General features: G+C 39.2%; 61 protein-coding genes, 3 tRNA genes and 1 pseudogene. 60 read left to right on the top strand and 5 right to left on the bottom strand.

Going from position 1 to position 54,346, the window contains the following annotated elements:
- Positions 1-60 precede the first annotated feature (60 nt).
- Complete coding sequence (locus tag B2008_RS04935) at positions 61-879, bottom strand: Cof-type HAD-IIB family hydrolase (RefSeq protein WP_281828224.1); 819 nt, start codon at positions 877-879, stop codon at positions 61-63.
- A gap of 187 nt (positions 880-1,066) precedes the next feature.
- On the opposite strand from B2008_RS04935, the gene B2008_RS04930 reads away from it, so the two are divergent.
- The 5 genes from B2008_RS04930 to alr all read left to right on the top strand — a co-directional run bounded on the left by B2008_RS04930 (position 1,067) and on the right by alr (position 5,883).
- Positions 1,067-1,312, top strand: a complete 246-nt coding sequence (locus B2008_RS04930; protein WP_281828225.1) for a type B 50S ribosomal protein L31 — start codon at positions 1,067-1,069, stop codon at positions 1,310-1,312.
- A 142-nt stretch (positions 1,313-1,454) separates the two neighbouring features.
- Positions 1,455-2,822: a UDP-N-acetylmuramoyl-tripeptide--D-alanyl-D-alanine ligase gene (locus B2008_RS04925; RefSeq protein WP_281828226.1), complete on the top strand. Its 1,368-nt coding sequence runs from the start codon at positions 1,455-1,457 to the stop codon at positions 2,820-2,822.
- Positions 2,823-2,835: 13 nt separating this feature from the next.
- Entirely contained in the window at positions 2,836-4,317 is a 1,482-nt protein-coding gene (locus B2008_RS04920) for a DEAD/DEAH box helicase (protein WP_281828228.1), read from the top strand.
- Positions 4,318-4,396: 79 nt separating this feature from the next.
- Positions 4,397-4,756, top strand: a complete 360-nt coding sequence (gene acpS, locus B2008_RS04915; protein WP_281828229.1) for a holo-ACP synthase — start codon at positions 4,397-4,399, stop codon at positions 4,754-4,756.
- The gene (gene alr / locus B2008_RS04910; RefSeq protein WP_281828230.1) at positions 4,753-5,883 is read left to right on the top strand and encodes an alanine racemase; all 1,131 of its coding nucleotides are present in this window, start codon (positions 4,753-4,755) and stop codon (positions 5,881-5,883) included. The genes acpS and alr overlap by 4 nt, the downstream gene beginning before the upstream one ends.
- Positions 5,884-5,950: 67 nt before the next feature.
- Here alr and cbpA read toward each other — a convergent pair whose 3' ends face one another.
- Both cbpA and B2008_RS04900 read right to left on the bottom strand, forming a co-directional pair.
- Complete coding sequence (gene cbpA / locus B2008_RS04905; protein ID WP_040457165.1) at positions 5,951-6,655, bottom strand: cyclic di-AMP binding protein CbpA; 705 nt, start codon at positions 6,653-6,655, stop codon at positions 5,951-5,953.
- Positions 6,656-6,826: 171 nt separating this feature from the next.
- Positions 6,827-7,798, bottom strand: a complete 972-nt coding sequence (locus B2008_RS04900; protein WP_281828234.1) for an L-lactate dehydrogenase — start codon at positions 7,796-7,798, stop codon at positions 6,827-6,829.
- Positions 7,799-7,976: 178 nt separating this feature from the next.
- On the opposite strand from B2008_RS04900, the gene pth reads away from it, so the two are divergent.
- From pth to lysS, 10 genes and pseudogenes are all read left to right on the top strand, one after another.
- Positions 7,977-8,534: an aminoacyl-tRNA hydrolase gene (gene pth / locus B2008_RS04895; RefSeq protein WP_281828235.1), complete on the top strand. Its 558-nt coding sequence runs from the start codon at positions 7,977-7,979 to the stop codon at positions 8,532-8,534.
- Positions 8,535-8,536: 2 nt separating this feature from the next.
- Positions 8,537-12,034, top strand: a complete 3,498-nt coding sequence (gene mfd / locus B2008_RS04890) for a transcription-repair coupling factor (protein WP_281828237.1) — start codon at positions 8,537-8,539, stop codon at positions 12,032-12,034.
- A gap of 11 nt (positions 12,035-12,045) precedes the next feature.
- Positions 12,046-12,288 carry an RNA-binding S4 domain-containing protein gene (locus tag B2008_RS04885; RefSeq protein ID WP_080881125.1) on the top strand — a complete coding sequence of 81 codons (243 nt, stop codon included), beginning with the start codon at positions 12,046-12,048 and terminating at the stop codon, positions 12,286-12,288.
- A 60-nt stretch (positions 12,289-12,348) separates the two neighbouring features.
- Positions 12,349-12,720, top strand: coding sequence for an FtsB family cell division protein (locus tag B2008_RS04880; RefSeq protein WP_281828240.1), 372 nt, complete (start codon positions 12,349-12,351; stop codon positions 12,718-12,720).
- On the top strand, positions 12,720-13,079 hold the full coding sequence (locus tag B2008_RS04875) for a S1 RNA-binding domain-containing protein (RefSeq protein WP_281828241.1): 360 nt from the start codon (positions 12,720-12,722) through the stop codon (positions 13,077-13,079). The genes B2008_RS04880 and B2008_RS04875 overlap by 1 nt, the downstream gene beginning before the upstream one ends.
- A 36-nt stretch (positions 13,080-13,115) precedes the next feature.
- Positions 13,116-14,378: a tRNA lysidine(34) synthetase TilS gene (gene tilS / locus B2008_RS04870; protein ID WP_281828242.1), complete on the top strand. Its 1,263-nt coding sequence runs from the start codon at positions 13,116-13,118 to the stop codon at positions 14,376-14,378.
- A gap of 84 nt (positions 14,379-14,462) precedes the next feature.
- On the top strand, positions 14,463-16,601 hold the full coding sequence (gene ftsH / locus B2008_RS04865; RefSeq protein ID WP_281828243.1) for an ATP-dependent zinc metalloprotease FtsH: 2,139 nt from the start codon (positions 14,463-14,465) through the stop codon (positions 16,599-16,601).
- A 50-nt stretch (positions 16,602-16,651) separates the two neighbouring features.
- Positions 16,652-17,543 (top strand): annotated as a pseudogene (gene hslO / locus B2008_RS04860) (Hsp33 family molecular chaperone HslO).
- Positions 17,544-17,628: 85 nt separating this feature from the next.
- A complete protein-coding gene (dusB, locus tag B2008_RS04855) occupies positions 17,629-18,654 on the top strand; it encodes a tRNA dihydrouridine synthase DusB (protein WP_080881130.1) in 1,026 nt (341 codons plus the stop codon).
- A gap of 16 nt (positions 18,655-18,670) precedes the next feature.
- Positions 18,671-20,221: a lysine--tRNA ligase gene (gene lysS / locus B2008_RS04850; RefSeq protein ID WP_281828248.1), complete on the top strand. Its 1,551-nt coding sequence runs from the start codon at positions 18,671-18,673 to the stop codon at positions 20,219-20,221.
- Positions 20,222-20,287: 66 nt separating this feature from the next.
- Here the strand turns inward: lysS and B2008_RS04845 are convergent, their stop codons facing one another.
- Positions 20,288-20,743, bottom strand: a complete 456-nt coding sequence (locus B2008_RS04845; protein WP_006351942.1) for a GNAT family N-acetyltransferase — start codon at positions 20,741-20,743, stop codon at positions 20,288-20,290.
- 212 nt (positions 20,744-20,955) lie between these two features.
- On the opposite strand from B2008_RS04845, the gene B2008_RS04840 reads away from it, so the two are divergent.
- From B2008_RS04840 to rpoC, 7 genes are all read left to right on the top strand, one after another.
- A tRNA-Gly gene (locus tag B2008_RS04840) sits at positions 20,956-21,027 on the top strand.
- A gap of 114 nt (positions 21,028-21,141) precedes the next feature.
- Positions 21,142-21,216, top strand: a tRNA-Gly gene (locus B2008_RS04835).
- 40 nt (positions 21,217-21,256) lie between these two features.
- A tRNA-Pro gene (locus B2008_RS04830) sits at positions 21,257-21,330 on the top strand.
- 129 nt (positions 21,331-21,459) lie between these two features.
- The gene (locus B2008_RS04825; protein WP_392391077.1) at positions 21,460-21,927 is read left to right on the top strand and encodes a GAF domain-containing protein; all 468 of its coding nucleotides are present in this window, start codon (positions 21,460-21,462) and stop codon (positions 21,925-21,927) included.
- 69 nt (positions 21,928-21,996) lie between these two features.
- Positions 21,997-24,471, top strand: a complete 2,475-nt coding sequence (locus B2008_RS04820; RefSeq protein WP_281829285.1) for an ATP-dependent Clp protease ATP-binding subunit — start codon at positions 21,997-21,999, stop codon at positions 24,469-24,471.
- Positions 24,472-24,697: 226 nt separating this feature from the next.
- Positions 24,698-28,333: a DNA-directed RNA polymerase subunit beta gene (locus B2008_RS04815; RefSeq protein WP_281829283.1), complete on the top strand. Its 3,636-nt coding sequence runs from the start codon at positions 24,698-24,700 to the stop codon at positions 28,331-28,333.
- A 12-nt stretch (positions 28,334-28,345) separates the two neighbouring features.
- Positions 28,346-32,017, top strand: coding sequence for a DNA-directed RNA polymerase subunit beta' (gene rpoC / locus B2008_RS04810; RefSeq protein ID WP_281829281.1), 3,672 nt, complete (start codon positions 28,346-28,348; stop codon positions 32,015-32,017).
- 64 nt (positions 32,018-32,081) lie between these two features.
- Here rpoC and B2008_RS04805 read toward each other — a convergent pair whose 3' ends face one another.
- Positions 32,082-32,753 carry a prepilin peptidase gene (locus B2008_RS04805; protein WP_281829280.1) on the bottom strand — a complete coding sequence of 224 codons (672 nt, stop codon included), beginning with the start codon at positions 32,751-32,753 and terminating at the stop codon, positions 32,082-32,084.
- 173 nt (positions 32,754-32,926) lie between these two features.
- Here B2008_RS04805 and rpsL point away from each other — a divergent pair, with 173 nt between their 5' ends.
- The 38 genes from rpsL (at position 32,927) to rpsI (ending at position 54,177) form a co-directional block, all read left to right on the top strand.
- Positions 32,927-33,334 carry a 30S ribosomal protein S12 gene (gene rpsL, locus B2008_RS04800; RefSeq protein ID WP_281829279.1) on the top strand — a complete coding sequence of 136 codons (408 nt, stop codon included), beginning with the start codon at positions 32,927-32,929 and terminating at the stop codon, positions 33,332-33,334.
- A gap of 15 nt (positions 33,335-33,349) precedes the next feature.
- The gene (rpsG, locus tag B2008_RS04795; RefSeq protein ID WP_281829278.1) at positions 33,350-33,820 is read left to right on the top strand and encodes a 30S ribosomal protein S7; all 471 of its coding nucleotides are present in this window, start codon (positions 33,350-33,352) and stop codon (positions 33,818-33,820) included.
- Between the two features lie 38 nt (positions 33,821-33,858).
- Positions 33,859-35,952, top strand: a complete 2,094-nt coding sequence (fusA, locus tag B2008_RS04790) for an elongation factor G (RefSeq protein WP_281829277.1) — start codon at positions 33,859-33,861, stop codon at positions 35,950-35,952.
- Positions 35,953-36,229: 277 nt separating this feature from the next.
- Positions 36,230-36,538, top strand: a complete 309-nt coding sequence (gene rpsJ / locus B2008_RS04785; protein WP_281829276.1) for a 30S ribosomal protein S10 — start codon at positions 36,230-36,232, stop codon at positions 36,536-36,538.
- Between the two features lie 23 nt (positions 36,539-36,561).
- Positions 36,562-37,200: a 50S ribosomal protein L3 gene (rplC, locus tag B2008_RS04780; protein WP_006351932.1), complete on the top strand. Its 639-nt coding sequence runs from the start codon at positions 36,562-36,564 to the stop codon at positions 37,198-37,200.
- Positions 37,201-37,214: 14 nt separating this feature from the next.
- On the top strand, positions 37,215-37,832 hold the full coding sequence (gene rplD / locus B2008_RS04775) for a 50S ribosomal protein L4 (protein ID WP_281829272.1): 618 nt from the start codon (positions 37,215-37,217) through the stop codon (positions 37,830-37,832).
- Positions 37,832-38,134 (top strand): 50S ribosomal protein L23, encoded by a 303-nt coding sequence (gene rplW / locus B2008_RS04770; RefSeq protein WP_281829270.1) that lies wholly within the window; start codon positions 37,832-37,834, stop codon positions 38,132-38,134. The genes rplD and rplW overlap by 1 nt, the downstream gene beginning before the upstream one ends.
- Before the next feature lie 15 nt (positions 38,135-38,149).
- Positions 38,150-38,986: a 50S ribosomal protein L2 gene (rplB, locus tag B2008_RS04765; RefSeq protein ID WP_281829268.1), complete on the top strand. Its 837-nt coding sequence runs from the start codon at positions 38,150-38,152 to the stop codon at positions 38,984-38,986.
- Positions 38,987-39,004: 18 nt separating this feature from the next.
- The gene (gene rpsS, locus B2008_RS04760) at positions 39,005-39,289 is read left to right on the top strand and encodes a 30S ribosomal protein S19 (protein ID WP_006351928.1); all 285 of its coding nucleotides are present in this window, start codon (positions 39,005-39,007) and stop codon (positions 39,287-39,289) included.
- Positions 39,290-39,308: 19 nt separating this feature from the next.
- Positions 39,309-39,662 (top strand): 50S ribosomal protein L22, encoded by a 354-nt coding sequence (gene rplV, locus B2008_RS04755; RefSeq protein WP_281829266.1) that lies wholly within the window; start codon positions 39,309-39,311, stop codon positions 39,660-39,662.
- Between the two features lie 13 nt (positions 39,663-39,675).
- Positions 39,676-40,347, top strand: a complete 672-nt coding sequence (rpsC, locus tag B2008_RS04750; RefSeq protein ID WP_281829265.1) for a 30S ribosomal protein S3 — start codon at positions 39,676-39,678, stop codon at positions 40,345-40,347.
- Positions 40,347-40,787, top strand: coding sequence for a 50S ribosomal protein L16 (rplP, locus tag B2008_RS04745; protein WP_281829263.1), 441 nt, complete (start codon positions 40,347-40,349; stop codon positions 40,785-40,787). The genes rpsC and rplP overlap by 1 nt, the downstream gene beginning before the upstream one ends.
- On the top strand, positions 40,777-40,974 hold the full coding sequence (gene rpmC, locus B2008_RS04740) for a 50S ribosomal protein L29 (protein WP_025080093.1): 198 nt from the start codon (positions 40,777-40,779) through the stop codon (positions 40,972-40,974). Before rplP ends, rpmC begins: the two co-directional genes overlap by 11 nt.
- 18 nt (positions 40,975-40,992) lie before the next feature.
- Positions 40,993-41,259 (top strand): 30S ribosomal protein S17, encoded by a 267-nt coding sequence (gene rpsQ, locus B2008_RS04735; protein WP_006351924.1) that lies wholly within the window; start codon positions 40,993-40,995, stop codon positions 41,257-41,259.
- A gap of 33 nt (positions 41,260-41,292) precedes the next feature.
- Complete coding sequence (gene rplN, locus B2008_RS04730; protein WP_281829261.1) at positions 41,293-41,661, top strand: 50S ribosomal protein L14; 369 nt, start codon at positions 41,293-41,295, stop codon at positions 41,659-41,661.
- Between the two features lie 19 nt (positions 41,662-41,680).
- Positions 41,681-41,914 (top strand): 50S ribosomal protein L24, encoded by a 234-nt coding sequence (gene rplX / locus B2008_RS04725; RefSeq protein ID WP_281829259.1) that lies wholly within the window; start codon positions 41,681-41,683, stop codon positions 41,912-41,914.
- A gap of 14 nt (positions 41,915-41,928) precedes the next feature.
- A complete protein-coding gene (rplE, locus tag B2008_RS04720; protein WP_006351921.1) occupies positions 41,929-42,471 on the top strand; it encodes a 50S ribosomal protein L5 in 543 nt (180 codons plus the stop codon).
- A gap of 12 nt (positions 42,472-42,483) precedes the next feature.
- A complete protein-coding gene (locus B2008_RS04715) occupies positions 42,484-42,669 on the top strand; it encodes a type Z 30S ribosomal protein S14 (protein ID WP_006351920.1) in 186 nt (61 codons plus the stop codon).
- A gap of 24 nt (positions 42,670-42,693) precedes the next feature.
- Complete coding sequence (gene rpsH, locus B2008_RS04710; protein ID WP_080881142.1) at positions 42,694-43,092, top strand: 30S ribosomal protein S8; 399 nt, start codon at positions 42,694-42,696, stop codon at positions 43,090-43,092.
- Positions 43,093-43,116: 24 nt separating this feature from the next.
- A complete protein-coding gene (gene rplF / locus B2008_RS04705; protein ID WP_281829255.1) occupies positions 43,117-43,647 on the top strand; it encodes a 50S ribosomal protein L6 in 531 nt (176 codons plus the stop codon).
- A 25-nt stretch (positions 43,648-43,672) separates the two neighbouring features.
- Entirely contained in the window at positions 43,673-44,032 is a 360-nt protein-coding gene (gene rplR, locus B2008_RS04700) for a 50S ribosomal protein L18 (RefSeq protein ID WP_281829253.1), read from the top strand.
- A gap of 16 nt (positions 44,033-44,048) precedes the next feature.
- A complete protein-coding gene (rpsE, locus tag B2008_RS04695) occupies positions 44,049-44,558 on the top strand; it encodes a 30S ribosomal protein S5 (protein WP_281829252.1) in 510 nt (169 codons plus the stop codon).
- Positions 44,559-44,572: 14 nt separating this feature from the next.
- Positions 44,573-44,758: a 50S ribosomal protein L30 gene (gene rpmD / locus B2008_RS04690; protein WP_281829250.1), complete on the top strand. Its 186-nt coding sequence runs from the start codon at positions 44,573-44,575 to the stop codon at positions 44,756-44,758.
- 23 nt (positions 44,759-44,781) lie between these two features.
- Positions 44,782-45,222, top strand: coding sequence for a 50S ribosomal protein L15 (rplO, locus tag B2008_RS04685; RefSeq protein ID WP_281829249.1), 441 nt, complete (start codon positions 44,782-44,784; stop codon positions 45,220-45,222).
- The gene (secY, locus tag B2008_RS04680) at positions 45,222-46,517 is read left to right on the top strand and encodes a preprotein translocase subunit SecY (RefSeq protein ID WP_281829248.1); all 1,296 of its coding nucleotides are present in this window, start codon (positions 45,222-45,224) and stop codon (positions 46,515-46,517) included. Before rplO ends, secY begins: the two co-directional genes overlap by 1 nt.
- Before the next feature lie 9 nt (positions 46,518-46,526).
- Positions 46,527-47,183, top strand: a complete 657-nt coding sequence (locus B2008_RS04675; RefSeq protein WP_281829247.1) for an adenylate kinase — start codon at positions 46,527-46,529, stop codon at positions 47,181-47,183.
- Positions 47,184-47,255: 72 nt separating this feature from the next.
- Complete coding sequence (gene infA / locus B2008_RS04670; RefSeq protein ID WP_002878178.1) at positions 47,256-47,477, top strand: translation initiation factor IF-1; 222 nt, start codon at positions 47,256-47,258, stop codon at positions 47,475-47,477.
- 14 nt (positions 47,478-47,491) lie between these two features.
- A complete protein-coding gene (gene rpmJ / locus B2008_RS04665; protein ID WP_281829241.1) occupies positions 47,492-47,608 on the top strand; it encodes a 50S ribosomal protein L36 in 117 nt (38 codons plus the stop codon).
- A 19-nt stretch (positions 47,609-47,627) separates the two neighbouring features.
- A complete protein-coding gene (rpsM, locus tag B2008_RS04660; protein WP_281829239.1) occupies positions 47,628-47,978 on the top strand; it encodes a 30S ribosomal protein S13 in 351 nt (116 codons plus the stop codon).
- A gap of 23 nt (positions 47,979-48,001) precedes the next feature.
- Positions 48,002-48,385, top strand: coding sequence for a 30S ribosomal protein S11 (gene rpsK / locus B2008_RS04655; RefSeq protein WP_281829237.1), 384 nt, complete (start codon positions 48,002-48,004; stop codon positions 48,383-48,385).
- Between the two features lie 48 nt (positions 48,386-48,433).
- Positions 48,434-49,372: a DNA-directed RNA polymerase subunit alpha gene (locus B2008_RS04650; protein ID WP_281829235.1), complete on the top strand. Its 939-nt coding sequence runs from the start codon at positions 48,434-48,436 to the stop codon at positions 49,370-49,372.
- A gap of 30 nt (positions 49,373-49,402) precedes the next feature.
- Positions 49,403-49,786 carry a 50S ribosomal protein L17 gene (rplQ, locus tag B2008_RS04645; RefSeq protein ID WP_281829233.1) on the top strand — a complete coding sequence of 128 codons (384 nt, stop codon included), beginning with the start codon at positions 49,403-49,405 and terminating at the stop codon, positions 49,784-49,786.
- Positions 49,787-49,962: 176 nt separating this feature from the next.
- On the top strand, positions 49,963-50,811 hold the full coding sequence (locus tag B2008_RS04640) for an energy-coupling factor transporter ATPase (protein WP_281829231.1): 849 nt from the start codon (positions 49,963-49,965) through the stop codon (positions 50,809-50,811).
- Complete coding sequence (locus B2008_RS04635) at positions 50,787-51,632, top strand: energy-coupling factor transporter ATPase (protein WP_281829229.1); 846 nt, start codon at positions 50,787-50,789, stop codon at positions 51,630-51,632. Before B2008_RS04640 ends, B2008_RS04635 begins: the two co-directional genes overlap by 25 nt.
- Before the next feature lie 4 nt (positions 51,633-51,636).
- Positions 51,637-52,434 (top strand): energy-coupling factor transporter transmembrane component T family protein, encoded by a 798-nt coding sequence (locus tag B2008_RS04630; protein ID WP_281829228.1) that lies wholly within the window; start codon positions 51,637-51,639, stop codon positions 52,432-52,434.
- Positions 52,434-53,222, top strand: coding sequence for a tRNA pseudouridine(38-40) synthase TruA (gene truA / locus B2008_RS04625; RefSeq protein ID WP_281829227.1), 789 nt, complete (start codon positions 52,434-52,436; stop codon positions 53,220-53,222). Before B2008_RS04630 ends, truA begins: the two co-directional genes overlap by 1 nt.
- A 104-nt stretch (positions 53,223-53,326) precedes the next feature.
- Positions 53,327-53,770: a 50S ribosomal protein L13 gene (rplM, locus tag B2008_RS04620; RefSeq protein WP_080881151.1), complete on the top strand. Its 444-nt coding sequence runs from the start codon at positions 53,327-53,329 to the stop codon at positions 53,768-53,770.
- Between the two features lie 11 nt (positions 53,771-53,781).
- A complete protein-coding gene (gene rpsI, locus B2008_RS04615; RefSeq protein WP_006351901.1) occupies positions 53,782-54,177 on the top strand; it encodes a 30S ribosomal protein S9 in 396 nt (131 codons plus the stop codon).
- Positions 54,178-54,346 lie beyond the last annotated feature (169 nt).

Raw genomic sequence — 54,346 nt, 5'->3', positions numbered from 1 at the left:
ACAGGAAAAATTATAGAGCCATAAAAAGGCGCCCTTGATGGGCGTTTTTTTTGTCGAGTTTTATTCTTGCAAATACTTTTTGAGAACCTTGAAGACACCGTAATCAGTATTGCTAGGTGCCTCGAATTTGGCTGCTTTTTTTGCCTCGTCGGTTCCGTTGGCCATGCAGTAGCTCATATCAGTCATTTCAAGCATTTCAATATCATTGCCACTGTCGCCAAAAACGATAATTTCATTTGGCTTTACTTGCAAGTATTTAAGCATTTCTTTTAGGCCAATGCCTTTATTGACGCCAGCAGGAACCAGGTCAATATTTTCAAAACCGCTAGTCTTAAACTCAGTTTTTTCATCGCAAATCTGATTGTATTCGCGTGCAATATCTTTGCCAATGTAATAAGGATATGAAATAGTTACTTTTGTGTAGGTATCATCAGGCAAATTAGCAAAATCGTCAATTTCAACGGTATTTGGGTAGAAGAAGAACATCATCTTTTTCTTATCTTCAGGGATGCTCTTCAAGCAATAAGTGTGCTTGACGCCGCTGATCAAGGTTACTGGCAAAGCTTTAGGAAAATCGTCTTGAATGATCTTGGTCATTTTTAAGACAGCTTCTTTTGAATAAGCAGTAGCTTGAATTACTTTTTGATCTCTAACAAGAACAGCTCCGTTATCGGCAACGAAGTCTACATGATCATTAAATCCTTTAAAATCATCGGCTAATCTGGCAGCGGGGCGACCACTTGCGGCAATGAAGTGAATGCCATTAGCCTGCAATTGCGCTAAGATTTCTTTAAATTCTGTCCGATTAAATTGATTGTTTTTATCAACAAATGTACCGTCCATATCAACAACGACGGCCTTAAATGGTATTTTGGTCATAATAATCTCTTTCTAAGAATAAATCTAGCTACTATTTTAAAGCTCTTTCATAATTTAATGAAACTATTATCCAAAATTTTTAACAGAAATTTATTCTTGAAAATAGAGTTTGAATATGGTATCCTTAAAAATGTTAATCGATTAATCTATGATCTGAGATATGATCATGGCAAAAGGAGTAATAATTATGAAACAAGGTATTCATCCAGATTATCAACAAGTTGTCTTCATGGACTCAGCAACTGGTGCTAAGTTCTTGGCAGGTTCAACTTTGACATCAAAGGAAACTGTAGATTACGAAGGTAACACTTACCCATTAATTCGTGTTGAAGTTTCTTCAGATTCTCACCCATTCTACACTGGCAAGCAAAAGTTTGCTCAAGCAGATGGTCGAATCGAAAAGTTCAACAAGAAGTATGGTTTGAAGAAGTAAAACCGATGAATCTGGTGGAAGCAGTCCCATTAGGGGCTGCTTCTTTTATTATTATGATCTGGAAGTTCAATTTGGCAGATGGGCCGAAAAAACGTATAATTATTGCTGTATAAATTTTATATTTTTATGGGAGTAAAGATCGATGAAGATGCAACTGGCTGAAATTGCCAAAGCTTTGAATACAACATGTGAAAGCGACGAGAAAACTATTATTACTTCAGTCGCCTTTGACTCCAGAAAAATCACAGATGGTGGTTTGTTCGTTCCACTTGAAGGCGAACGCGACGGCCATGATTTTGTTGCAGGTGCAATTAACAATGGTGCTTCTGCTACTTTATGGAAGAAAGGTCATCCTAACAAGCCAGATGATATTGCTGTTCTTGAAGTAGATGATCCTTTAGAAGCAATGCAGGATTTAGCACGCTATTATTTGCGCAAGGTTAATCCAACGGTTGTTGGCATTACTGGTTCAAATGGTAAGACTACTACCAAGGATATGGTAGCTGCCGTTTTATCCAAGAGATTCAATGTTCATAAGACCCAAGAAAACTTCAATAACGGTATTGGCGTACCAATGACTATTTTGGAAATGAAGCCAAATACTGAAATTTTAGTTTTGGAAATGGGGATGGACCGTCCTGGACAACTGCATCATTTGAGTGAGTTAACTCATCCGGATGTCTGTGTCATTACTATGATTGGTGAAGCTCACATTGAATTTTTCGGCACGCGTGACAAGATTGCTGATGCCAAAATGGAAATCACCGACTTTTTGCGTGAAGACGGCGAATTTATTTACAATGGCGATGAACCATTATTAGCCGAACGTGCTAAAAAGGTTAATCAAGCAAAGGCTACTTTTGGCTTTGAAGACAACGATACTGTATATGCTACTAGCTTTAGAAGCTACAAGCACCATGCTACTTTTACCATTAATGATTCAGAACAAAAATTCTCAATTCCAATGATTGGTAAGCATAATGTTTCTAATGCAATGGCAGCAATTAGCGTTGGTCATCACTTTGGTGAAAGCGACGAAGAAATTGCGGCTTCACTTGCTAACTTTACTCCAACTGCCAACCGGATGGAATGGGAAAAAGGCGATGTCGGTGAAGACATCATGAGTGATGTTTATAACTCTAATCCAACCGCTGTTCGTGCAGTTTTGACTAGTTTTGGCCAAATCGAAATGCCAAATGGTGGTCGCAGAATCGCTGTTTTAGGAGACATGCTTGAACTTGGCAAGAAATCTCCGGAATTGCATGCTGGTTTAGCCAATAGTCTTGATCCGCAAGTAATTAACGAAGTTTACTTGATCGGGGATGAAATGAAGCATCTATATGAAGCTTTGCAAACTAAATATAGCGAAGAAAGCTTGCATTACTACCAAGCTGATCATATGGATCATATGATTGATGATTTGAAGAATGATATTAAGCCGAATGATATCGTAGTCTTAAAAGGCTCACATGGAATGCACCTTGAAAAGGTTGTCGCTCGGCTTAGATAGGAGAAATTAATTAGTGAAATTTTTGGAATTAGGCTTAAATGAGGCTTTGCTCAAAGCAATTAAAAGATCAGGTTTTGAAGAAGCAACGCCGATTCAAGCAGAAACTATTCCTCTTGCTTTAGCAGGCAAGGATGTTATTGGACAGGCTCAAACAGGTACAGGTAAGACAGCTGCTTTTGGCTTACCAATTTTGCAAAATTTGGATAAGAATGAAAAAACTATCCAGGCTGTGATTATTGAGCCAACGCGTGAATTAGCCATCCAAACTCAAGAAGAATTATTCCGTCTTGGTCGTGATGAACATGCACGCGTTCAAGTAGTTTATGGTGGGGCTGATATTGGTCGCCAAATTAGATCATTAAAGCATCATGTGCCAGCTATTTTGGTTGGGACACCTGGTCGACTTCTTGACCACTTAAAACGCGGGACGATTGATTTAAGCAAGACCAAGACCATCGTTTTGGATGAAGCCGATGAAATGCTTGATATGGGTTTCATTCAAGATATTGAAAGTATTTTGAAATATGCAGGCGAGCGTAAGCAGACATTATTGTTCAGTGCCACAATGCCAAAGCCAATTTTGCAAATTGGCGAAAAGTTTATGCATGATCCTGAGGTCGTTAAGATCAAAGCCAAAGAATTGACTGCTGATTTAATCGATCAATACTTTGTTCGGGCAAAAGAATCAGAAAAATTCGACATTATGTGTCGTTTAATTGATGTTCAAGGTCCAGATCTCGCTTTGATCTTTGGTCGAACTAAACGCCGTGTTGATGAATTAACCCGTGGTTTGCAAGCTCGTGGCTATAATGCTGCAGGAATTCATGGCGATTTGTCACAAGCACGGAGAATGAGTGTTTTGAAACGGTTCCGTGCCGGCAAATTGGACATTTTGGTAGCAACCGATGTAGCTGCTCGTGGACTTGATATTTCAGGAGTTACGCACGTTTATAACTATGATATTCCTCAAGATCCAGACTCCTATGTTCACCGGATTGGACGTACTGGTCGTGCTGGTCAGAATGGAATTTCTGTTACTTTTGTCACTCCGAATGAAATTGGCTACATGCGGACCATTGAGCAATTAACTAAAAAGAAAATATCACCACTTCGTCCGCCAACAGATGATCAGGCTTTGCATGGTCAATTAAAGCAGGCTAAGTCTGAAATTGAAGACTTGATGAATGGTGACTTGAGCAAGTACGAAAATGATGCGAACGAATTGCTTGAAAATTATTCCGCATTAGACTTGGTTGCTGCCTTTTTGAAGAATCTTTCTAAGGACTCAACTGATGTTAAAGTTAAGATCACGTCTGAAAAGCCTTTGCCATATAAAGGTGATGGTCGCCACCGTAGCGGTCACCATGACCGTCGTAGCAATTATGGTCACCGGCGCAATAACAACAACTATCGTGGCCGTCGTCATACTGATGGTGATCACCGTAATCGCAGAAATTATGGACATGATTTTGTCATTAAGAATAAGAAAGATTAAGATTTAATACTAATTAATGGGTTGTGTCGTGCAGCCCATTTTTTTGTATTATAATATTTTCTTGTGTGAGGTGGAAAAGATGATTAAAGGTGTGGGTATTGACTCAGTTGAGGTGGAACGAGTTAAAAAAATAGTTGAACGCGGGGATAGTTTTGCAAAAAAAGTTTTAACCCCAAATGAGTTTGCTCAATATCAAAAAATGAAAGGCAAGCGTAAAGTCGAATACTTAGGCGGGCGCTTTTCATTGAAAGAATCTTTTTCAAAAGCAATGGGAACGGGCTTAGGCAAATACGTAGGTTTTCAGGATGTGGAAACGCTATGGGACGAATTGGGGCATCCAGTGATGACCTCAACTAAATATGCTGGCCGTATTTTTCCTAGCATCACGCATGATAATCATGAAATTCTTACTTTTGTAGTTTTGGAGGATCCGGAATGATAGCAGGTATCCATCGCCCAGCTGTAGTTCGTGTGAACTTGGGCGCAATAAAACAAAATATCGACAACGAAATGAAGCATTTGAGGCCTGGTCAAAAGTTGTTTGCCGTGGTAAAGGCTAATGGCTATGGTCATGGCGCCGTTCCAGTAGCAAAAGTAGCAGAAAAGGCTGGAGCAAGTGGCTTTTGCGTAGCGATTTTGGATGAAGGATTGGAATTGAGAAAGGCTGACATTGTCAAGCCAATCTTGGTTTTGGGGGTAGTTTCACCTGAGTATGCGCCAATTGCTGCAGTTAATGATATTTCTTTAACTGTTCCTAATTTGGAATGGCTTAAGCAAGCAGAGAAGTATTTGAAAAAGGAAAACTTGCAACTAAAAATCCATTTAGGTATAGATTCAGGAATGGGTCGGATTGGCTTTAGTGAAGATGATGAATTTATTGCCGCAAACAAATTCCTTGAAAAAAATGATTCTTTCTTTGTAGAAGGGATGTTTGCCCACTTTGCTTCCGCCGATAGCAGTGATGACAGCTACTTTAAGAAGCAAGTAGCCAAGTTTAAACATATGCAAGACCTTTTAACGGTTCATCCGAAATGGATCCATGTTGCAAACACTGCTGCAAGTATTTTTGACAAAGATATCCACAGTGATCTGGTTCGCTTTGGGATTGGCATTTACGGCTTAAATCCTTCATCTAATCCAGATAGCCCAGATTTGAAGGCAGATATTGCATTAAAGCCTGCCTTGTCATTTGTCAGTGAATTAACTCATGTTAAGACGATTCACAAAGGTGATGGTGTTGGCTACGGCTCAACTTTTGTGGCTGATCATGACACGATTATCGGAACAGTGCCAGTTGGCTATGCTGATGGCTGGATTCGAAAGTTTCAAGGCTTTAAGGTAAAAGTTGGTGATCAGTATTGTCCAATCGTTGGCCGGGTCTGCATGGATCAATTTATGGTTGAAATGCCAGAAAAAATGCCGGTTGGCACTAAAGTGGTTTTGATTTCTGATAATCCAAATGATCCTAATAATATTAAAGCTGCTGCCGATTATGTTGATACGATTCACTATGAGGTTGCTTGTTTGTTAAGCGATCGGTTGCCACGCGAATATTATGAAAAATAAAATTCAATAAATTACGCAAGAATAAAAAGGAGTTCAACTGAACTCCTTTTTATTTATGTCTTGTTAATTATTCATGTGGATTATCAATCCAAACGCCAGGGTTTTCATCACTCATGATGTTTATCCCTGCTTGCAAGTCTTCAATTTCGGAAACAACGAAGCCTTTCTTTTGCAGTTTTTCAACCACTGTCTTCATCGTTGTTTCAGAAACGCCAGCGGGCAAAGTGAACAAAGTACGACGAACAAAGTCCCCACCAAGTTCACCGGCAGCAGCATCCAAGGTCATAACGCTGGCCATGTTGCTGTATTTAGAAATGATCTTTGCCATTTTAACCAAGTTGCCGCGAGCGTTGTCAGACAAAACTGTCAAAACGTAAGAACCATGCTTAACGTTCCAAGCATCAGACAACATTCTAAGTAAACTTGAGTGAGTTAAAATGCCGTAAAACTTGTTGTCTTCATCGAGTACAGAAATGTAAGGCAAGTCTTTCAAATTGAAGAATACCTTGAAGAATGGTGAATTAACCTTGATTGTCTTAGTTGCGTTTTTAAGCAAGTAGGTAACAGGCAAATTCATATCTCCGCCTTGTGACTTGTGACGGTAAATGTGCATTTTATAAATATTACCGCGGAAAATTGTACCTGTTTCGTCTAAGATCGGTACACATCTGAAACCTGAGTCTTCGAGAGTTTTTAAAGCTTCTGAAAGAGTAGCTTTCTCACTGACTGTTGTCAGGTAATCTTTTTTAAGAACTAAAGATTTGATGAGCATAAGATTGCCTCCATACATGAAAATATTGTAGTCATTATAGCATAGATAGCGTTTAAATTAAAGATAAATTAAAGATACCTAAATGCTTTTCAAACTCTATTTTAGCAATATTTTGACAAAGAAAGGTATCTTCGTTTGAAGATACTTTTAATTTAGTATTAGGCTTGTTAATTATTGACGAACTTTAACGCCAGTTTCTTTGAAGGCTTTTTCCATAACCTTCTTCAATTGATCAGCAGATGCAGTCATCAATTCTTGTTCGTGATTGCTAAGTGGCATTTCAATAATTTGTTCAAGACCCTTGCGGCCGATAACAGCTGGAGTACCGATGTGAATGTCGTGTAAACCATATTGACCATCCATTGGCACTGAAAGTGGAAGAACTCTGTGTTCGTTGTTAAGAATAGCCTTAACGATGAATGCTGAAGCAGTACCAATACCGTAAAAGGTTGCACCCTTCTTGTTGATGATATCGTAAGCCATGTTCTTAACTTCTTGGTGAATGTCTTCAAGCTTGCTTTCGTCCATACCGTGAGCCTTTACCCAGTCAACAACCTTTACGCCACCAACATTGTTGTAGCTCCATGCAGGAAATTCTGTATCACCGTGTTCACCAAGCATGTATGCATTAACTGAACGTGGGTCAACTTTTTCCATTTCACCGATAACTTTTTGAAGACGACCAGTATCAAGTGAAGTACCTGAACCGATAACTCTATCCTTAGGGAAGCCTGACATCTTCCAAGTTGCGTGAGTTAAGATATCAACAGGGTTGGCAACAACTACGAAGATACCGTTAAAGCCTGATTCAACGACTGGTTCAACAACTGATGACAAAATCTTGAGGTTCTTGTTAACAAGGTCAAGACGGCTTTCACCTGGCTTTTGTGCAGCACCGGCGGTGATAACTACAATGTCTGCGTCCTTGCAGTCTGCGTAATCTGCTGAGTAAACGTGCTTTGGAGCAGTCCAAGGAGTAGCATCAGCTAAGTCAATTGCGTCACCTTCAGTGTGATCCTTAAGAATATCGATAATTCCAAGATCTTGAGCAATACCTTGTTGAACCATTGAAAATGCAAAGGTAGAACCAACGGCACCGTCGCCGACTAAAATAACTTTATGAAGTCTTTCGTCTCTTACCATAAATCTAAAACTTCCTTTCAAGACATTAGTAACTTATTAAACAAGCTTATTATAGCAAGAAATGTAGGAGCTTTCTACAGTCTTAGTGAAATTTTTAACAATTGCATATGCTAACGGCTGTTAGAAGTGCTGTGCTATAATTGTTAACCGAATTATTGTCAATTCGAGGAGTGTAGAAATGAAATTAATCGCAGGCTTGGGCAATCCCGGTAAAAAATATGATCGGACAAAGCATAATACAGGTTTTATGGCCTTGGATCATTATTTAGAGAAAAACAATTTTAGTCTTGATAAGGATAAGTTCGAAGGCTTATGGACAAAACAAAAGATAAATGGCGAAGATGTGATTTTGCTTGAACCACAAACTTACATGAATGATTCAGGGCGCTCAATTGCACAAGTGGCCAACTTTTTTAAGATCGATCCTGCAGATGTTCTGGTTATCCAAGACGATATGGATATGCCAATTGGCAAGATCAGAATTAGAACTAATGGTAAATCTGGCGGTCATAATGGAATTAAAAGCATTATCCGCGATTTAGGAACTGAAAAGTTTAATCGTTTGAAGATTGGCATTAGTCATCCACAAAAGATGACCGTTGTTTCTTGGGTGTTAACCCCGTTTAATGAAGAACAGCAAAAATTGATGGATGACGCTTTTGGAACAGGTACTGAAATTATCGATGACTTCATTAATGGTCACGATAGTCAATATTTGATGAATAAGTATAATTAAAAATGCGTTTAACAGATTTTGTCAAAAAAGATCAGAATTTAACCAATTTTATTGCAAAAACATCACAAGTAAAAAACTCACTAATCACTGGCGCTAATGCCGGTGCTTTTAGTCTACTCTTAAAACAGATTGTCACTGAAAAAAAGGTGTCATTGCTGGTAATTGAAGAAAATGAAAACAAGGCACAAAATATCTTCAATGAGCTCAGCGGCATTATGGATGATGGACAAGTACAGTATTTCCCAGTTGATAGCACTTTAGCCACCCAAACGGCTTTAGCCTCACCAGATGAACTTAGTAGCCGAATTCAGACGCTTAATTTTTTGTTGGGGCAGAAGTCCGGAGTTGTCATTACGACACCTCAAGGATTGCAGTACAAGTTGTCCGCAGTGAAGGACTTTGCCGCTTTTAAACGGGAATTCGTGCAAGATAAAGAATATGATTTAGGCGAAATGAACAAATGGCTGCTTGCTGCTGGCTATCATCGTGAAGCTTTAGTAGCACGGCCAGGTGAGTTTGCCATCCGTGGCGATATCTTGGATATTTATCCTTTAGACCAAGAAAATCCCGTTAGAATTGAATTCTTTGGCGATGAAGTTGATACGATTAAAGAATTTGATTTATCGACGCAGCGCAGTCAGCGAGAGATAAAGCGACTAGTTGTAGGACCAGCACAAGATCGCGTCTTTTCTGCAGATGCAATAAGTCAAGCGGCTGCAGAAATTAAGACGGCGATGTCTGAGTCAAAAGCGGATCAAAAGGCGGTAAAGGATCATTTCACTCAAGTATTGGATGAGCTGAATGATGGTGGCCTGCCTAGCAACTATGCCTTCCTGATTGATTTTTTGATAAAAAAGCCTAGCAGCCTTGTTGATTATTTAGCAAAAGACGGCTTGCTGTTTTTGGACGATTTACCTCTTATAAAACAAGCTGTTGAAACTGTTGATCAGCAAAATCAGGGCTTTATTGATGATGAATTAAAGATTGGTGCTCTTCTTCCTGGCCAAAAATTGCGGTCAGATTACACCAAAGTTATGACTCGCGACCGGCACCATCGAATTTACTTTTCACTTTTTCAAAGAAGCATGGGCAGGATTCGCTTTGGACAGATGCTGGACTGGACCACGCGTGAGCCAGAACAATTCTTTAGTCAAATGCCTCTCATTCGTACAGAATTGGAAAGCTACTACAAATCAGGACAGACTGTAGTTTTGCAAGCTGATAATGATAAGCGCGCAAAGCAAATGGCCCAAACAATGCTTGATTTTGATCTCGATATTCCGGTAGTTCATGAAGATGAGCTTAGTGAAAAAAAAGCGCAGATTATTGTTGATGGTTTTGCCAGCGGTTTTACTTTGCCAAGCGTCAACCTTGTTTATTTAACTGAGCGCGAATTATTTAACAAACGTCCGCAGCATAAACGCCGAATTAAAACATTAGAAAATGCTCAACGTCTGCGAAATTATACGGAATTAAAACCTGGCGACTATGTTGTTCACGTCAACCACGGGATCGGGCGTTTTGAGGGAATCAAGACGCTGGAGAATAATGGCGTAAAACGTGATTACATCACAATTACTTATCAGCACGGCGATCAATTATTTGTTCCAGCTGATCAGTTGCGTCTAGTACAAAAATATGTCGCTTCAGAAGGCAAAACTCCGCATATCAATAAATTAGGCGGCAGCGAATGGGCTAAGACCAAACGGAAGGTACAATCCAAAGTTGAAGATATTGCTGACGATTTGATCAACCTTTATGCTGCACGTGAATCTGAAAAAGGTTTTGCTTTTTCACCGGATGATGAGCTGCAGCGGAAGTTTGACGATGCCTTTCCGTATGTTGAAACACCAGACCAGTTGCGTTCGATTAAAGAAATAAAAGCAGATATGGAAAAGCCCAAGCCAATGGATCGCCTGCTAGTAGGAGATGTTGGTTTTGGTAAAACCGAAGTTGCACTTAGGGCAGCTTTTAAAGCAATTCAAGACAACAAGCAAGTGGCCTTTTTAGTGCCAACGACAATTTTGGCGCAGCAGCATTACGAAACAATTCAGGATCGATTTAAAGATTTTCCGGTTAATACTGCCATGCTCTCACGTTTTCAAACACCAGCAGAATCCAAGAAAATTATTGCCGGCTTAAAATATGGAAAGATTGATCTAGTTGTCGGTACTCACCGGATTTTGTCAAAAGACGTTCATTTTAAGGATCTTGGCCTATTAATTATCGATGAGGAGCAACGCTTTGGAGTTAAGCACAAAGAAAAACTAAAGCAGATGAAGGCTAACATTGATGTTTTGACTTTAACTGCTACGCCAATTCCACGTACTCTTCATATGTCAATGGTAGGCGTGCGAGATCTGTCAGTAATGGAAACGCCGCCGCAGAACCGGTATCCAATTCAGACCTATGTTATGGAACAGACGCCAAGCGTTATTAGGGATGCTTGTTTAAGAGAAATGCAGCGTGGTGGCCAGGTATTTTACCTGCACAACCGGATTGGCGATATTGATGAAGTAGTCGCTCGTCTTGAAAAATTGCTGCCAAACGCTAGAATTGCCAGTGCTCATGGGCGTATGAGTCAAAATCAACTGGAGGATATTCTCTACCGCTTTTTAAACCGTGAATTTGATGTTTTGGTTACAACGACAATTATCGAAACTGGGATTGATATGCCAAATGTCAATACAATGATTATTGAAGATGCAGACCATTACGGCTTAAGTCAGCTTTATCAATTGCGTGGTCGGATTGGACGCAGTGCACGTTTAGCTTATGCATACTTTTTATACAAGCAAAATAAGGTGCTAACCGAAGTAGGAGAAAAGCGGCTGGACGCAATTCGTGATTTTACTGAATTAGGCTCGGGTTTCAAAATTGCGATGCGCGACTTGTCGATTCGTGGTGCCGGAAACATGCTGGGGTCACAGCAGCACGGCTTTATTGACAGCGTCGGTTACGATCTTTATTCACAAATGCTTAGCGATGCGATTAAAGAACGCAAAGGCAAGAAGAAAGATAAAAAGTCTAATGCTGAAATTGACTTGGGCTTTGAAGCTTATATTCCGGCATCCTATATTGCTGATCAAGAAGAAAAAATTGAATTTTACAAGAAGATTAAATCTGTCAATAGTCAAGATGAACTTGATAAAATTGAAGATGAATTGATTGATCGTTTCGGCGATTATCCTGCTGCAGTTGAAAATTTGCTGGCAATTGCTGGATTAAAGATCGATGCAGATCTTGCACAAGTCTTGAGCGTTATCAAAAATAAAAAAGACAAGATTAGAGTTGAATTTGATCTAGCAGCTTCACGTGAATTAGAAGGGCCAAATATTTTTAGAGCACTTGAGCACGTCAGCTTAAAGGCAAGAATTAATTTGACGCCAGAGAAGAAGCTGGTGGTTTTATTAGAATTGCCAGATAAAATGAACAATCGTCAGCTGTTTAATGAATTGACCACTTTTTTACAAGCAGCAAGCGATATTATTCAGAGATAATGAGGTAGAAAATGAGAATCGATAAATTTTTAAAAGTTTCACGCTTGGTAAAAAGAAGAACCGTTGCTAAAGAATTGGCAGATCAAGGCAGAATTAAGGTCAACGGTCGTGTCGTTAAATCAAGCTATGATGTCAAAGTTGGCGACATTATTGAAGTAGGCTACGGTACCCGCCAAGTAAAGGCTAAGGTGCTTGATATCAGAGAAACTACCAAGAAGGCAGAAGCCAGCGAATTATATGAGATCGTTGATTAAAGCGTGAAACACTGTTATGATACAAGTAGTATTTTTTATTTTGGTAGTAGGGGATCAAAAATGAACAGACCACGAATTTATAACTCAGAAAGCCCACAAGAACGAGAAGCAAGACTGAGAAAGAAACAAGCTAACAGAGAAAAAGAAATTCATCGCGTTCGTCGCAATCGGATTATTGCTGTCTTTGCAATTATCTTTGTGGCCTTAGGCATTCAAATCGGCATCAAAGTGTCGCAAACCGCAAGAATTAATCAGCAAGTTGAAGTCGCAAAGAAGAATTTGAATACGGTAAAGACAAAAGACGAAAAGTTGACGCAAGAACGCAATAATTTGAAAGATACCGACTACGTAGCTAAATTTATCCGGAATAAGTTTTTGTATAGTAAGACTAACGAAAAAGTTTATTCTATTCCTAATGGAGACAACAATTAATGAAATATGAAGTTGGTCAACGTGTAACAGGCGTCATCAACAACATCACTGATTTGGGTATCTTTTTAACTTTGCCGGGACATAAATCTGGATTAATCCATCATAAAGATTTTGATGGCAATTGGCTTAGAGAAAGAAATCAGCATCGTGTTGGTGATGAATTGCGCGTCGTGGTCGTTCATAATTATAAAGGACGGTTAGGTTTATCTCTAGCCCGCGTTAATGATCCTGATTTAATTGATCATCATAATCGATTTTCTAAGGTCAAGGAACAGGATTTTAGTAAAATATTGAATCAAACAGCAGCAGATGCCAAAGCTGAAATTAAGCAGCTAAAGCAGGTATTAGCCGAGGATTAATTGATGACCCGGAAGGGTCATTTTTTCTAGGTAAAAATGAAGATTGAACTTTTTTTCAAACAGCATCAAATTAAGCTAAATAATAAAAAATTGGTAATTGCGGCCAGTGGCGGTCCGGATTCGATGGCCTTGCTCGATATGCTGAATGAACTGCGTAAAAGTCAGAATTTTTCGCTAATTGTGGCGCATTTTGATCATCAACTGCGTGTTGCCAGTCAGAAGGAGACCGAGCTTTTAACGGAATATTGCCATTCGCATAATTTGCCGTTGGCAAAGGGGGTTTGGCTTGAAAAAGAGCAGCCGCGAACTGGCATTGAAGCAGCCGCACGGCATTTTCGCTACGCTTTTTTAAGCCAGGTGGTTGCCCAATATCAAGCAGATTATTTATTAACGGCTCATCACGGGGATGATTTGCTGGAAAATATTCTATTAAAATTTATTCGTTCTGGAAATCCGCAAGAAATGAATAGCCTGCAAGCTGTTGGAAAAATGCATGGCACAGCGCTGCTGCGTCCACTTTTATCAACTTCTAAGGCGGAACTGCTTGAATATGATCAGCAGCATCATATCGCTTTTATTGAAGATGAAACCAATGCCGAAGACGATACAATGCGCAATCGCTTGCGGCACCATGTGGTCCCACTGCTAAAAAAGGAAAATTCCCATTTGCTGGAAAATGCCTTGCGTTATAGTGATGATGAAAAAGTACTGACGGCTTTAGCTGATGAAAAAGTGGCAGAGATTGGAAGACCAAAACGATTTTTGGATCAGGCTTATCGCATTAAAGGAGAAGCCTTACTCCAACTTGATCAAAGGCAGCGGGCTTATTTCTGGCAAAACTTTATTTGGCAGACTTGGCATAAACGCTGCAGCCACTATCTCACAGGTTATAATTTGCGTCTTTATCAAAAATATTATTATTTATGGCCGCAAAAGCTGCTTCTTAGGCAGGAGCCAAAAGTTGTTCGCGCCGAAGAGGAGTTTACATTTCGTGATCATGAATTTATTCTTAGTGTAGTTGAGCAGCCTTTGCCTTTAATTGGTGATTTTTGGTCAGATGAGCATGAATTTAAAATTGCTTCTTTGCCTGCAGGCAGCAAATTGCAATTGCAAAATGGGCAACATGCCAAGGCAAAGAAAATGTTTGCTCAAGCAGCGATTCCAAACGAACTGCGATCACTGTGTCTAGCTGTTTTTAATCAGAAAAACCAGGCAATTTTTGTAGAAAAATGCTATCGCGATCAAAGGTGGATTGAAAACGCTCAACATTATTATTTATATCGTTTAAAAAAAGAATAAGAACTTGTAAAAAATTAGTGCTATACGTAGATTTGTGTTAAACTTTTATTCGTATAACTTTTAGAAACTTTGCGGAGGTTTTTTATGAAGAATAACCGGAATCGGCTGTTGTCAAATGGCCTTTTCTATATAGTTGTGTTCCTTCTGCTCCTATGGGGAATCAACTGGGCACTCGGCGGTTCTAGCAGTTCTGGAAGCACTGAAAATATCAGTTATTCAGAATTCGTTAAGGATTTACGTCAAGGCAAAGTTAAAAACTTTAGCGTTCAGCCTGCTAATGGTGTCTATACTGTTTCAGGTACTTACAAGAAAGCGCAAAAATCAACAAGTCAATCAAGCAATAGCCTAGATTTCTTCAATAGCAAATCTGGCCAAAGCGTAACTCGCTTTTCAACCACAATGTTGCAAAATGATTCTAGCGTTTCCACTGTGCAGAGCTTGGCACAAAAGAATAATGCTCGGATGACGACACAAGGAGAATCACAAACTGGCAATTGGATTTCAACGATTGTCATGCTTGTGCCAACCATTTTGTTCATTGTTATGCTTTGGACGATGATGAATCAAGGTGGTGCTGGACGTGGCCAAGGCGGAATTATGAACTTCGGTCGTTCCCACGTTAAGCCAGAAGATCCGTCTAAGAACAAGGTACGTTTCTCTGACGTAGCCGGTGAAGAAGAAGAAAAACAAGAATTAGTTGAAGTTGTCGAATTTTTGAAGAATCCAGCAAAATACACTAAGTTAGGTGCCAAAATTCCATCTGGTGTTTTGCTTGAGGGTCCTCCTGGTACTGGTAAGACTTTACTTGCTCGTGCTGTAGCTGGTGAAGCTAACGTTCCATTCTATTCAATGTCAGGTTCAGACTTCGTTGAAATGTTTGTTGGTGTTGGTGCGAGTCGTGTACGTGATTTGTTTAACAATGCCAAGAAGAATGCACCAAGTATCATCTTCATTGATGAAATTGATGCGATTGGTCGTCGTCGTGGCAATGGCATGGGTGGCGGCAATGATGAACGTGAACAAACATTAAACCAATTATTGGTTGAAATGGATGGTTTTGAAGGCGATGAAGGTGTTATCGTTATCGCTGCTACTAACCGTTCAGATGTTTTGGACCCAGCTTTGCTTCGTTCAGGTCGTTTTGACCGTAAAGTTTTAGTTGGTCTTCCTGATGTTCGCGGACGTGAAGCTATTTTGAAAGTTCATGCCAAGAATAAGCCACTTGCTCCTGACGTTGACTTAAAAGAAGTTGCTCGTCAAACTCCAGGCTTTGTTGGTGCTGATTTAGCTAACGTCTTGAACGAAGCTGCCCTTGTTGCTGCACGTCGCAATGGGACTGAAATTACCGCTTCAGATATTGATGAAGCTGAAGACCGTGTCATTGCAGGTCCAGCCAAGAAGGGTCGCTTAATTTCTGAACAAGAAAGAAAACGAGTCGCTTACCACGAAGCTGGTCACTCAATCTGTGGTTTGGTCTTGAGCGATTCTCGTACTGTTCGTAAAGTTACGATCGTTCCTCGTGGCAGTGCCGGCGGTTACAACATCATGCTTCCAAAAGACGATCAATTTATTTTTACCAAGAAGCAATTATTTGAACAAATTGTTGGTTTGATGGGTGGTCGTGCAGGAGAAGAAGCTACGATTGGTGATAAATCAACTGGTGCTTCCAACGACTTCGAACAAGCTACCCAAATTGCTCATAGCATGGTTGTAAATTACGGTATGACTGATGAGTTAGGAATGGTTGAACTTGAAAAAGAAGGCGAAGCCAATCCTTACGGCATGAGGCCATATAGTGAAGCAACTTCTGCTAAGATTGATGAAGCAGTTAAGAAGATCTTAGATAAGGCTCATGCCAAGGCTCTTGAAATTGTTAAGGATAATCGTGAAAAGCATAAGTTAATTGCTGATGCATTGCTGAAGTACGAGACCTTGAACGAAAAGCAAATCATGTCTTTATACAAGACTGGCAAGATGCCTGAAAAGGATGAAGAAGAATATCCTAGTGAAACTTATGAAGAAGCAAAGGCTGCTGCAGAGAAGAAGGAAGTTTTAAAGGCTGAAAAGAAGGATCAAGATGAAGTTGAAGCTAAACAGGCTGCAAATGAATTAGATACCCCTTCAGAAAATGAACCGGAAAAACCAAAAGATGATCAAGTTCAACCAACTCAAACTACTGAGTCAACTGAATCTGATCAACCTTCTGATGATAAGGATGAATAATTGAATAAAAATAGGGCCTGTAACGGGCTCTATTTTTTTAGGAGAAAGCAATGAACGATTATTTAGTAAAATCAATTGATAAAACCAAAAATCTTCGCTTATTGACGATTACAGCCAAAGGCGTGGTAGGTGAAGCACAACAGCGTCATGATACCTGGTCTGCTTCTTCAGCCGTTTTGGGCAGAACCATCGTCGGCAATCTGCTTTTAGCAGGAGCTGAATTAACGGATAAAGAAGAATTAACAGTGCGTTTATTAGGAAATGGACCAGTGGGACCAACCATTGTAACTGCCAAATCTGACTTAACTGTTAAAGGCTATGTAAAGAATCCGCATATTGCTTTGCCGCCTAAGAAAGACGGACATATTGATGTTAAAAAGGCTGTCGGACAAGGTTGGCTGGAAGTAACTAAAGATCTTGGACTTAAAGAACCATACACTGGTCAAGTACCAATTGTTTCTGGTGAAATTGCGGAAGACTTCGCATATTATTTGACTAAATCAGAGCAAATTCCTTCTGCTGTTGGTCTTTCTGTTTTTGTTAATCCAAATAATACAATTGGTGAAGCTGGCGGCTTTATGCTGCAGGCCTTGCCAGGTGCAAGTGACGAACTGATTACAAGAACGATTAAACGAATTAAGTCGTTGCCAGCTTTGTCGACTTCATTTTTGGATGGAATGACGCCAGAAGATTTGGCTCGTAAGATTTTGGGCACGGACTGCAAGATTTTGGAAAAAGATGATGTGGCCTTTAGTTGCGATTGCTCTAAGGAAAAGTATGCCGGTATTATGGAAACGCTAAAAACTGATCAGTTAAAAGCAATGATTAATGAAGATCATGGTGCTGAATTGACTTGCAGTTTTTGCGGCAATAAATACCACTACAGTGAAGATGAATTAAAGGCAATTTTAGCTAAAAAAGACATCTGAAAAAGATTATTAAAATAAAAAATATTTTCTAAGTCCCTATGCTTTCGCATTTAGGGGCTTTTTTGTTACAATATTGGAGTATTTGAAAGGATGATTTGGTGGATAATAGCTGGAAAATACGCGATATTACTATCCCAAATCGAGTTGTAGTTGCCCCAATGGCTGGTGTTTCAAATTCGGCTTTTAGAATGGTGTGCAAAGAATTCGGTGCAGGATTAGTTGTTTGTGAAATGATCTCTGATCATGGAATTATTTATCGCAACAAAAAAACGTTGAGCATGATGCAAGTTGATCCACGTGAACACCCAATGAGTATTCAGATTTTCGGGGGAACGGAAGAAACTTTGCTTGAAGCGGCTCAATATGTTGATCAACATACTGCGGCTGACATAATTGACATTAATATGGGTTGTCCCGTGCCCAAGGTAACTAAAACCGATGCTGGTTCAAAATGGCTATTGGATGCAAACAAGATTTATCAGATGGTTCATGCCGTTGTGCAAAATGTTTCTAAGCCAGTTACGGTTAAAATGAGAATCGGCTGGGATCGCAAGCATATTTTTGCAGTTGAAAATGCGTTAGCAGCTCAAGAAGCTGGAGCATCAATGATTGCAATGCATGGCAGAACTCGTAAACAAATGTACCAGGGTCATGCAGACTGGGAAGTGTTGCATGATGTAGCTAACGCACTGGATATTCCTTTTGTAGCAAATGGAGATATTCGTACGCCTGAAGATGCTAAGAAGGCTCTGGATGAAATTGGTTCGACTGCAGTAATGGTTGGACGTGCAGCTTTGGGAAATCCATGGATTATCAAAGACATGGTTCATTATCTTGAAACTGGCGAAAAGCTAAAACCACAGACTGTGCGTGAACGAGTAGCAACTGCTAAACATCAGTTGGATGGTTTGGTAGAATTAAAGGGTGAAAAAATTGCCGTCCCTGAATTTCGGCAACAGGCAGCATACTATTTAAAGGGAATTCCCCGTTCAGCTCGTACTCGTGCTAAAATAAATGAAGTATGGACACGTCAAGAAGTATATGATTTGCTCGACAATTTCGTTGATGACTATGAAAAACGGCAGGCCGAACGCGAAGCTAGACGCGCTATAGTGAACAAATAAATGGAGGAAAGATACATTGGCAAAGAATGAAATGAACGACCAATTGATCGCTCGTCGTCAAAAGATGGAAGAACTGCGTGAAAATGGTATTGAGCCATATGGCATGAGAAAGTTTGATCGTCAAGATTTAGCAAAAACTTTGAACGAAAAGTACAGTAAGGAAGATAAAGACGAATTAAACGAAGATATGCCTAAGACCAAGATCGCGGGCAGAATGCTTGCAAAACGTGGTAAAGGTAAGGTAGGCTTTGCTGATCTTTATGACCGGACTGGCAAGATCCAAATTTACGTACGTAAAGACATCGTTGGTGAAGACAATTACAAGATTTTCAAGAAATCTGATATCGGTGATTTCTTAGGAATTGATGGTGAAGTCATGAAGACTGATACGGGTGAATTAACTATCCGTGCACTTCACGTTACTTTCTTATCAAAAGCTCTCCGTCCATTGCCAGATAAGTACCATGGCTTGAAAGATGTTGAGCAAATTTATCGTCAACGTTACCTTGACTTAATCACTAACCGTGAAAGCTACATGCGTTTTGTTCACCGTACTCAAATTATTCAAGCTATTCGTGACTACTTAAACAAGCAAGACTTCTTGGAAGTTGAAACTCCAGTTCTTCACAATATTCCAGGTGGTGCTGAAGCTCGTCCATTTATTACTCACCATAACGCTTTGGATATTGACCTTTACATGAGAATTGCTTTGGAACTTCCTTTGAAGCGTTTGATTGTCGGTGATATGGAACGTGTTTACGAAATCGGTCGTGTATTTAGAAACGAAGGTTTGGACACTCACCACAACCCAGAATTTACTGAACTTGAAAGTTATGCAGCATACTGGGACTTCCATGATGTCATGGATGAAGCAGAAGGCATTATTCGTGCAGCTGCTAAGGTTGTTTCTCCAGATGGCAAGATTACTCACCAAGGTCAAGACATTGATTTAGGCAAGCCATTCCGCCGCGTTCACATGGTTGACTTGATTAAGGAAAAGACCGGTGTTGACTTCTGGAAGCCAATGACTGACGAAGAAGCCAAGAAGATTGCTGAAGATCACGATATTCACTGTGAAAGCTACTGGAAGGTTGGTCACGTAATTAACGCCTTCTTTGAAAAGTACTGTGAAGAAACCATTGTTGATCCAACATTTGTCTACGGTCACCCAGTAGAAATTTCACCATTAGCTAAAAAGAACGCCGATGATCCTAGATTTACTGACCGTTTCGAAATTTACATTATGGGTGAAGAATACGGCAACGCCTTCTCAGAATTAAACGATCCTGATGATCAACGTGCTCGTTTTGAAGCTCAAATGGCTGAACGTGATGCTGGTAACGATGAAGCTGATATGATCGATGAAGATTACCTTCGTGCGATGGAATTCGGTATGCCTCCTACAGGTGGTTTGGGTATCGGTATTGACCGTTTGGTAATGCTTTTGACTGATGCTCCAGCTATCCGTGATGTATTGCTCTTCCCAACAATGCGTCCAGAATGTGTTGAAAGCGTAGAAGCTGAAGTTAAGGCTGATATGGAAAAGAAGAATAAAGAAAATAAGTAATCTTATAAATTAAAAAACTCTTATCTATGTTTTAAGCATGGATAAGAGTTTTTGTTTATGTATTTTTTAATTGAGAATCATTTTTTCATCAGAGTATTTTTTAGGATCATTTAAATCCCATTGCTGATATCTAACTTCTTGACACTTAAAGCCTAATTTTTTGTAAAGCTTTTTGGCCTTAGTATTTTCTGCAAATACATCAAGACTAACTGGTCGACTCATGTACCTCAAAGCTGTCGTTGCTAAAGCATACCCGATACCTTTATTTTGATGAATTGGATCTACATAAATGTAATCCAGTTCTTGGAGATGAACTGCAACGAAGCCCAATATGCTGTCAGCATCATAAGCTACATAAATTTTGCAGGAGAAAAAATCATCCTTATATGGAGCTGTCTCTAAAGGTATGAAGTATTTTTCCGCACCACCAATTGTTAGCTCTTCTTTACGACTAACGTCGTGAATGCGGCATACTTCAGCATAATCGTTTGGTTGATATTGTCTGATATTAAATTTTGGCATGTTTTTCTCGCTTCCTAATATTAAGATTTTGATTTAGAAAGCAATAGTACGTAATCTCATGTGAAATCTCCTTTAATTAAATTGAAGATATTGTAGCAATTTTTTTAATTCGGTACAATAACTAAAATTAACTTAGTTAAAAACGGATAAGTAATATTTTTTCAAAAAGTATTTGCAAAGAGAATAATCTTTGCTATAATACTTTTTGTATCGCGGAAGTAGTTCAGTGGTAGAACATCACCTTGCCATGGTGGGGGTCGCGGGTTCGAATCCCGTCTTCCGCTCTAAAGAATGAAAGCTCACGTCTGTGAGCTTTTTTTGTACCTAAATTTATGAAAAATGTTTTTTAAAAAAGTGCTTGCATTTATTAGATGCTTTGCTATAATAATAACTGTTCTGCGGAAGTAGTTCAGTGGTAGAACATCACCTTGCCATGGTGGGGGTCGCGGGTTCGAATCCCGTCTTCCGCTCCAAAGAATAGAAGCTCACCGCCAGGTGAGTTTTTTTTGTTACCGGGAAATGGCTCAGCTTGGTAGAGCGCTACGTTCGGGACGTAGAGGTCGCGCGTTCAAATCGCGTTTTCCCGACTGATATTAGAATAAGCATCTCAATAAGGGATGCTTATTTTTTTATTTAGCCTTCACTTATCTAAAATAAGTTAATTATTAGTTAATCCTTTTGGCTTTTGTTATAATGACATGAACCAAGGGAAAGGAATGGTCTTATTGTCAGCAGCTTCAAAAAAAGATTATCAATTGTTGGTCGAACAAGCCGCAGCCTTAGTTGAAGGCGAAGACGACTGGATTGCAAATACGGCAAATTTATCTGCTCTTTTATTTCATGGCTTAAAAAATGTCAATTTTGCAGGTATTTATCGTATTAAAAATAATGAACTGATACTAGGCCCATTTCAAGGTCAACCAGCCTGTGTCCATATTGCTTTTGGCAAGGGAGTTTGTGGTACAGCAGTTGCTAATGAAAAAACTGAAATTGTCACTGATGTGCATCAATTTGCAGGACACATTGCTTGTGACAGTCGTTCAAAGTCAGAAATTGTTGTTCCTATTTTTAAAGACAGACAAATCTGGGGCGTGTTTGACTTTGATGCGTTGGTTAAAGACAACTTTGATCAAACAGATCAAGAATATTTAGAAAAAATTGCGGCAGTGATTTTTAAGCATTAATGCGAAATATTTTACTTTACTGACGATCGCGACTAAAATATTGAACGTCAATTTTAAGGTGGTGTTTGTATGGAAAATTCTTATAGTAAAAGTGCAAATCAGGTCTTGGAAATTGCCCGAGAACAAGCTCAAAATTTCCATCACCGTTTAATTGGAACAGAACATGTATTGCTTGCATTAGTAATTGAGTCTGATGGGGATGCAGGCAAAATCCTGCGTTCATGGAATTTAACGCCAACAGCAATTAGAGAAGAAATTGAACGCTATACAGGTTACGGCTCAGCTGCCAACACTGATTACATGGAAATTTCACCACGTCTTAACTTAATACTTGATTACGCTAAACGTGCTGCCGATCAAGGCGGATATCATGAAATCCAAACGAATCATCTTTTGCTTGGCTTAGTAGCGAGTGAACAAGTTTTATCAGCAATGATTCTTAAAAATCTGAATGTTGACCTGGCTCATTTGCGCCAAGATGTGGAAGATAGTTTGAATCAAGGACAAAACTTTGGCGATTCTTCCGACTGGCTTAACAACGTTCCAACTGTTAACAATGTACAAACCAAAAAGTCAGCAACACCAACACTGGATAATGCCGCCATTAATCTTAATAAACGAGTAATTGAAGGCGCAATTGATCCTGTAATTGGACGTGATCGTGAAATTGCACGCGTTATTCAAATTTTGTCACGACGGACAAAGAACAATCCAATCTTAATTGGTGAACCTGGTGTTGGTAAAACAGCTGTGGCAGAAGCAATTGCAACAGCCATCGTTAATAAAAAAGTGCCAACGGATTTATTGAATAAACGAGTAATGTCTTTAAACATCGCTAATTTGGTCGCAGGTACCAAATACCGGGGCGAATTTGAAGATCGAATGAAAAATATGCTCAAGGAAATCGCCAAAGACGGAAAAGTAATTTTGTTTGTTGACGAAATCCATACAATTATCGGAGCCGGTGGTGCCGAAGGCGCAATTGACGCCTCAAATATCTTGAAGCCTGCTTTGGCTCGTGGCGATTTGCAAATGATTGGTGCGACGACTTTTGATGAGTATCAAAAATATATCGAAAAAGATCAGGCCTTGGCTCGCAGATTCCAACAAGTTCGGTTAAATGCACCAACTAAGGCAGATACTTTAAAAATTTTGGAAGGATTAAAGCCAAAATATGAAAAGTTCCACCATGTCAGAATTTCCGAGGACAGCTTGAAAGATGCGATTAGTTTGTCTACGCGCTATATTTCGGACCGCTATCTTCCTGATAAAGCAATTGATTTAATTGATGAAGCTGGAGCTGCGGTTAAGATTAGAAATAATGCCGGTTCTGATAATCGTTTGCTTCAACTTGATCAACAAATTAAAAAGATTATTAGTCAAAAAAATGACGCTGCAGCTAATCAAAATTTCGTTGAAGCGGCAAAATTGCAAGATAAACAAAATGCTTTGCAAGAAAACAAGCAGCAAATTATGAATAGTTTGAATGATAATCTTAGTCAATCAGCAACGGTAGAGCCAGAGGATATTGCGAAAGTTGTTTCCTCTTGGACTGACGTACCAGTTACGCAAATGAAGCATAACGAAACAAAGCGTTTAGCTAATTTGGAAGCTATTTTGCATGAACGTGTTATTGGTCAGGATAAGGCTGTGTCAGCTGTCGCTCGTGCAATTCGCCGCAGCAGAAGTGGAATTAAGGATGAACGTCGTCCAATCGGATCGTTCTTATTCTTAGGGCCAACTGGTGTTGGTAAGACTGAATTGGCTAAATCAGTTGCTGCTGCAATGTTTGGCTCCGAAGATAATATGATTCGAATTGACATGTCAGAATATATGGATCCGGTTGCCAGCAGCAAGCTGATTGGTTCCGCTCCAGGCTATGTAGGCTATGAAGAAGGCGGTCAGTTATCTGAGCAGGTTCGCCGTCACCCATATTCAGTAGTATTGCTTGATGAAGTTGAAAAGGCTCATCCAGATGTCTTTAATTTGCTTCTTCAAGTATTGGATGAAGGATTTTTAACAGATTCTAAAGGACGCAAAGTTGACTTCAGAAATACGATCATTATTATGACCTCTAACTTGGGCTCACGCAGTTTGTTTGATACTAAAGCTGTTGGCTTTACTGCTGATAACGCAAGTCAGGCACAACTTCGTGCTGATCGAGTTCGTCAGGCGCTCAAGCAGTTCTTCCGTCCAGAATTTTTGAACAGAATTGATGAAACAATTATTTTTGATGAACTTGATCAAAAGCAGCTTCGTCAAATTGTCAGCCTGTTGATGCATAAATTGATTGTGCGTCTGCAAGAGAAAGACGTTGAATTGAAAGTCTCTCGTGCGGCACTTGATAAGATTGCTAAAGATGGGTTTGATCCAGAAAATGGTGCTCGACCATTAAGAAGAGCTATTCAAAACGATATTGAAGATCAAATTGCTGAAATGTTGATCAATGGAGATTTAGCAGCAGGACAAACTTTAAAGATTGGCTGCAGTCGTGGTCAATTGAAATTTGATGTCAAAAATGCAAAAGAAAAAGTGAAGAATTAATTGATTTAGCAGGTTTTGCAGTTGACAAATCCCTCAAAAGCAAGTATAGTGATAAGTGATTTAAAAGGCTGAATTTCAGGATTTTGCTGATCTATTGTCCAGCAAAATGATAAAGACAAAAACGACAGTTAGTTGTTTTTGTCTTTTTTATGCCTAAAATTGCAGTGTTTTTAATTTGTAACAGAATTGTAATATTTGCTTTCTCTAACAGAAAGGATGTTTTTCCTTGTTAAACGGACACGTAGTGAATTACGGTAAACACCGAACAAGACGTAGCTTTTCAAAGATTAAAGAAGTTTTGAAACTACCTAACTTGACCGATGTTCAAACCCAATCATATAAGTGGTTTCTCGACAAAGGCATTAAAGAAGTTTTTGATGACATTATGCCAATTGGCGACTTTTCAGGTAAGTTGTCACTTGAATATGTAAGTTATAAGCTTCAAAAGCCTAAGTACACTGTCGATGAAGCTCGTGATCATGATGCAACTTATGCTGCACCTATGCATGTTACTTTAAAATTAACCAACCAAGAAACTGGCGAAATCAAGACCCAAGATGTATTCTTTGGTGATTTGCCTTTGATGACCGAATCAGGTTCATTCATTGTTAATGGTGCTGAAAGAGTTATCGTTTCTCAATTGGTAAGATCACCTGGTGTATATTACTCAGGCGATTTTGATAAAAATGGTCGTCAAACCTTTGGCACAACAGTAATTCCTAACCGTGGTGCTTGGCTTGAATATGAAACGGATGCTAAAAATGTTTCTTACGTACGTGTTGACCGTACTCGTAAGTTGCCTTTGACTGTTTTAATTAGAGCAATGGGCCTTGGCTCAGATGGCGAAATCTTAGATATGTTTGGTCAAAGTGATACTTTGCAATTTACTTTGGACAAGGATGTTCACAAGAACCCAGCTGACTCACGTGTTGCTGAAGCTTTAAAGGACATTTATGAAAGACTGCGTCCAGGTGAACCAAAGACTACTGATTCTTCACGTTCACTTTTGTATGCTCGTTTCTTTGATCCACGTCGTTATGACTTGGCTCCAGTAGGTCGTTATAAGATCAACAAGAAGCTTTCACTTAAGAACCGTCTATATGGTCAAACTTTGGCTGAAACTTTAGCTGATCCAGATACTGGTGAAATTATTGCTAAGAAGGGTACTGTTGTTACTCACGAAGTAATGGACAAACTTGAAAAGTACCTTGATCGTGATGACTTTAAGATGGTAACTTACCAAACTTCAAAGGAAGGTGTTTTGCCAGACCCAATTAGTGTTCAAGAAATTAAAGTTTACTCAAAGGTTAACCCTGAAAGAGAAGTTAAGCTTATTTCTAATGGTCATATCGGTTCAGATGTAAAGCACTTGACTCCAGCTGATATTTTATCTTCAATCAACTACTTCTTTGCTTTACAAGATCAAATTGGTACTACTGACGATATTGACCACTTAGGTAACCGTCGTGTTCGTCGTGTTGGTGAACTTCTTCAAAACCAATTCAGAATTGGTTTGGCAAGAATGGAACGTGTTGTTCGTGAAAGAATGTCAATTCAAGATCCTTCAACCGTAACTCCACAACAATTGATCAACATTCGTCCAATCGTTGCAAGTATCAAAGAATTCTTTGGTTCTTCACAACTTTCACAGTTTATGGACCAACACAACCCATTGGGTGAATTGACACACAAGCGTCGTATGTCAGCCTTAGGGCCTGGTGGTTTGACTCGTGATCGTGCTGGTTATGAAGTTCGTGACGTTCACTATACTCACTATGGTCGTCTATGTCCTATTGAAACGCCAGAAGGTCCTAACATTGGTTTGATCAACTCTTTGGCTTCATATGCGATTATTAACAAGTATGGTTTTATTGAAACTCCATACCGTCGTGTATCTTGGAAGACTCACAAGGTTACTGATAAGATCGACTACTTAACAGCTGATGTTGAAGATAACTACATCATTGCCGGTGCCAACACTCCTTTGAACGAAGATGGTTCCTTCAAAGAAAAATTGATTTTGGCTCGTCACAAGGAAGACAACGTCGAAGTTTCTCCAGACAAGATCGACTACATGGACGTTATTCCTAAACAAGTTGTGTCTGTAGCTTCTGCATGTATTCCATTCCTTGAAAACGATGACTCAAACCGTGCTTTGATGGGTGCCAACCAGCAACGTCAGGCTGCACCATTGATTAATCCTCATGGTTCACTTGTTGGTACTGGTATGGAATACCGTGCTGCTCATGACTCAGGTGCTGCACTTTTAGCTAAGGCTCCAGGTACGGTTGAATATGTTGATGGTAATGAAATCAGAATTAGACGTGAAGATGGTACTTTAGATAAGTACACTCTTGAAAAGTATCGTCGTTCAAACAACTCTAAGTCATACAACCAAACTCCTAACGTTAAGAAGGGTGATAAGGTTGATGCAAGCGACATTATTGCTAATGGTCCAACAATGGATCTCGGTGAACTTGCTTTGGGTCAAAACCCATTGATTGCCTTTATGACTTGGAACATGTACAACTACGAAGATGCCATCATGCTTTCTGAACGTCTTGTTAAAGACGATGTTTACACTTCAATCAGTATTGAAGATTATGAATCAGAAGCACGTGATACTAAGCTTGGTCCAGAAGAAATTACTCGTGAACTTCCTAACGTTGGTGAAGACGCTTTGAAGGATTTGGACGAAGATGGTATTGTTCGAATCGGTGCTGAAGTTCATGATGGTGATATCTTAGTTGGTAAGGTAACGCCAAAGGGTGTTACTGAATTATCAGCCGAAGAAAGATTGCTTCATGCTATCTTTGGTGAAAAGGCTCGTGAAGTTCGTGATACTTCACTTCGTGTACCACACGGTGGTGGCGGTATTGTTCAAGACGTTAAGGTCTACACTCGTGAAGCAGGCGATGAACTTTCACCAGGTGTTAACACAATGGTCCGTGTTTACATTGCCCAAAAGAGAAAGATTCAAGTTGGGGACAAGATGTCTGGTCGTCACGGTAACAAAGGTACTGTTGCTGCAGTTGTACCAGAAGAAGATATGCCATATTTGCCAGATGGTACTCCAGTAGATATTTGTTTGAACCCAATGGGTGTTCCATCACGTATGAACATCGGACAGCTTTTGGAATTGCACTTAGGTGCGGCTGCTCGTCAATTGGGTATTCACGTAGCTACTCCAGTATTTGATGGTGCTAACGAAGACGAAGTTTGGGATACTGTTCGTCAAGCTGGTGTGGATAAAGACGGTAAGACTGTTATTTACGATGGTCGTTCCGGTGAACCATTCCACAACCGTGTTTCAGTTGGTGTTATGCACTACTTGAAACTTACTCACATGGTTGATGATAAGATCCACGCTCGTTCAATTGGGCCTTACTCATTGGTTACTCAGCAACCACTTGGTGGTAAAGCACAATTTGGTGGTCAGCGTTTCGGTGAAATGGAAGTTTGGGCCCTTGAAGCTTACGGTGCTGCATACACATTGCAAGAAATCTTGACTTACAAGTCAGATGACGTTGTTGGTCGTGTGAGAGCATACGAAGCCATTGTTAAGGGTGAAAGAATTCCTAAGCCAGGTGTTCCTGAATCATTCCGTGTTCTTGTTAAAGAACTTCAATCATTAGGTTTGGATATCAGAGTTCTTGATATGAATCATAATGAAATTGAATTGCGTGATATGGATGACGATTCAAATGAACATTTGAATATTGATACTTTGTCACGGATGGCTGAAGAACAAGAAAAGAAGAAGTTAGCCAAAGAAACTGAAAAATCAGATGAAAAAGCTGCTGAAGACAAACCTGAAAAGGAACCAGTAGACAAGTCTGACGATAAAGTTTCTAAGCAGTAGGAGGTTAAACTTTTGATCGACGTAAATAAGTTTGAAAGTATGCAAATTGGTCTTGCATCACCTAACAAGATCAGAAGCTGGTCATATGGTGAAGTTAAGAAGCCAGAAACCATTAACTACCGTACTTTAAAGCCAGAAAAAGATGGTTTGTTTGATGAACGAATCTTTGGTCCAACTAAGGATTGGTCATGTGCGTGTGGTAAATATACGGGTGTTAGATACCGTGGAATTGTTTGTGATCGATGCGGTGTTGAAGTTACTTCTTCTAAAGTAAGAAGAGAACGGATGGGCCACATTGAATTGGCTGCACCTGTTACTCACATTTGGTACTTCAAGGGTATTCCATCAAGAATGGGTCTTGTTTTGGATATTTCTCCAAGATTGCTTGAAGAAGTTATCTATTTTGCAGCTTATATCGTAATTGATCCAGGCGATACAGATCTTGAACCTAAGCAATTATTAACTGAAGCTGAATACCGTGAGCAAAAAGCTAAGTACGGCAATCGTTTTGAAGCAAAGATGGGTGCTGAAGCTATCCGTGAATTGCTTAAGAAAGTTGACTTAGCTAAAGAAGTTGCTGACTTGAAGAAAGAACTTCAAACTGCAACTGGTCAAAAACGTACACGTGCTATTAGAAGATTGGACATTTTGGACGCATTCAAGAACTCCGGCAATAAGCCAGAATGGATGGTTATGGATGCTGTTCCAGTTATTCCACCAGATCTTCGTCCAATGGTTCAACTTGAAGGTGGACGTTTTGCCACTTCCGATTTAAACGATTTATACAGACGTGTTATCAATCGTAACAATCGTCTGAAGAGATTGCTTGATTTGAATGCTCCTAATATCATTGTTCAAAATGAAAAGCGGATGCTTCAAGAAGCTGTTGATGCTTTAATTGATAACGGTCGTCGTGGTCGTCCAGTTGTTGGACCAGGTAACCGTCCACTTAAGTCACTTTCACACCTGCTTAAAGGTAAGCAAGGTCGTTTCCGTCAGAACTTGCTTGGTAAGCGTGTTGACTACTCAGGTCGTTCAGTTATCGATGTTTCACCAAAATTGAAGTTCTATCAATGTGGTGTTCCTCGTCCAATGGCTCTTGAATTGTTCAAGCCATTCGTAATGCACGAATTAGTTAAGCGTGGTATTGCATCAAACATTAAGAATGCTAAACGCAAGATTGATCGTGAAGATGATGATATCTGGGATGTACTTGAAGATGTAATTAAGGAACGTCCAGTTCTTTTGAACCGTGCACCTACTCTTCACCGTTTGAGTATTCAAGCCTTCGAACCAGTATTGGTTCCTGGTAAGTCAATTCGTTTGCACCCATTAGCATGTGAAGCTTACAACGCCGACTTCGATGGGGACCAGATGGCTATTCACGTTCCTTTGTCAGATGAAGCTGTTGCTGAATCTCGTTTGTTAATGCTTGCTGCGCACCATATTTTGGCTCCTAAGGATGGTAAGCCAATCGTTACTCCATCACAGGATATTGTTTTGGGTAACTACTGGTTAACTCAGGCTGAAAAGGATCGTGAAGGTGAAGGCATGATCTTTACTTCACCGGCTGAAGCTGCTGTTGCTTATGCAAATGGTGACATTCACTACCATACTATTATTGGTATGTCAGCTGATTCAATGCCTAAGAAGCCATGGCCAAAAGGTCACGAACACGGTATCTTTATTACTACTTATGGTAAGATTGTCTTCAACCAAATTTTCCCAGATGATTACTTCTACATTAATGAACCAACTGAGGAAAACTTGAATAATCCTGTAGATGCTAAGTACTTCTTAGCTGAAGGCGAAGACATTCATGAGAAGATTGATTCAATTGCTGATGATTTGATTGCTGCTCCATTTAAGAAGGACTTCTTATCAGATTCAATTGCTACTGTCTACAAGTACTACAAGGTTCAAAGAACGTCTGAATACTTGGATGATTTGAAGAAATTAGGTTACACAAGTTCAACTACTTCAGGTATCACTATTGGTATGACTGACGTTCCAGAAATTGCTGATAAGGATGAAAAGGTAGATGAGGCCCACAAGCAAGTTGATATTGTATCTAAACAATTCAGAAGAGGTCTGATTACTGAGCAAGAACGTCACGACCGTGTAATTAGCATTTGGAACAAGTGTAAAGACGAAGTTCAAAATGAAATTGCACAAATCTATGACCCAAGAAACCCAATTACAATCATGGCCGACTCTGGTGCCCGTGGTAATATTTCAAACTTTACTCAGTTAGCTGGTATGCGTGGTTTGATGGCTACTCCTAACGGTGGTTTGTTCGAAATTCCTGTTACTTCAAACTTCAAGGAAGGTTTGTCAGTACTAGAATTATTCATGTCCACTCACGGTGCTCGTAAAGGTATGACCGATACGGCTTTGAAGACTGCCCAGTCAGGTTACTTAACTCGTCGTTTGGTTGATGTTGCTCAGGACGTTATTATTCGTGATGATGATTGTGGTACTGATCGTGGTATTACAGTTAGCGCCATCATGGAAGGTGACGAAATGATCGAACCATTATTCGATCGTTTGCTTGGTCGTTTCACTGCTGAAACAGTTAAGGATCCTAAGACTGGTGAAACTATCGTAGCTAAGGACGTCATGATGGACGAAAACTTGGCTCACAAAGTTTGTGATGCTGGTGTAACTCACGTTAAGATTCGTTCAATCCTTACTTGTGGTACTCCTCACGGTGTATGTCGTAAGTGTTATGGTATGAACCTTGCTACTGGTGAAGAAGTTGAAGTTGGTGAAGCGGTTGGTACTGTTGCCGCTCAATCAATTGGTGAACCAGGTACTCAGCTTACTTTGAGAACTTTCCACAACGGTGGTGTTGCCGGTGCTGAAGATATTACTCAAGGTTTGCCTCGTGTTCAAGAATTGTTTGAAGCTCGTAACCCTAAGGGTCGTGCTACAATTTCTGAAGTTGATGGTATTGTTGATTCAATTCAAGAAAACCCAGCAGATCACACGCGTGAAATTACTGTAAAGGGCAAGATTGATACAAGATCATACGATGTCCCTTACACTGCATCTGTTGCTGTAGCTGAAGGCGATACAGTTCACCGTGGTGACAAGTTGACTCTTGGTTCAATTGATCCTAAGGAATTGATTCAAGTAACTGATACTTTAACAACTGAAGAATACATTTTGGCTGAAGTTCAAAAAGCTTATAGAATGCAGGGTGTAGATATTTCAGATAAACACGTTGAAGTATTGACTCGTCAAATGTTGCAAAAGGTTCGTATCCTTGATCCAGGTGAAACTGACATGTTGCCTGGTGAAGTTATGGATGTCGGTCAATTTAGAGACCGTAACAAGGAAGTTATTATTTCTGGTGGTATTCCAGCAACTGCTCAAAGTGTAATCTTGGGTATTACTAAGGCCGCTTTGGAAACTAATAGCTTCTTGTCAGCTGCTTCATTTCAGGAAACTACTCGTGTTCTTACCGATGCTTCTATTCGTGGCAAGAACGATCCACTTCTTGGACTTAAGGAAAACGTTATTATTGGTAAGATTATTCCAGCTGGTACTGGTATGCCTGTTTACCGTAATATGGAACCACAAGCAGATGTTGCTAAACCTCAATCAGTTTATTCAATTGCCGATATTGAAAGACAAATGAAGGAAAAAGGCGAAAAGGACAAAGCAACTCCACAAAAGTAATAAAATTCTGTTAGAGAAAAATAGAAAAGCTTCCATAATGAAAGATGATGGAAGCTTTTTTTGTCTAAAAATTTTTAATTATTAAGGCCGTAAAAATATAAGGAATAAATGCAAAACTAGATGAGTAGCTCTGATGTTTTTCAAATAAATAAGAAAGAATAACAAGAATGGATGCAATTAGAAAAACTTCATTAGCAAATTGCGGATTAAAGAAGAAGGCAATTGATAGATAAAGGTAAAGGTCACCGCTGCCTAGCTTTTTCTTATAAACGTAGAGGATTAATAGGCTAGCAATTGGTAAAAATTGAAGAAGATTAAAGTAATGCCAAAAGTTAGCCTTGGTTAAAGTAACAATAAAAAGTGGTAACAAAAAAATTGTAGGGAATTCTTTATCGTTAAAATCAAAAATGGCAATTAATAGGACAAAAAAGATAAAGATTCCTGTCGAAAAGCTTTTAATATTAGAAAAATCAATTGGAAGAAAGGCACAACCACCTAAAATTTCAAACAAAAGAAGTGTCCAAGAAATTTTTTCATGACAAAAACGACATTTTCCTTTAAGGATTAAAAATGAGATTATTGGCAACTCATCAGTCAGTGCCAAGGGTTGTAAGCAAAAGTAGCAATGCGAATGTCCCCATAAAAAATCGCCTTGGTCAAAACGATCGTAGATGACACATGCATGTGAGGCTAAACAGCTTCCAATAAAAAAATTAACAAAATAATTAATTAGCATAAAATCCCTCCAATTATTAAATACGTAAAATAAAGATAATTTACCGAAATAGTTTGCTTTCTGTTTAAAAGGTAGTACAATAATGCTTGTATGTTTTGAACAGATTGTCCGTGAGCCAAAAAAGAAACTCCCGGATGTGTGAACAAAAAATGTTATTTTAGGAGGAAATTTTAATGCCAACCATTAACCAATTGGTAAGAAAAGGCCGTCATTCAAAGACGACTAAGTCAAAGTCACCAGCTTTGAACTACGGTTATAACAGTATGAAGAAGGAATTAGTATTCAACCCAGCTCCACAAATGCGTGGTGTTGCAACTCGTGTTGGTACTATGACACCTAAGAAACCTAACTCAGCTTTGCGTAAGTACGCTCGTGTACGTCTTTCAAACTTGATTGAAGTTACTGCTTACATTCCAGGTGAAGGCCACAACTTGCAAGAACACTCAGTTGTATTAATCCGTGGTGGTCGTGTAAAGGACCTTCCTGGTGTTCGTTACCATATTGTTCGTGGTGCCCTTGATACTGCTGGTGTTGATGGCAGAAAGCAAGGTCGTTCTAAGTACGGTACTAAGAAAGATTAAAGGGAGGTTTAAATAATGCCTAGAAAAGGTCACGTAACTAAAAGAGATATTTTAGCAGATCCAGTTTACAACTCAAAGCTTGTTACTAAGTTAATTAACCACTTAATGGTTGATGGTAAGAGAGCTAAGGCATCATCAATCCTTTACGATGCTTTCAATATTGTTAAGGATAAGACTGGTAAGGAACCACTTGATGTCTTTGAAGAAGCAATGAATAATGTTATGCCAGTTTTGGAAGTTAGAGCTCGTCGTATCGGTGGTTCCAACTATCAAATCCCAGTTGAAGTTCGTCCAGAAAGAAGAACTACTTTGGGCTTAAGATGGCTTGTTTCATACGCTCGTTTACGTAACGAACACACTATGGATGAATGTTTAGCTAACGAAATTATTGATGCTTCTAACAACACTGGTTCAGCTGTTAAGAAGCGTGAAGACGTTCACCGTATGGCTGAAGCTAACCGTGCATTTGCACACTACCGCTTCTAATCTGCTCATTCGTTTTATTTTAAGGAGAGAAATTATTTATGGCTAACAAGCGTGAATTTCCATTAGAAAAGACACGTAATATTGGTATCATGGCCCACATCGATGCGGGTAAGACTACCACTACTGAACGCATCCTTTACTACACTGGTAAGATCCACAAAATTGGTGAAACTCACGAAGGTGATACACAAATGGACTGGATGGATGAAGAAAAGGAACGTGGTATTACTATTACATCAGCAGCCACTACTGCTCAATGGAAAGGTCACAGAATTAACATTATCGATACCCCAGGGCACGTTGACTTCACTATCGAAGTAGAACGTTCACTTCGTGTTTTGGATGGTGCCGTAACTGTTTTGGATGCCCAGGCCGGTGTTGAACCACAGACTGAAAACGTATGGCGTCAAGCTGAAACTTATGGTGTTCCTCGTATTGTTTTTGTTAACAAGATGGATAAGATCGGTGCTGACTTTGATAAGTCAGTTGAATCTTTGCATAAACGTTTAAACGCAAATGCACATGCTGTTCAAATGCCAATTGGTTCTGCTGAAACTTTTGAAGGTGTTATCGACTTAATCAACATGGTTGCTGATATCTACGACGAAGACAAGCTTGGTTCAAAGTGGGATACTGTTCCAGTTCCTGATGAATACAAGGAAAAAGCACAAGCTCGTCGTGAAAAGTTAATTGAAGCTGTTGCTGATGTTGACGATGGCATCATGGAAAAATACTTAAACGGTGAGGAAATTTCAAACGATGAAATTAAGGCAGCTATCCGTAAAGCAACCATTGACTTGAAGTTCTTCCCAGTATTTGCTGGTTCAGCCTTCAAGAACAAGGGTGTTCAAATGATGCTTGATGGTGTTGTAGATTACTTACCATCACCATTAGACGTTAAGCCTTATGTTGCTCATGATCCTAAGACTGGTAAAGAAGTTGAACTTAAGGCTAACGACAGCGAACCATTTGCTGCTTTAGCATTTAAGATTGCTTCAGACCCATTCGTTGGACGTTTAACTTTCATCCGTGTTTACACTGGTTCACTTCAATCAGGTTCTTACGTATTGAATGCTTCTAAGGATACTCGTGAACGTGTAGGTCGTTTGCTTCAAATGCACGCTAACGAACGTAAGGAAATTCCAGAAGTATTCTCAGGTGATATTGCCGGTGCTATCGGTTTGAAGAACACCACTACTGGTGACTCTTTAACTGATCCAGATCGTCCACTTATTTTGGAAAGTTTGAAAGTTCCAGATCCAGTTATCCAAGTTTCAATTGAACCTAAGTCAAAGGCTGACCGTGATAAGATGGATGTTGCTTTGCAAAAGCTTACTGAAGAAGACCCAACCTTTAAGGCTGAAACTAACCCAGAAACTGGTCAAACTTTGATCGCTGGTATGGGTGAACTTCACCTTCAAATCATGGTTGAACGTATGAAGCGTGAATTCCACGTTGAAGCTGAAATCGGTGAACCACAAGTAGCTTACCGTGAAACCTTCACCAAGGAAGCTAAGGCTCAAGGTAAGTTCGTTCGTCAATCTGGTGGTAAAGGTCAATACGGTGACGTTTGGATTGACTTTACTCCTAATGAAGAAGGTAAAGGCTACGAATTCGAAGATGCCATTGTTGGTGGTGTTGTTCCTCGTGAATTTATCCCTGCAGTTGACCAAGGTTTACAAGAAGCTATGAAGAATGGTGTTCTTGCAGGTTACCCATTAATTGACATTAAGGCTAAGCTTTACGATGGTAGTTACCACGAAGTCGACTCATCAGAAGCTGCCTTCAAGGTTGCTGCTTCTCTTGCATTGAAGAATGCTGCTCCTAAGGCTGGTGCCGTAGTTCTTGAACCAATTATGAAGGTTCAAGTCATTACACCAGAAGAATACTTAGGTGATGTAATGGGTTCAATTACCGCTCGTCGTGGTACGATGGATGGTATGGACGACCGTTCAGGTGCTAAGGTATTGAATGCTATGGTTCCACTTTCTGAAATGTTTGGTTACGCAACTACTTTGCGTTCATCAACTCAAGGTCGTGGTACTTTCACTATGGTGTTTGATCACTACTCACCATGTCCCAAGTCAATTCAAGAAGAAATTATTAAAAAGCGCGGCGGAGATGCTGAATAATTTTTAATAATTTTAGAAAAAAGAGTTATCCAGTTTTGGATAGCTTTTTTTTTGTAAAAAATATTGAGAAACATCGGTGAAACCCTTGATATTTAAGGCCATACCAAGTACAATAGTCGTTGTGCATTTAAGGGCTTATTATGCTCTGATGCTCAAAATTGTTGTAAAGCGTTGACGCAAAAGGTTGCGGCACGCCAGGTTGCATTGCCACAGTGGTGTGCAGGGAATTTTTGCCGAGCTAGTCATCTTTTAAAGAAGACGTTAAGGAGGTAATTAAATGGCAAGTCAAACAATTCGTATTAGACTTAAGTCTTACGAACATGGTATTCTCGATGAATCAGCTGCTAAGATTGTAGCTAGTGCAAAGAGAACTGGTGCAGAAATCTCAGGTCCAGTTCCTCTTCCAACTGAAAGAACTTTGTTCACTGTTCTTCGTTCACCACACAAGAACAAGGATTCACGTGAACAATTCGAAACGCGCACTCACAAACGTTTAATCGATATTTTGAATCCGACACCAAAGACTGTTGATTCATTAATGAAGCTTGATCTTCCAAGCGGCGTAGACATCGAAATCAAATTATAATTTACATAGAAAGAGGTGTAATCATGACCAAAGGAATCTTAGGAAGAAAAGTTGGTATGACTCAAATCTTCACTAAAGATGGTGCCTTAGTTCCAGTAACTGTTGTTGAAGCAACTCCTAACGTTGTTATGCAAGTTAAGACTGTTGAATCAGACGGTTACGATGCTGTTCAATTAGGTTACCAAGACAAGCGTGAAGTTTTGAGCAACAAACCAGAAAAAGGTCATGCTGCAAAGGCAAAGACTTCACCTAAGCGCTTCATTCGGGAAATCCGCGGTGTTGAGCTTAAGAACTATGAAGTTGGCTCAGAAGTTACTGTGGATACATTCAAGGAAGGTGACGTCGTAGACGTTACTGGTACTACAAGAGGTCATGGATACCAAGGTAACATTAAGCGTTGGGGTCAATCCAGAGGTCCAGAAACTCACGGATCAAGATATCACAGAATTCCTGGTTCAATGGGTTCAATCATTAACCGTGTACCAAAGGGCAAGCACTTGCCAGGTCACATGGGCGTTAAGAAAGTTACCATTGAAAATTTAGTAATCGAAAAAGTTGTTGCAGACAAGAACGTATTAATGATCAAAGGCAACGTACCTGGTGCTAAGAATTCATTAATCGTAGTTAAGACTGCATCTAAAGTTACAGACGCTGCTAAGTAGGAAGGAGGACTAGAATGGCTAATTTAAAAGTTATCGATCAAAACGGTAAAGATTCTGGTGAAGTTACCTTAAACGATAAAGTTTTTGGTATCGAACCTAACGAAAGCGTAGTCTTTGAAGCAATCATCAGACAAAGAGCTGGTCAACGTCAAGGTACTTCAAAGGTTAAGAATAGATCTGCTGTTCGCGGCGGTGGTAAGAAGCCTTGGAGACAAAAGGGTACTGGTCGTGCTCGTCAAGGTTCTATCAGATCTCCACAATGGCGCGGTGGTGGTACGGTATTTGGCCCTACTCCACGTTCTTACGCATATTCAATGCCAAGAAAACAACGTCGTTTGGCTATCAAGTCAGTTCTTTCCCAAAAGTTGATTGATAAGAATTTGATCGTTTTAGATAAGTTGACTATGTCAGCACCTAAGACTAAAGAATTTGTGTCAATGTTAGACAGCTTAAAGGTAGAAGGCAAGGTATTAGTTGTTTCTGACGACAAGAACGTACAACTTTCTGCTAAAAACTTGCCAAAGGTTAAGGTTGTTCCAGTTAATGGCTTAAATGTTGAAGATGCTGTTAACTACGACAAGTTAATCTTGACTCAAGATGCTGTAAAGAAGATTGAGGAGGTTTTGGCTTAATGAACGCACACGATATCATTTTAAGACCTGTCATTACTGAAAAGTCAACGAACTTAATGGATGATAAGAAGTACACTTTCGACGTGCTTTTAACTGCAACCAAAACTCAAGTTCGTAACGCTGTTGAAAAAATCTTTGATGTTAAAGTTAAGAGCGTAAACATTATGAACGTTCGCGGCAAAGACAAGAGAGTTGGTCGTTACTTCGGTAAGACAGCTCGTCGTAGAAAGGCAATCGTTACTTTAACTGACGATTCAAATGACATTAAAGTTTTCCAAGACGAAAACAAAGAAGACAAGTAATAGGAGGTCAGTCAATTGGCTATTAAGATTTACAAGCCAACCACAAATGGTCGCCGTAATATGACTTCTTCTGACTTTGCTGAAATTACTAAGAGCAAGCCAGAACGTACCTTGCTTGAATCACAATCTAAGACAGCAGGTCGTAACTCAAACGGTCATATCACAATTAGACACCGTGGTGGTGGTCACAAACAAAAATACCGTATCATCGACTTCAAGCGTAACAAGGACAACGCAAAGGCAGTTGTAAAGGCTATCGAATATGATCCAAACAGAACTGCTAACATTGCTTTGCTTCATTACACTGACGGTATTAAAGCTTACATTTTAGCTCCTAAAGGCTTAAAGGTTGGCGATATTGTTGAATCTGGTGAAGAAGTAGATATCAAGCCAGGTAACGCTTTAGCACTTAAGAACATTCCTACTGGTATAAACATTCACAACATTGAATTAAGACCAGGTAAGGGTGGTCAACTTGTAAGAAGTGCCGGTGCTTCTGCTCAAGTATTAGGTTTTGATGGTTCTTACACTTTGGTTAGATTACAAAGTGGTGAAGTTCGCAAGATCTTATCTGAATGTCGTGCAACTATTGGTGTAGTTGGTAACGAACAGCACTCATTAATTCAATTAGGTAAAGCTGGTCGTAAGCGTTGGTTAGGCAAGCGTCCACAATCACGTGGTTCCGTAATGAACCCTAACGACCACCCACATGGTGGTGGTGAAGGTAAGGCTCCTGTTGGTCGTCCACAACCTATGACTCCATGGGGCAAGAAGGCTCGTGGTATCAAGACTAGAAACGCCAAGAAGTCTAGCGAGAAGTTAATTATTCGTCACCGTAAAGGTAGCAAGTAATAGAAGGAGGGTTAATTAATGAGCCGTAGTATTAAAAAAGGTCCTTTTGCTGACGCATCATTATTAAAGAAAGTTGATGCACAACAAAACGCTGATAAGAAGCAAGTTATTAAGACTTGGTCACGTCGTTCAACTATTTTTCCTTCCTTTGTAGGTTTGACTATAGCTGTTTACGATGGTAGAAAACATGTTCCAGTTTATATTACTGAAGACATGGTTGGTCATAAATTAGGTGAATTTGTTCCAACAAGAACTTTCCATGGACACAAGATCGCCGATGACAAGGCCACAGCACAAGCTTAGAGGAAGGAGAAACATCTAAATGGCAGAACAAATTAGTTTAGCTAAGGCTGAAGCAAGAACTATTCGCATCGCTCCAAGAAAAGCACGTTTGGTTATTGACTTAATTCGTGGTAAGAGCGTTGCTGAAGCATTAGCAATCTTGGAATTTACGCCTAGAGCTGCTTCCCCAATCGTTGAAAAAGTTTTACGTTCAGCTATTGCTAACGCAGAACACAACTACGATCTTGAAAGTGCTAACCTTTACGTATCAGAAGCTTACGTAAATGAAGGCGCAACTTTGAAGAGATTCCGTCCACGTGCTAAGGGTATGGCTTCTCCAATTAACAAGAGAACTAGTCACGTAGTTGTTGTAGTTTCAGAAAAGAACGATTAAGGGAGGTATATTAATGGGTCAAAAGATTAACCCAAATGGTTTTCGTCTCGGTGTCATCCGTGGTTGGGAATCAAAATGGTATGCTGACAGAGGATACAAAGAAACTTTAAACGAAGACCTTCGTATTAGAAAATATATTTCAGACAAATTGAAGGATTCCTCTGTTTCTACTGTTGAAATTGAACGTGCAGCTAACAGAATCAATATTTCAATCCACACTTCAAAACCAGGTATGGTAATTGGTAAAGGTGGTTCTGAAGTTGAAGCTTTAAGAAAAGAATTAAATGCTTTAACTAGAAAACAAGTACACATCAACATTATTGAAATTAAGAAGCCAGATCTTGATGCTGAATTAGTAGCAGACAGTATTGCCCGTCAATTGGAAGCTCGTGTTGCATTCAGACGTGCTATGCGTCAAGCTTCACAAAGAACTATGCGTGCTGGTGCTAAGGGTACTAGAATTCAAATTTCTGGTCGTTTGAATGGTGCTGACATGGCTAGAAGAGAATGGCATACTGAAGGCCGTGTTCCACTACAAACATTAAGAGCTGATATTGATTATGCTTGGGTTAACGCCTTCACTACTTACGGTGAAATTGGTGTCCAAGTTTGGATTAATCGTGGCGAAATCTTACCAACTCGTAAGAACAAGTCATCTAAGCCAGCGAAGGGAGGAAACAAGTAATGCCATTAGTACCTAAGCGAGTAAAACACCGTCGTGAATTCCGTGGTAAGATGCGTGGTGCTGCTAAAGGTGGTAAGTACATTGCCTTTGGTGAATATGGTTTGGTAGCCCTTGAATCTCACTGGATTACTAACCGTCAAATCGAAGCTGCCCGTGTTGCTATGACACGTTACATGAAGCGTGGCGGTAAAGTTTGGATTAGAATTTTCCCTCAAAAGCCATACACTGCTAAAGGTGTTGGTGTACGTATGGGTTCTGGTAAAGGTGCACCAGCAGGTTGGGTAGCTGTAGTAAAGAGAGAAAAGATTTTATTTGAAATTGGTGGCGTATCAGAAGAAGTAGCTCGTGAAGCTTTGAGACTTGCTTCTACTAAGTTACCAATCAAAACTAAGTTTGTGACTAAGAGTTCGGAAGTAGGTGGCAATTCTAATGAAGGCTAAAGATATCAGATCATTAACCACTGATCAAATGTTAGAAAAGGAAAAGCAATATAAAGAAGAACTCTTTAACTTGCGTTTCCAACAAGCAACGGGTCAATTAGAAAATACCGCTCGCTTGAGCAAAGTCCGTAAAAACATCGCTAGAATTAAGACTATTCTTAGCGAAAAAGCATTAGAACAAAATTAATGGAAGGGAGCTATTAACTTGAGCGAAGCAAACGAAAGAAATCGTCGTCACGTATACCAAGGACGCGTTGTTTCTGATAAGATGGACAAAACTATTACTGTAGTTGTTGACACTTACAAGAATCACCCAGTTTATAAAAAGCGTTTTAAGTATTCAAAGAAGTTTTACGCACAAGACGAAAATAATGAAGCTAAAGTTGGAGATACTGTTCGTATCATGGAAACCCGTCCATTATCTCGCACAAAGCGCTTCCGTTTAGTTAAGATTGTTAAGAAATCTGTTTAATTTTTACGGATTTACTGAAGGGAGGATTTCACAGTGATTCAAAATGAATCTCGTTTAAAGGTTGCTGATAACTCTGGTGCCAGAGAACTTTTAGTCATCAGAGTCTTAGGTGGTTCAAAGCGTAAGACTGGTAATATTGGTGACATCGTTGTAGCTACTGTTAAACAAGCAACACCAGGTGGCGTTGTCAAAAAGGGTGACGTCGTAAAAGCAGTCATTGTTAGAACAAAGTCAGGCGCACGTCGTGTAGATGGTTCATACATCAAGTTCGACGAAAATGCAGCCGTAATTATTAATGCAGATAAGAGCCCACGTGGTACTCGTATCTTTGGGCCAGTTGCACGTGAGTTACGTGAAGACGACTTTATGAAGATCGTCTCACTTGCTCCTGAAGTCTTATAATTGTTAGTGAGGTGCACTGATGTTTGTTAAAACTGGTTACAAGGTAAAAGTTATTGCCGGAAAAGATAAAGGTAAAGAAGGTACTGTTCTTTCTGTTAACGCTAAGAAGAACCGTGTAGTTGTTAAGGGCGTTAACAAGATTAAGAAACACCAAAAGCCTTCACAAAATAACGCTAACGGAGGTGTAGTTGAATCAGAAGGTTCAATTCACGCATCAAACGTTAAGGTTATTTCTAAGGCAGATAATAAGTAGAAGGGAGGACACAAATGGCAAGTTATTTAGCACAAGAATACAAAGAAAAAGTTATGCCTGCATTAGAAGACAAGTTTAATTACAAGTCAGTTATGCAAGTACCAAAGATCGAAAAGATCGTTTTAAACATGGGTGTTGGTGACGCAGTTTCAAACGCAAAGAATTTGGATGAAGCTGTTGAAGAATTAACATTAATTTCTGGCCAAAAGCCATTGATCACCAAAGCCAAGAAATCAATCGCTAACTTCCGTTTGCGTGAAGGTATGTCTATCGGTGCTAAGGTTACTCTTAGAGGCGATAGAATGTACGATTTCTTATACAAGTTGATCAATGTTTCTCTTCCACGTGTTCGTGACTTCCGCGGTGTTTCAGCTCGTTCATTCGACGGTCGTGGTAACTACACTTTGGGTATTAAAGAACAATTGATCTTCCCAGAAATCGATTTCGATAAGGTAAATCGTACTAGAGGTTTGGACATTGTTATTGTTACTACTGCCAACACTGATGAAGAAGCTCGTGAACTTTTAGGTCAATTTGGTATGCCTTTTACAAAGTAATGGAGGACATTAATGGCTAAAACATCACAAAAAATCAGAAATCATCGTCCTGCTAAGTTCTCTACACGTGAATACACACGTTGTGAGAGATGTGGTCGTCCACATTCCGTATACCGCAAGTTCGGTTTATGCCGTATTTGCTTAAAGGAATTAGCACACAAAGGTCAAATTCCTGGTCTTAAAAAGGCTAGTTGGTAGTATACGGTTAGGAGGATAGCATAAATGGTCATGACAGATCCGATCGCAGATTACTTGACTAGAATCAGAAATGCCAACATGGCAAAGCACGATTCAGTTGAAATTCCTGCATCAAACATTAAAAAGTCAATTTCGGAAATTTTGAAGCGCGAAGGTTTCATTCGTGATTACGAAGTAACTGATGACAACAAGCAAGGCGTTATCAAGATTTTCTTGAAGTATGGTCCAAACGGTGAACGCGTAATTTCAGGCTTGAAGCGTATTTCTAAGCCAGGTCTTAGAAACTATGTTGGTGCTGAAGAATTACCTAAGGTTCTTAACGGTTTAGGTATTGCCATCGTTTCTACTTCTGCAGGTGTTATTACCGATAAAGAAGCTAGACAAAAGGGCGTTGGCGGCGAAGTTATCGCTTACGTTTGGTAATTCTGACAGAAAGGAGAAAATTCAATGAGCCGTATTGGTTTAAAGACTATTGAAGTACCCGACAGTGTCACTGTTACCAAAGAAGGCAACAATATTACTGTTAAGGGACCTAAGGGTGAATTAACCAGATACTTTGATCCAAAGATTAAGTTTGAACAAAAAGACGTTGAAATCAGCTTTAGTCGTTCAAATGAAAACGACAAAGCCCTTCACGGTACTGAAAGAGCAAACTTAGCCTCAATGATCGAAGGTGTTGTTGATGGTTACAAGAAGACATTGAAGTTAATCGGTGTTGGTTACCGTGCACAAGCACAAGGCAACAAGATTACTTTAAATGTTGGTTACTCACATCCAGTTGTTTTAACTGCTCCAGAAGGCGTTAATGTTAAGACTCCTTCAGCAACTGACGTTGAAATTGATGGTATTTCAAAGCAAAACGTTGGTCAATTTGCAGCTGAAGTCCGTGCCGTACGTCCACCTGAACCTTATAAGGGCAAAGGTATTCGTTACACTGACGAATACGTACGTCGCAAGGAAGGTAAGACTGGTAAGTAATAAGTAGTTATTTTGAGGTGAAATTGTGATTTCTAAACCAGATAAAAACAAGTTACGCTTAAAGCGTCGTAAACGTATTCGTGGAAAGATTTCTGGTACTGCTGAGCGCCCACGCTTAAGTATCTTTCGTTCAAACAAAAACATCTACGCTCAATTAATTGATGACGTAGCGGGTGTCACGCTAGCAAGTGCCTCAACTTTGGACAAGTCTGTTTCCACAGATTCAAGCAAAGTAGAACAAGCTGCAGCTGTTGGTAAGGCTATTGCCGAAGCAGCAAAAGCTAAGAATATTACAAATGTCGTATTTGATAGAAGTGGTTACTTATACCACGGCCGTATTTCAGCATTGGCAGACGCCGCTCGTGAAAACGGATTAGATTTCTAGGAAGGAGAATTAACACATGGCAAACCGCAACGATTCTCGTAACAATCGCAGAAACAAGGACGATATCGAAGATCAATTAGTCGCTGTCAACCGTATTACTAAGGTTGTAAAAGGTGGACGTAGAATGAGATTTGCTGCCCTTGTTGTCGTTGGTGACAAGAAAGGCCGTGTAGGTTTCGGTACTGGTAAGGCTCAAGAAGTCCCAGAAGCAATCCGTAAGGCTGTAGAAGACGGCAAGAAGAAAATGATCAATGTACCTAAGGTTGGTACTACTATTCCTCACGAAGTAATTGGTCACTATGGTTCAGGTAACATTTTATTGAAGCCTGCCGAAGCTGGTTCCGGAGTAGCTGCCGGTGGTGCCGTACGTATCGTTATGGATATGGCTGGTATCGCTGATGTTACTTCAAAGTCTTTGGGTTCAAACACTCCAATCAATGTTGTTCGTGCAACTATTGATGGCTTGAAGAAACTTAGAACTAGTGAAGAAGTTGAAAAACTTCGCCAAATCAAGAACGAAGATTAGGGAGAGGTTAATAGATGACTGATTTTAAAGTTACTTTAATTAGAAGTGTTGCGCACCGCATTCCTAGTCAAAAGAAAGTCGTTAAGGCTCTTGGTTTAGGTCGCGTAAGCAGTACTGTTGTTCTTCCAGACAACGCTGCTACTCGTGGTGCATTATTGAAAATTGCTCACTTAATCTCTGTTGAAGAGATTAATAAATAAAGAATCAAGGAGGTGCCAAATAAATGAAGCTTCATGAATTACATTCAGCAGAAGGCTCACGTCGTGCAAGAAAACGTGTAGGTCGTGGTACTTCAAGTGGTTACGGTAAGACTTCTGGTCGTGGTCAAAAAGGTCAATTGGCTCGTCAAGGCGGTCATACTCGTTTAGGTTTTGAAGGTGGTCAAATGCCATTGTTCAGAACTATGCCTAAGCGTGGTTTCAAGAACATCAACTGTAAAGAATACGCAATTATTAATTTAGATGACTTAAACAAGTTTAAAGATGGTAGCGAAGTAACTGTTGAAAGTTTGAAAGAAAATGGTCTTGTAAAGAAAGAACTTTCAGGTGTTAAGTTACTTGGTAACGGTGAATTAAAAGTTAAATTAACTGTAAAGGTTAACAAGGTTTCCGCAGCTGCTAAGAAGGCAGTTGAAGCTGCTGGCGGAACTGTTGAGGTGATCTAATGTTTTCAACCTTGAAGAACGCCTTTAAGGATAAAGAAATCAGAAACAAAATTTGGTTTACTCTCTTTATTCTTTTGCTTTATCGGATCTGTGCTAACATTACCGTTCCAGGTGTTAATGCAAAAGCGATCACTCAGGTTGCACAAACTGGTTTGGTTCCAATGCTGGATACTGTTTCCGGTGGTGGACTTGATAATTATTCAATATTTTCACTCGGTGTTTCTCCTTACATTACGGCACAAATTGTTATCCAATTGCTTCAAATGGATATTGTGCCAACTTTAGTTGAATGGGGGAAGCAAGGTGAAGTAGGTAGACGTAAAACTAATCAGGTTACCAGATATTTAACATTGGTAGTTGCCTTTGTTCAAAGTCTTGGTATTACGTTAGGTTTTAACGCCTTAACACAAATGGGTTTAGTCAAGAATCAAACTTGGCAAACTTATTTAGAAATTGCCATTATCATGACTAGTGGAACGATGCTTCTAAATTGGCTTGGTGATGAAATCACTGACAAAGGTTTAGGAAATGGTATTTCAGTAATTATTTTTGCTGGTATTATAGCAAGACTTCCATCAGGAATGTGGCAAATATATAATGAAGAAATCGTTAATAATAGTGCTAGTGATCGTTGGCAAGGTATTTTGTTCTTCATCGGGGTTATCGTTGCAATCCTTATCGTAACGCAACTTGTTACCTGGGTTGAACAAGCTGATCGTCGTATTCCTATTCAATACACAAGAAGAGCGACAATCAGTGGATCTGAAAGTTTTCTACCATTGAAGGTTAACGTTTCTGGAGTTATTCCAGTTATCTTTGCCAGTTCATTTATTATTACACCGGCAACTGTTTTAATGGTCTTTCAAAAAAGTCAAGGTGACCAGCAATGGTATCAAGTGTTGACTAACATTTTCAGTTTACAAACTACTCCAGGTGTTGTCATTTACACGATTTTGATTATTCTATTTACATTCTTCTATGCTTTTGTTCAGGTAAATCCTGAAAAGCTAGCAGAAAACTTACAAAAACAAGGGGCTTACATCCCAAGTGTATGGCCTGGTAAAGATACACAAGATTATGTTTCTAAACTTTTAATGAGATTATCCACAGTTGGTTCAATTTTCTTAGGTTTAGTAGCACTTATACCACAATTAGCAACTAACTTCTGGGGCTTACCAAGTTCTATTGGTTTAGGCGGAACTAGTTTGTTAATTGTAATTGGGGTTGTCTTAGAATTATCTCGTCAAATTAACGGTTTGTTAATGAAGAGAGAATATTTCGGATTCATCAGATAGGACGGAAATATGATTAACTTAATTCTTTTAGGTTTGCCAGGTGCTGGTAAAGGTACAGCATCAGAACAAATTGTTGATAAATATCACTTAACTCATATCTCAACTGGGGATATGTTTAGGGAAGCTATTGCTAACAAAACAAAAGTTGGCCTTGAAGCTAAGAGCTATATCGACAAAGGTAATTTAGTACCTGACGAGGTTACTGCTAAATTAGTTGAGGAACGTTTAAGTCAACCAGATATTAAAGAAGGTTATATCTTAGACGGTTTTCCAAGAACTACTGAACAAGCAGAAATGCTCGTTGGTATCACTAAACGTTTAAATAAACCATTAACTAATGTTATTGCATTAGATGTTGATGAAGATACTTTGGTAAAACGTTTATCAGCACGCTTTATGTGTAAAAATTGTGGAGCTACTTATAATAAGATCTCAAAGATGCCTAAGGTTGAAGGTACATGTGATCGTTGTGGTAGTCATGAATTTTATCAACGTGAAGATGACAAACCAGAAGTTGTTAAGAATCGTCTTGAAGTTAACGAAAAGATGAATGCACCATTAAAAGACTTTTATCAAGAAAAAGGTTTGTTGACTGTAATTAACGGAAAGCAAACTCCAGATAAAGTCTTTGAAGATATTGATGCGGTCTTAAGTAACAACAAGTAAGACAAAGCTTGTATATTTAGAATTCCGTGTTATAATTTCAAAGTATGACTGTTTAATTGCGGAGGAACAACTTTGGCAAAAGATGATGTCATTGAAGTAGAAGGTAAGGTAGTTGATACCTTACCTAATGCTATGTTTAAAGTTGAATTGGAAAATGGAGCAACTATTTTAGCACACGTTTCAGGCAAGATTAGAATGCACTATATTCGCATTTTGCCTGGAGACCGTGTGACTGTTGAGCTTTCTCCATATGATTTAACAAAAGGTAGAATTACGTATCGGTTTATTAAGTAATAACGGAGGTAAACATGAAGGTTAGACCATCTGTTAAACCAATGTGTGAACATTGTAAAGTTATTAAGAGACATGGCTGTGTTATGGTTATTTGCCCTGCAAATCCAAAACACAAGCAACGTCAAGGTTAAAAAATAGGAGGTGCAATTTATGGCACGTATTGCTGGTGTTGACATACCAAGAGATAAACGAGTTGTAGTCGCATTGACTTACATTTATGGTATTGGTGAACCAACTGCTAAGAAGATTTGTAAAGATGCTGGTGTTTCAGAAGATATCCGTTCAAAGGATTTAACTCCAGAAGATCAAGAAAAGCTTCGTTCAGAAGTCGACAAATACCGTGTTGAAGGTGACTTACGTCGTGAAGTAAGTATGAACATCAAACGTTTAGTTGATATCGGTTCTTACCGTGGTATTCGTCACCGTCGTGGACTTCCAGTTCGTGGTCAAAATACTAAGAACAATGCTCGTACTCGTAAGGGTACTAAGAGAAACCGTTAATATATTTATAAGGAGGTTTATTGATGCCTAAAACAGCACGTAAGCGTCGTGTGAAGAAGCATGTCGAAAGCGGCGTTGCTCACATTCAGTCTACGTTTAATAATACTTTAGTCATGATTACTGACGTTCAAGGTAATGCAGTTGCTTGGTCTTCAGCTGGTGCATTGGGCTTTAAGGGTAGTCGTAAGTCAACCCCATTCGCAGCTCAAATGGCAGCCGAAGCAGCAGCTAAGAGTGCAATGGACCAAGGCATGAAACATGTAGAAGTTTCTGTTAAAGGTCCTGGTGCTGGTCGTGAATCTGCAATTAGATCACTTCAAGCAACTGGTCTTGAAATTACTGCAATTCGTGACGTTACGCCAGTTCCCCACAATGGTTCTAGACCACCAAAACGTCGTCGTGTTTAATTTTGTCCTTAATGCTCAAGGACGTTACGTTTTGAAAGGGGCCTAGTAATGATTGAATTTGAAAAACCAAATATTACCGTTGTTGAGCAAGAAGATTCTTACGGTAAGTTTGTTGTTGAACCACTAGAACGAGGCTTTGGTACAACATTAGGTAATTCTCTTCGCAGAGTATTACTCACTTCTATTCCTGGTACAGGGCTTGTTTATGTTCAAATTGACGGCGTTTTACACGAGTTCTCAACAGTTCCTGGCGTTAGAGAAGATGTAACTAAGATTATCTTGAATTTGAAGAAACTTGAATTAAAGTCAAATTCAGATGAACAAAAGGTTATTGAATTGGATGTTGAAGGTCCAGCCACTGTAACTGCTGATGATCTTAAAGTTGATTCAGACGTAGAAGTTTTGAATCCAGATCAATACATTTGTACCATTGCTGAAGGTGGACACTTGCACATGCAAATTGCGGTTAAGAATGGTCGCGGTTATGTAGCTGCAAGTGACAATAAGAGTGAAGACATGCCAATTGGTGTTATTCCAGTTGATTCTCTTTTCTCACCAATTAAGAAGGTAAATTACCAAGTTGAATCAACTCGCGTTGGTAAGAAAGACGATTTTGACAAGCTCACTTTTGAGATTTGGACAGACGGTTCAATCAACCCTAATGACGCCCTTAGCTTCGCTGCAAAGATTCTTGTAGAACACTTTAAGGTATTCGAATCTGCAGATGCAGATAACAAGTTCAGCGAAGTAATGGTGGAAAAGGAAGATAACAAGAAAGAAAAGAAGCTTGAAATGACTATTGAAGAGCTTGATCTTTCTGTTCGTTCTTACAACTGCTTAAAGCGTGCAGGTATTAATACTTTGCAAGAGTTAACAGATAAAACTGAAGCAGATATGTTGCGTGTACGTAATTTAGGACGTAAATCATTGGAAGAAGTTAAGAACAAATTAGCTGACTTAGGACTCTCACTTCGTCAAGAAGATTAACTTAAGTAAGCAAATAAAGGAGGCAAACTAATGGCATACCGTAAGTTAGGTCGCGATAGTGCACATAGAAAAGCAATGCTTAGAGAAATGACTACTCAATTGTTCATTAACGAACGCATTGTTACTACTGAATCTCGTGCTAAAGAAATCCGTAAGACTGCTGAAAAAATGATTACTTTGGGTAAGTGCGGTGATTTAGCATCAAGAAGAAAAGCTGTTGCTTTTGTAAGAGATGAAGTTGCTGATATTCACGAAGAAAAAGATGCAGTTGTTGTTAAATCAGCATTGCAAAAGCTCTTCTCTGATATTGCACCTCGTTACAAAGACCGTAATGGTGGTTACACCAGAATTATGAAGTTAGCTTTAGCTCGTAAGGGTGACGCTGCTCCAATGGTTATTCTTGAATTGGTTTAATATTTAATTCAAAATAATCTAACTTAATAGCTATTAAGAATTATCCATGAAAGTGAGAATAAGCGCAAAGATGATGGCGAAAGCTTAGTCTAGCTTAGATGATTAAATCATCCCTCTTCATGGATGATTTTTTTTGCTCTTTTTGGTAGGATAATAAGTAGTTTGGCGGTGAATATATGTCCGAAAATATAATTTCTTTAAATCATGTCTCATTTACTTATAGTGAATCTAAGGTACCTGCTGTACAGGATATTAGTTTTAATGTTAAGAAAGGTGAATGGTTTACCATATTAGGTGATAATGGAAGTGGCAAATCAACAATTACTAGACTAATAAATGGACTTTTATGGTCTGACGAAAATGATGCAGATTCAATTATTGTTGATGGCGATCCTCTTAATGAACAAAATTTGTGGAAAATAAGAAATAAAGTGGGGATCGTTTTTCAGAATCCTGATAATCAATTTGTTGGTGCCACTGTCGCCGAAGATGTTGCTTTTGGACTAGAAAATCGTGGAGTACCGCGTGAACAAATGTTAAGTATTGTCGATAAAGCCATTCAAGAGGTAGGCATGTCAGACTATAAAACTGCTGAGCCAAGCAACTTATCAGGAGGTCAGAAGCAAAGAGTCGCAATTGCTGGTATACTTGCCGTTAAGCCTAAAATTTTAATTTTAGACGAAGCGACTTCGATGCTTGATCCTAGAGGACATGACGAAATCATTTCGTTAGTTAAAAAGATGAAGGACAAAAATGATTTAACTGTCATTTCTATTACACATGATATTAATGAAATTATGTTGGCTGATCATGTTTTAATTTTGAATGACGGAAAGGTGATTGCACAGGGTACGCCAAAGGATGTTTTCGAAAACGAAAAGCTAATAGATAGTATAGGTTTAGAGGAACCATTTATTTTTAAACTTATCAAAAAGCTAATAAAGGCCGGGATAGAAATTCCAGAGAACGTCGATTCGCAAGAGAAGTTGGTCGAAATACTATGTCAATTAAATTCGAAAATGTAAGTTACATATTTTCACCTAATACACCATTAGAGAAAAAAGGCTTAGACCAGGTAAGCTTTACTTTAAAAGAGAAGAGTTTTGTCGCAATTGTTGGTCATACTGGTAGTGGAAAATCTACTTTGATGCAACATTTTAATGCTTTATTGAAACCTAGTGCCGGAAAGATTGAAATTGCTGGTAAAGAAATCACACCTGAAACTGGAAATAAAAATTTAAAAGATTTACGGCGTCATGTTAGTTTAGTATTTCAATTTCCTGAAGCTCAATTATTTGAAACTACGGTTTTAAATGATATTGCTTTTGGACCGAAAAATTTTGGCTATAGCGAAGATGATGCTAAGGCTTTAGCATTAAAATGGTTAAAGAAAGTCGGCTTATCTGAAGACATAGCGGATCGTTCTCCTTTCGATTTATCTGGTGGACAAATGAGGAGAGTGGCAATTGCTGGGGTCATGGCGTATCAACCTGACGTTCTTTGCTTGGATGAACCAGATGCAGGATTGGATCCTCGTGCTCGAAAGCAAATGATGGATTTGTTTTTAGATTATAAAAATTCTGGCCATACTGTGATTTTGGTCACTCATAACATGGATGATGTTGTTAATTATGCCGATGACGTTTTGGTAATTGAAAAAGGCAAGCTAATTAAGCATGATATTCCAGCTAATATCTTTGCTGATGAAAAATGGGCCCATCGGCATTCGCTTGATGAGCCAAGTGCAACAGCTTTTGCTAAACAATTAAGTAATTATCAATTTGAAAAACAACCTTTAACTATGGATGATTTAGTCAAAGGAATCTTAATAAATTTGAAGAGGTGAGTCTTTGAGTAAAATAATTATTGGACGATATATTCCTGGAGATTCCATTATTTATAAGATGGATCCACGAGGGAAATTGCTCGTGGCTATTCTCTTCATTTTTATTATTTTTCTCGCTAATAATTGGCTTACATACGGTATTATTGCCTTATTTGCAATATTAGCTGTAGCAGCAACAAAACTTAAGGCTAAAGTATTTTGGGACGGAGTTAAGCCATTAATCTGGTTAATCTTCTTTACATCGGTTTTGCAATTATTCTTTACTACTGGCGGAACGATCTATTGGAAATGGTGGATATTCACTCTGTCAAGTTTTGGAATTGCTAATGCTATTTTTATCTTTATTCGATTTACTTTAATCATTTTAATTTCCACAGTGATGACAGTGACTACAATGCCATTGGAAATAGCTGATGCAATGGAATGGATTTTAAAACCGTTAAAATTAATAAGAGTTCCGGTAGATAAAATTGCTTTGGTAATGTCGATTGCTTTACGTTTTGTTCCAACCCTTTTTGACCAAACTTTGAAAATTATGAATGCTCAGAGGTCACGTGGAGCAGACTTTAATGATGGTGGTTTAATTAAAAGATCAAAAGCAATTGCACCATTGTTGGTTCCATTATTTATTAGTTCATTAGAGATCGCGGTAGATCTTTCTACAGCAATGGAGGCCAGAGGCTATCGTGGTAGTAAGGGCAGAAGTCACTATCGCGTTTTAAGATGGGGTAAGGTTGATTTAGTAAACCTGTTTTATTTGGTAAGCTTGACTGCTTTATTAATCATATTTAGGACACATTAATGAGTACAAGATATAAAATTCTGATGGCGTATGATGGTCATCTTTTTCATGGCTTTCAGGTTCAGCCAAATCAAAGAACTGTTCAAGGTACAGTTGAAGAAGCTTTAAAGAAAATGACTAAAGGCAAACGAGTAATAGTTGAAGGATCCGGTAGAACTGATGCGGGTGTTCATGCGATGGGTCAGGTCATTCAATTTGATTACCCGGGAAATAGAATTCCAGCAGAAAAGATGATTTTGGCATTGAACTCAATGATGCCAATGGATATTATTTTTAAAGAATGTGAAATCGCCAGTCCTGATTTTCATGTTCGATATAGTATTAAAGGCAAATGGTATCGCTATCGGATGAGTTTGGATCATTTCGTGAATCCATTTAAAAGATTTTATACAGGTCATTATCCTTATCCAATCGATGTCTCAAAGATGAAAGAAGCTGCTAAGGATCTACTAGGTAAACATGATTTTACAAGCTTTGCAGCGAGTGGAGGTCAAATAAAAAATAAAGTTCGTACCATGTACTATGTCAATGTTGAAAAAAATGAAGCGCAAAATGAACTTGTTTTTGATTTTATATGCTCTGGCTTCTTATATAATATGGTCCGAATTTTAGTAGCAACTTTATTGGAAATTGGAAGCGGAAAACGTCCGGTACATGATTTTCCTAGAATAATTAAGGCAAAAGATCGTTTGCAAGTGACTCAAACCGCACCGGCAAGTGGGCTATATTTATACCATGTCTTTTATGACAAATTGCCAGATAAATACCGGCAAGATCTACTTTTATAATTGACATTTTTATAAAAAGGACGTACTCTAGTATAGTATGTTTGTCCACTATAGGCCCCGGAAACTTATTGTTTTCAAACTGCAAGTAAACGGAGGAATTTAAATTGCGTACTACACCATTAGCAAAATCTAGTGAAATTGAACGTAAGTGGTATATTATCGATGCAACTGACGTATCTTTAGGTCGTCTTTCAACTGCTGTTGCCACTATTTTGAGAGGTAAGAACAAGCCTCAATATACACCTAATGTTGATACCGGTGATAATGTAATTATTATCAACGCTTCAAAGATTAGATTGACTGGTAAAAAGGCTACTGACAAGATTTACTACCACCACTCAGAATGGCGTGGCGGCTTAAGAGCTACTTCATACGGCGAGTTGCTTGCCAACAATCCTGTTAAGATGGTTGAAATCTCAGTTAAAGGCATGCTTCCAAAGAATACTCTTGGTCACCAAGAATTCATGAAGATGCACGTTTATGCTGGTGAAGATCACAAGCATGAAGCACAAAAGCCTGAAAAGTTAGATATTAACAAATTAATCTAGGAGGTTAAATAATGGCACAACAAGCTGCATACATCGGTACTGGTCGCCGCAAAGATTCAGTTGCGCGTGTTCGTTTAGTACCAGGTAATGGTAAGATCACTGTTAACGGCAAAGAAGTTAATGAATACATCCCATTCCCTAACTTAGTTAAGGACTTGAAGCAACCATTGACTTTGACTGAAACTGACGGTCAATATGACATTCACGTTAACGTTAACGGTGGTGGTTTCTCAGGTCAAGCTGGAGCTATCCGTTTGGGTATCGCTCGTGCACTTCTTGATGTTGACCCAGATTTTCGTTCACCATTAAAGAAGGCCGGTTTCTTAACACGTGACCCAAGAATGAAGGAAAGAAAGAAGCCAGGTTTGAAGAAAGCCCGTAAAGCTTCACAATTCTCAAAGCGTTAATATTTACTATCAGAAATGTTGTTATATCAACGTTTTCGAGACTTCAAATGGTCACCTATGGTCACAATACTATAGGGAAGCCAATAGATTTAAGGCATTCGCATCTTGCGAGTGCTTTTTTTCTGGCATTAATTCCAAAAAATATTTTGGCTCTTTGTCAAACACCCTA

Source organism: Lactobacillus sp. UBA5813 (assembly GCF_002417895.1).
Taxonomy (GTDB): domain Bacteria; phylum Bacillota; class Bacilli; order Lactobacillales; family Lactobacillaceae; genus Lactobacillus; species Lactobacillus amylolyticus.
The sequence above is the reverse complement of the archived record's forward strand: the minus strand, read 5'-3'. Positions and strand labels throughout refer to the sequence as shown.

Excerpts from the sequence above, each read along its gene's own strand:
- B2008_RS04935 (WP_281828224.1), bottom strand. The coding sequence starts at position 879 with ATGACCAAAATACCATTTAAGGCCGTCGTTGTTGATATGGACGGTACA.
- B2008_RS04930 (WP_281828225.1), top strand. The coding sequence starts at position 1,067 with ATGAAACAAGGTATTCATCCAGATTATCAACAAGTTGTCTTCATGGAC.
- B2008_RS04925 (WP_281828226.1), top strand. The coding sequence starts at position 1,455 with ATGAAGATGCAACTGGCTGAAATTGCCAAAGCTTTGAATACAACATGT.
- acpS (WP_281828229.1), top strand. The coding sequence starts at position 4,397 with ATGATTAAAGGTGTGGGTATTGACTCAGTTGAGGTGGAACGAGTTAAA.
- alr (WP_281828230.1), top strand. The coding sequence starts at position 4,753 with ATGATAGCAGGTATCCATCGCCCAGCTGTAGTTCGTGTGAACTTGGGC.
- cbpA (WP_040457165.1), bottom strand. The coding sequence starts at position 6,655 with ATGCTCATCAAATCTTTAGTTCTTAAAAAAGATTACCTGACAACAGTC.
- B2008_RS04900 (WP_281828234.1), bottom strand. The coding sequence starts at position 7,798 with ATGGTAAGAGACGAAAGACTTCATAAAGTTATTTTAGTCGGCGACGGT.
- pth (WP_281828235.1), top strand. The coding sequence starts at position 7,977 with ATGAAATTAATCGCAGGCTTGGGCAATCCCGGTAAAAAATATGATCGG.
- mfd (WP_281828237.1), top strand. The coding sequence starts at position 8,537 with ATGCGTTTAACAGATTTTGTCAAAAAAGATCAGAATTTAACCAATTTT.
- B2008_RS04885 (WP_080881125.1), top strand. The coding sequence starts at position 12,046 with ATGAGAATCGATAAATTTTTAAAAGTTTCACGCTTGGTAAAAAGAAGA.
- B2008_RS04880 (WP_281828240.1), top strand. The coding sequence starts at position 12,349 with ATGAACAGACCACGAATTTATAACTCAGAAAGCCCACAAGAACGAGAA.
- B2008_RS04875 (WP_281828241.1), top strand. The coding sequence starts at position 12,720 with ATGAAATATGAAGTTGGTCAACGTGTAACAGGCGTCATCAACAACATC.
- tilS (WP_281828242.1), top strand. The coding sequence starts at position 13,116 with ATGAAGATTGAACTTTTTTTCAAACAGCATCAAATTAAGCTAAATAAT.
- ftsH (WP_281828243.1), top strand. The coding sequence starts at position 14,463 with ATGAAGAATAACCGGAATCGGCTGTTGTCAAATGGCCTTTTCTATATA.
- B2008_RS04845 (WP_006351942.1), bottom strand. The coding sequence starts at position 20,743 with ATGCCAAAATTTAATATCAGACAATATCAACCAAACGATTATGCTGAA.
- B2008_RS04825 (WP_392391077.1), top strand. The coding sequence starts at position 21,460 with ATGGTCTTATTGTCAGCAGCTTCAAAAAAAGATTATCAATTGTTGGTC.
- B2008_RS04820 (WP_281829285.1), top strand. The coding sequence starts at position 21,997 with ATGGAAAATTCTTATAGTAAAAGTGCAAATCAGGTCTTGGAAATTGCC.
- B2008_RS04805 (WP_281829280.1), bottom strand. The coding sequence starts at position 32,753 with ATGCTAATTAATTATTTTGTTAATTTTTTTATTGGAAGCTGTTTAGCC.
- rpsL (WP_281829279.1), top strand. The coding sequence starts at position 32,927 with ATGCCAACCATTAACCAATTGGTAAGAAAAGGCCGTCATTCAAAGACG.
- rpsG (WP_281829278.1), top strand. The coding sequence starts at position 33,350 with ATGCCTAGAAAAGGTCACGTAACTAAAAGAGATATTTTAGCAGATCCA.
- fusA (WP_281829277.1), top strand. The coding sequence starts at position 33,859 with ATGGCTAACAAGCGTGAATTTCCATTAGAAAAGACACGTAATATTGGT.
- rpsJ (WP_281829276.1), top strand. The coding sequence starts at position 36,230 with ATGGCAAGTCAAACAATTCGTATTAGACTTAAGTCTTACGAACATGGT.
- rplC (WP_006351932.1), top strand. The coding sequence starts at position 36,562 with ATGACCAAAGGAATCTTAGGAAGAAAAGTTGGTATGACTCAAATCTTC.
- rplD (WP_281829272.1), top strand. The coding sequence starts at position 37,215 with ATGGCTAATTTAAAAGTTATCGATCAAAACGGTAAAGATTCTGGTGAA.
- rplW (WP_281829270.1), top strand. The coding sequence starts at position 37,832 with ATGAACGCACACGATATCATTTTAAGACCTGTCATTACTGAAAAGTCA.
- rpsS (WP_006351928.1), top strand. The coding sequence starts at position 39,005 with ATGAGCCGTAGTATTAAAAAAGGTCCTTTTGCTGACGCATCATTATTA.
- rplV (WP_281829266.1), top strand. The coding sequence starts at position 39,309 with ATGGCAGAACAAATTAGTTTAGCTAAGGCTGAAGCAAGAACTATTCGC.
- rpsC (WP_281829265.1), top strand. The coding sequence starts at position 39,676 with ATGGGTCAAAAGATTAACCCAAATGGTTTTCGTCTCGGTGTCATCCGT.
- rplP (WP_281829263.1), top strand. The coding sequence starts at position 40,347 with ATGCCATTAGTACCTAAGCGAGTAAAACACCGTCGTGAATTCCGTGGT.
- rpmC (WP_025080093.1), top strand. The coding sequence starts at position 40,777 with ATGAAGGCTAAAGATATCAGATCATTAACCACTGATCAAATGTTAGAA.
- rplX (WP_281829259.1), top strand. The coding sequence starts at position 41,681 with ATGTTTGTTAAAACTGGTTACAAGGTAAAAGTTATTGCCGGAAAAGAT.
- rplE (WP_006351921.1), top strand. The coding sequence starts at position 41,929 with ATGGCAAGTTATTTAGCACAAGAATACAAAGAAAAAGTTATGCCTGCA.
- B2008_RS04715 (WP_006351920.1), top strand. The coding sequence starts at position 42,484 with ATGGCTAAAACATCACAAAAAATCAGAAATCATCGTCCTGCTAAGTTC.
- rpsH (WP_080881142.1), top strand. The coding sequence starts at position 42,694 with ATGGTCATGACAGATCCGATCGCAGATTACTTGACTAGAATCAGAAAT.
- rplF (WP_281829255.1), top strand. The coding sequence starts at position 43,117 with ATGAGCCGTATTGGTTTAAAGACTATTGAAGTACCCGACAGTGTCACT.
- rpsE (WP_281829252.1), top strand. The coding sequence starts at position 44,049 with ATGGCAAACCGCAACGATTCTCGTAACAATCGCAGAAACAAGGACGAT.
- rpmD (WP_281829250.1), top strand. The coding sequence starts at position 44,573 with ATGACTGATTTTAAAGTTACTTTAATTAGAAGTGTTGCGCACCGCATT.
- rplO (WP_281829249.1), top strand. The coding sequence starts at position 44,782 with ATGAAGCTTCATGAATTACATTCAGCAGAAGGCTCACGTCGTGCAAGA.
- secY (WP_281829248.1), top strand. The coding sequence starts at position 45,222 with ATGTTTTCAACCTTGAAGAACGCCTTTAAGGATAAAGAAATCAGAAAC.
- B2008_RS04675 (WP_281829247.1), top strand. The coding sequence starts at position 46,527 with ATGATTAACTTAATTCTTTTAGGTTTGCCAGGTGCTGGTAAAGGTACA.
- rpmJ (WP_281829241.1), top strand. The coding sequence starts at position 47,492 with ATGAAGGTTAGACCATCTGTTAAACCAATGTGTGAACATTGTAAAGTT.
- rpsM (WP_281829239.1), top strand. The coding sequence starts at position 47,628 with ATGGCACGTATTGCTGGTGTTGACATACCAAGAGATAAACGAGTTGTA.
- rpsK (WP_281829237.1), top strand. The coding sequence starts at position 48,002 with ATGCCTAAAACAGCACGTAAGCGTCGTGTGAAGAAGCATGTCGAAAGC.
- B2008_RS04650 (WP_281829235.1), top strand. The coding sequence starts at position 48,434 with ATGATTGAATTTGAAAAACCAAATATTACCGTTGTTGAGCAAGAAGAT.
- rplQ (WP_281829233.1), top strand. The coding sequence starts at position 49,403 with ATGGCATACCGTAAGTTAGGTCGCGATAGTGCACATAGAAAAGCAATG.
- B2008_RS04640 (WP_281829231.1), top strand. The coding sequence starts at position 49,963 with ATGTCCGAAAATATAATTTCTTTAAATCATGTCTCATTTACTTATAGT.
- B2008_RS04635 (WP_281829229.1), top strand. The coding sequence starts at position 50,787 with ATGTCAATTAAATTCGAAAATGTAAGTTACATATTTTCACCTAATACA.
- truA (WP_281829227.1), top strand. The coding sequence starts at position 52,434 with ATGAGTACAAGATATAAAATTCTGATGGCGTATGATGGTCATCTTTTT.
- rpsI (WP_006351901.1), top strand. The coding sequence starts at position 53,782 with ATGGCACAACAAGCTGCATACATCGGTACTGGTCGCCGCAAAGATTCA.